This window comes from Psychromonas sp. Urea-02u-13 (assembly GCF_002835995.1).
GTDB lineage: Bacteria > Pseudomonadota > Gammaproteobacteria > Enterobacterales > Psychromonadaceae > Psychromonas.
Genome location: NZ_PJBZ01000048.1, coordinates 1 through 56,515, shown reverse-complemented (window position 1 = coordinate 56,515; position 56,515 = coordinate 1). Strand labels below are relative to the sequence as shown.

General features: G+C 39.9%; 47 protein-coding genes. 37 read left to right on the top strand and 10 right to left on the bottom strand.

The genetic code is table 11. From position 1 onward, the window contains the following. Positions 1-386 precede the first annotated feature (386 nt). Positions 387-617, top strand: coding sequence for a hypothetical protein (locus CXF74_RS07400; RefSeq protein WP_101081778.1), 231 nt, complete (start codon positions 387-389; stop codon positions 615-617). Beyond that, positions 589-1,767 carry a MerR family transcriptional regulator gene (locus CXF74_RS07395; RefSeq protein WP_101081777.1) on the top strand — a complete coding sequence of 393 codons (1,179 nt, stop codon included), beginning with the start codon at positions 589-591 and terminating at the stop codon, positions 1,765-1,767. Before CXF74_RS07400 ends, CXF74_RS07395 begins: the two co-directional genes overlap by 29 nt. A gap of 925 nt (positions 1,768-2,692) precedes the next feature. On the opposite strand, the gene CXF74_RS07390 is transcribed toward CXF74_RS07395, so the two are convergent. Continuing rightward, positions 2,693-3,613 (bottom strand): patatin-like phospholipase family protein, encoded by a 921-nt coding sequence (locus tag CXF74_RS07390; protein WP_101081776.1) that lies wholly within the window; start codon positions 3,611-3,613, stop codon positions 2,693-2,695. A 1,160-nt stretch (positions 3,614-4,773) separates the two neighbouring features. On the opposite strand from CXF74_RS07390, the gene drt2 reads away from it, so the two are divergent. Then, entirely contained in the window at positions 4,774-6,057 is a 1,284-nt protein-coding gene (gene drt2 / locus CXF74_RS07385) for an antiviral reverse transcriptase Drt2 (protein ID WP_101081775.1), read from the top strand. 113 nt (positions 6,058-6,170) lie between these two features. Here the strand turns inward: drt2 and ubiG are convergent, their stop codons facing one another. Next, positions 6,171-6,905: a bifunctional 2-polyprenyl-6-hydroxyphenol methylase/3-demethylubiquinol 3-O-methyltransferase UbiG gene (gene ubiG / locus CXF74_RS07380; protein WP_101081774.1), complete on the bottom strand. Its 735-nt coding sequence runs from the start codon at positions 6,903-6,905 to the stop codon at positions 6,171-6,173. A 420-nt stretch (positions 6,906-7,325) separates the two neighbouring features. Between ubiG and gyrA the strand changes: the two genes are divergently transcribed. The 16 genes from gyrA to CXF74_RS07300 all read left to right on the top strand — a co-directional run bounded on the left by gyrA (position 7,326) and on the right by CXF74_RS07300 (position 27,404). After that, the gene (gyrA, locus tag CXF74_RS07375) at positions 7,326-10,046 is read left to right on the top strand and encodes a DNA topoisomerase (ATP-hydrolyzing) subunit A (RefSeq protein ID WP_101081773.1); all 2,721 of its coding nucleotides are present in this window, start codon (positions 7,326-7,328) and stop codon (positions 10,044-10,046) included. Between the two features lie 65 nt (positions 10,047-10,111). Continuing rightward, positions 10,112-11,200, top strand: a complete 1,089-nt coding sequence (gene serC / locus CXF74_RS07370) for a 3-phosphoserine/phosphohydroxythreonine transaminase (RefSeq protein ID WP_101081772.1) — start codon at positions 10,112-10,114, stop codon at positions 11,198-11,200. 87 nt (positions 11,201-11,287) lie between these two features. Then, positions 11,288-12,412: a histidinol-phosphate transaminase gene (gene hisC / locus CXF74_RS07365; RefSeq protein WP_101081771.1), complete on the top strand. Its 1,125-nt coding sequence runs from the start codon at positions 11,288-11,290 to the stop codon at positions 12,410-12,412. 3 nt (positions 12,413-12,415) lie between these two features. Further along, on the top strand, positions 12,416-13,708 hold the full coding sequence (gene aroA / locus CXF74_RS07360; RefSeq protein WP_101081770.1) for a 3-phosphoshikimate 1-carboxyvinyltransferase: 1,293 nt from the start codon (positions 12,416-12,418) through the stop codon (positions 13,706-13,708). 169 nt (positions 13,709-13,877) lie between these two features. Then, entirely contained in the window at positions 13,878-14,540 is a 663-nt protein-coding gene (locus CXF74_RS07355; protein WP_101081769.1) for a potassium channel family protein, read from the top strand. Then, positions 14,537-15,904: a TrkH family potassium uptake protein gene (locus tag CXF74_RS07350; protein ID WP_101081768.1), complete on the top strand. Its 1,368-nt coding sequence runs from the start codon at positions 14,537-14,539 to the stop codon at positions 15,902-15,904. Before CXF74_RS07355 ends, CXF74_RS07350 begins: the two co-directional genes overlap by 4 nt. A 9-nt stretch (positions 15,905-15,913) precedes the next feature. Next, on the top strand, positions 15,914-16,177 hold the full coding sequence (locus CXF74_RS07345; protein WP_101081767.1) for a hypothetical protein: 264 nt from the start codon (positions 15,914-15,916) through the stop codon (positions 16,175-16,177). A 130-nt stretch (positions 16,178-16,307) separates the two neighbouring features. Beyond that, positions 16,308-17,351 carry a rod shape-determining protein gene (locus tag CXF74_RS07340; RefSeq protein WP_101081766.1) on the top strand — a complete coding sequence of 348 codons (1,044 nt, stop codon included), beginning with the start codon at positions 16,308-16,310 and terminating at the stop codon, positions 17,349-17,351. A 27-nt stretch (positions 17,352-17,378) separates the two neighbouring features. After that, complete coding sequence (gene mreC / locus CXF74_RS07335; protein ID WP_101081765.1) at positions 17,379-18,257, top strand: rod shape-determining protein MreC; 879 nt, start codon at positions 17,379-17,381, stop codon at positions 18,255-18,257. Further along, positions 18,241-18,723, top strand: a complete 483-nt coding sequence (gene mreD, locus CXF74_RS07330) for a rod shape-determining protein MreD (RefSeq protein WP_101081764.1) — start codon at positions 18,241-18,243, stop codon at positions 18,721-18,723. Before mreC ends, mreD begins: the two co-directional genes overlap by 17 nt. A 1-nt stretch (position 18,724) precedes the next feature. Beyond that, positions 18,725-19,324: a Maf family protein gene (locus tag CXF74_RS07325; RefSeq protein WP_442965941.1), complete on the top strand. Its 600-nt coding sequence runs from the start codon at positions 18,725-18,727 to the stop codon at positions 19,322-19,324. Next, positions 19,314-20,786, top strand: a complete 1,473-nt coding sequence (gene rng, locus CXF74_RS07320) for a ribonuclease G (protein ID WP_101081763.1) — start codon at positions 19,314-19,316, stop codon at positions 20,784-20,786. The genes CXF74_RS07325 and rng overlap by 11 nt, the downstream gene beginning before the upstream one ends. A gap of 28 nt (positions 20,787-20,814) precedes the next feature. After that, entirely contained in the window at positions 20,815-24,762 is a 3,948-nt protein-coding gene (locus CXF74_RS07315; protein ID WP_101081762.1) for a YhdP family protein, read from the top strand. Continuing rightward, on the top strand, positions 24,752-25,591 hold the full coding sequence (locus CXF74_RS07310; protein ID WP_101081761.1) for a carbon-nitrogen hydrolase family protein: 840 nt from the start codon (positions 24,752-24,754) through the stop codon (positions 25,589-25,591). Before CXF74_RS07315 ends, CXF74_RS07310 begins: the two co-directional genes overlap by 11 nt. Before the next feature lie 60 nt (positions 25,592-25,651). Continuing rightward, positions 25,652-27,097, top strand: a complete 1,446-nt coding sequence (gene tldD / locus CXF74_RS07305) for a metalloprotease TldD (RefSeq protein WP_101081760.1) — start codon at positions 25,652-25,654, stop codon at positions 27,095-27,097. Between the two features lie 136 nt (positions 27,098-27,233). Continuing rightward, positions 27,234-27,404, top strand: coding sequence for a DUF1508 domain-containing protein (locus CXF74_RS07300; protein ID WP_101081759.1), 171 nt, complete (start codon positions 27,234-27,236; stop codon positions 27,402-27,404). Between the two features lie 255 nt (positions 27,405-27,659). Here CXF74_RS07300 and CXF74_RS07295 read toward each other — a convergent pair whose 3' ends face one another. Both CXF74_RS07295 and yjgA read right to left on the bottom strand, forming a co-directional pair. After that, positions 27,660-28,904 (bottom strand): methyl-accepting chemotaxis protein, encoded by a 1,245-nt coding sequence (locus tag CXF74_RS07295; protein ID WP_101081758.1) that lies wholly within the window; start codon positions 28,902-28,904, stop codon positions 27,660-27,662. A gap of 96 nt (positions 28,905-29,000) precedes the next feature. Continuing rightward, positions 29,001-29,516, bottom strand: a complete 516-nt coding sequence (yjgA, locus tag CXF74_RS07290; RefSeq protein WP_101081757.1) for a ribosome biogenesis factor YjgA — start codon at positions 29,514-29,516, stop codon at positions 29,001-29,003. 425 nt (positions 29,517-29,941) lie between these two features. On the opposite strand from yjgA, the gene pmbA reads away from it, so the two are divergent. Continuing rightward, complete coding sequence (pmbA, locus tag CXF74_RS07285) at positions 29,942-31,267, top strand: metalloprotease PmbA (RefSeq protein ID WP_101081756.1); 1,326 nt, start codon at positions 29,942-29,944, stop codon at positions 31,265-31,267. A 55-nt stretch (positions 31,268-31,322) separates the two neighbouring features. Here pmbA and punR read toward each other — a convergent pair whose 3' ends face one another. After that, entirely contained in the window at positions 31,323-32,225 is a 903-nt protein-coding gene (punR, locus tag CXF74_RS07280; RefSeq protein ID WP_101081755.1) for a DNA-binding transcriptional activator PunR, read from the bottom strand. Between the two features lie 98 nt (positions 32,226-32,323). On the opposite strand from punR, the gene punC reads away from it, so the two are divergent. Continuing rightward, the gene (punC, locus tag CXF74_RS07275; protein WP_101081754.1) at positions 32,324-33,556 is read left to right on the top strand and encodes a purine nucleoside transporter PunC; all 1,233 of its coding nucleotides are present in this window, start codon (positions 32,324-32,326) and stop codon (positions 33,554-33,556) included. 73 nt (positions 33,557-33,629) lie between these two features. Here the strand turns inward: punC and CXF74_RS07270 are convergent, their stop codons facing one another. From CXF74_RS07270 to rsfS, 5 genes are read right to left on the bottom strand one after another with little or no spacing between them, the layout of a single operon-like run. Beyond that, entirely contained in the window at positions 33,630-34,412 is a 783-nt protein-coding gene (locus CXF74_RS07270; protein ID WP_101081753.1) for a septal ring lytic transglycosylase RlpA family protein, read from the bottom strand. A gap of 16 nt (positions 34,413-34,428) precedes the next feature. Continuing rightward, positions 34,429-35,529 (bottom strand): rod shape-determining protein RodA, encoded by a 1,101-nt coding sequence (gene rodA, locus CXF74_RS07265; RefSeq protein ID WP_101081752.1) that lies wholly within the window; start codon positions 35,527-35,529, stop codon positions 34,429-34,431. Position 35,530: 1 nt separating this feature from the next. Continuing rightward, positions 35,531-37,408 (bottom strand): penicillin-binding protein 2, encoded by a 1,878-nt coding sequence (gene mrdA, locus CXF74_RS07260; RefSeq protein ID WP_101081751.1) that lies wholly within the window; start codon positions 37,406-37,408, stop codon positions 35,531-35,533. Positions 37,409-37,411: 3 nt separating this feature from the next. Next, positions 37,412-37,882 carry a 23S rRNA (pseudouridine(1915)-N(3))-methyltransferase RlmH gene (rlmH, locus tag CXF74_RS07255; protein ID WP_101081750.1) on the bottom strand — a complete coding sequence of 157 codons (471 nt, stop codon included), beginning with the start codon at positions 37,880-37,882 and terminating at the stop codon, positions 37,412-37,414. Then, entirely contained in the window at positions 37,882-38,208 is a 327-nt protein-coding gene (rsfS, locus tag CXF74_RS07250; protein WP_101081749.1) for a ribosome silencing factor, read from the bottom strand. Before rsfS ends, rlmH begins: the two co-directional genes overlap by 1 nt. Before the next feature lie 323 nt (positions 38,209-38,531). Here rsfS and mraZ point away from each other — a divergent pair, with 323 nt between their 5' ends. The 16 genes from mraZ to lpxC all read left to right on the top strand — a co-directional run bounded on the left by mraZ (position 38,532) and on the right by lpxC (position 56,412). Continuing rightward, the gene (gene mraZ, locus CXF74_RS07245) at positions 38,532-38,990 is read left to right on the top strand and encodes a division/cell wall cluster transcriptional repressor MraZ (RefSeq protein ID WP_101081748.1); all 459 of its coding nucleotides are present in this window, start codon (positions 38,532-38,534) and stop codon (positions 38,988-38,990) included. Further along, the gene (gene rsmH / locus CXF74_RS07240; RefSeq protein ID WP_101081747.1) at positions 38,990-39,937 is read left to right on the top strand and encodes a 16S rRNA (cytosine(1402)-N(4))-methyltransferase RsmH; all 948 of its coding nucleotides are present in this window, start codon (positions 38,990-38,992) and stop codon (positions 39,935-39,937) included. The genes mraZ and rsmH overlap by 1 nt, the downstream gene beginning before the upstream one ends. Next, the gene (gene ftsL, locus CXF74_RS07235) at positions 39,938-40,252 is read left to right on the top strand and encodes a cell division protein FtsL (protein WP_101081746.1); all 315 of its coding nucleotides are present in this window, start codon (positions 39,938-39,940) and stop codon (positions 40,250-40,252) included. Between the two features lie 2 nt (positions 40,253-40,254). After that, on the top strand, positions 40,255-42,093 hold the full coding sequence (locus CXF74_RS07230) for a penicillin-binding transpeptidase domain-containing protein (RefSeq protein ID WP_232772467.1): 1,839 nt from the start codon (positions 40,255-40,257) through the stop codon (positions 42,091-42,093). Continuing rightward, positions 42,080-43,600 (top strand): UDP-N-acetylmuramoyl-L-alanyl-D-glutamate--2,6-diaminopimelate ligase, encoded by a 1,521-nt coding sequence (gene murE / locus CXF74_RS07225; protein WP_198552810.1) that lies wholly within the window; start codon positions 42,080-42,082, stop codon positions 43,598-43,600. Before CXF74_RS07230 ends, murE begins: the two co-directional genes overlap by 14 nt. After that, positions 43,597-45,015: a UDP-N-acetylmuramoyl-tripeptide--D-alanyl-D-alanine ligase gene (locus CXF74_RS07220; RefSeq protein WP_101081744.1), complete on the top strand. Its 1,419-nt coding sequence runs from the start codon at positions 43,597-43,599 to the stop codon at positions 45,013-45,015. The genes murE and CXF74_RS07220 overlap by 4 nt, the downstream gene beginning before the upstream one ends. 4 nt (positions 45,016-45,019) lie before the next feature. Next, the gene (gene mraY / locus CXF74_RS07215) at positions 45,020-46,102 is read left to right on the top strand and encodes a phospho-N-acetylmuramoyl-pentapeptide-transferase (RefSeq protein ID WP_101081743.1); all 1,083 of its coding nucleotides are present in this window, start codon (positions 45,020-45,022) and stop codon (positions 46,100-46,102) included. 1 nt (position 46,103) lies between these two features. Further along, complete coding sequence (gene murD / locus CXF74_RS07210) at positions 46,104-47,453, top strand: UDP-N-acetylmuramoyl-L-alanine--D-glutamate ligase (protein WP_101081742.1); 1,350 nt, start codon at positions 46,104-46,106, stop codon at positions 47,451-47,453. Beyond that, positions 47,453-48,661 (top strand): putative lipid II flippase FtsW, encoded by a 1,209-nt coding sequence (gene ftsW, locus CXF74_RS07205; protein WP_101081741.1) that lies wholly within the window; start codon positions 47,453-47,455, stop codon positions 48,659-48,661. Before murD ends, ftsW begins: the two co-directional genes overlap by 1 nt. Then, positions 48,651-49,724 (top strand): undecaprenyldiphospho-muramoylpentapeptide beta-N-acetylglucosaminyltransferase, encoded by a 1,074-nt coding sequence (gene murG / locus CXF74_RS07200; protein ID WP_101081740.1) that lies wholly within the window; start codon positions 48,651-48,653, stop codon positions 49,722-49,724. Before ftsW ends, murG begins: the two co-directional genes overlap by 11 nt. Positions 49,725-49,744: 20 nt before the next feature. Further along, a complete protein-coding gene (gene murC, locus CXF74_RS07195; protein WP_101081739.1) occupies positions 49,745-51,205 on the top strand; it encodes a UDP-N-acetylmuramate--L-alanine ligase in 1,461 nt (486 codons plus the stop codon). Continuing rightward, positions 51,205-52,125: a D-alanine--D-alanine ligase gene (locus CXF74_RS07190; protein WP_101081738.1), complete on the top strand. Its 921-nt coding sequence runs from the start codon at positions 51,205-51,207 to the stop codon at positions 52,123-52,125. The genes murC and CXF74_RS07190 overlap by 1 nt, the downstream gene beginning before the upstream one ends. Before the next feature lie 10 nt (positions 52,126-52,135). Further along, positions 52,136-52,882: a cell division protein FtsQ/DivIB gene (locus tag CXF74_RS07185; RefSeq protein WP_101081737.1), complete on the top strand. Its 747-nt coding sequence runs from the start codon at positions 52,136-52,138 to the stop codon at positions 52,880-52,882. 19 nt (positions 52,883-52,901) lie between these two features. Next, a complete protein-coding gene (ftsA, locus tag CXF74_RS07180; protein ID WP_101081736.1) occupies positions 52,902-54,146 on the top strand; it encodes a cell division protein FtsA in 1,245 nt (414 codons plus the stop codon). Positions 54,147-54,178: 32 nt separating this feature from the next. Next, positions 54,179-55,378: a cell division protein FtsZ gene (gene ftsZ, locus CXF74_RS07175; RefSeq protein WP_101081735.1), complete on the top strand. Its 1,200-nt coding sequence runs from the start codon at positions 54,179-54,181 to the stop codon at positions 55,376-55,378. Between the two features lie 107 nt (positions 55,379-55,485). Then, positions 55,486-56,412 carry a UDP-3-O-acyl-N-acetylglucosamine deacetylase gene (gene lpxC, locus CXF74_RS07170; protein WP_101081734.1) on the top strand — a complete coding sequence of 309 codons (927 nt, stop codon included), beginning with the start codon at positions 55,486-55,488 and terminating at the stop codon, positions 56,410-56,412. Positions 56,413-56,515 lie beyond the last annotated feature (103 nt).

The following is a 56,515-nucleotide window of genomic DNA, read 5'->3' as shown; positions in this document are numbered from 1 at the left end:
TTGAACTTTATTATTGTTTGCTAAGCGCATCCGCTCGATGTTTAAGCGAGCTTGCCTCGCACTGGTTACGTTTAGTTAAAGGTCTCCTAAAATGAAAGATCTGATCCTAATTATGACCTTATTTACTCTCATTGTGGCAGTGTTTGATCTTACATTGCAGAGGTTTCGCCGGTGGGCGAGTCGCGTTTTCAGAACCGAAACATGTTTCGCAGTCTGGATTAGCAAGCTTCTTTGTACGGACTAAAGAAAACGGAACCAAAAGAAAACCGCCCAAGCGTTTTTTAATCTAGCTAAATAAATTCCTTATTACGCACCAGTTCGGACCGCACATCCGTGTGCGGAACCGAACTTAGTTTCGGCATCCATGCCTCTACTTGCTAAAGGAATTGATTGAGCTAGAAAAACGTAAATGGGATCTTCGCCGCCACATTGATTCGTTATTTAGACAGATATTTTGGGCGAAATTAGACTTTTGGAAAGTCCGTGAGTTTTTATTTGGTTTATCTGTAGAGGCCGGAAAATTAACCATTGACCTGTCTACGGCTTTATACTTTATAGTATATTTGTCATTAGGGGGTAATAAAAGCCATGTATCAAATATCGCAATTAGCCATTAAAGTTGGCTTATCACGTACTGCAATTCTCTATTATGAGAAACAACAGTTAATTAAGGGAAAAAGGTTGAATAACGGCTATCGTGTTTATGACGATGCTGATGTGCAACGTATTCGCTTTATACAGCAGCTTCAGGCTGGTGGATTAACACTTAAAGAGTGTAAAACCTGCCTTGAAGAGAAAATTGATCGTGAATTATTGAAAAATAGATTACAGGTGCTTGATGACGAGATTCAGAAAAAACAGCAATCACGGCAACTTCTTGCTGCGCTTTTAGGTGAAGGCAACCTAAATGCATGGCATGAAAAAGTCGATAAAATTGCGCCAGAAGCTCACTTAAATTGGTTAATGAAGCAGGGCTTTAATGAAAAAGAAGCATTGCGATTACGATGGTTATCAAAAAATATGAATGAACATGACAATTACATGGCTGACTTTATGACAGTCTTTGAAACACTCGAACGCTGGGGACCCGGCGATAAAAATGAAACATTAAAAGCGCTTTCGTTATTGCCATTAGCACCTAAATCAATATTAGAAATAGGCTGTGGTAAAGGGATAGCAACGTCTATTTTGGCGGACAATACAGAGGCTAATATTGTCGGGGTTGATAACGAACAATCGGTCATTGATAATATTCAGAAACAGATCGCTGATAAAGCGTTATCAAGCAACATCACCGCAATATGCGCGAGCATGACCGACTTACCCTTTGAAAAAGACAGTTTCGATACTATCTGGGCTGAAGGTAGTGCCTATATCATGGGCGTGGAGAATGCGCTTATTAAGTGGAAACCCCTATTAAAACAGGCGGGGTTTCTGGTGCTCAGTGATTTAGTTTGGCTGACCGACACCATCAGTGATGAAGCGAAAGTGTTTTGGGATAAATCGTACCCAGACATTCAATCGTTAGCGATTAGAGTTGATCAGATTGAAAAGGCTGGTTATGACATTGTGAGCAGTTTTCAGTTGAGTGACAAAGCTTGGCAGAACTATGTTTCACCGCTTAAAAATAGAGTAGAAGCGCTTTTACCAACGATGCCAGCGTCTAAAGCGCTACAAGATATTAATCATGAGATTGATATTTATAGCCAATATCTGGGTGAATTTGGTTATCAGATGTTTATCTTAAAAATACAGGATAAGAAATGAAGCGTTTGCTCATCTAACTAAGCTAAATATTAAAGGGGGCATCCCCGATGAGCTCTTATAAAGTTTGTTGTTTCGCTAGCGCTCATTGTGGCAGTGTTTAATCTTACATTGCAGAGGTTTCGCCGGTGGCGAGTCGCGTTTTCAGAACCGAAACATGTTTCGCAGTCTGGATTAGCAAGCTTCTTTGTACGGACTAAAGAAAACGGAAGCAAAAGAAAACCGCCCAAGCGTTTTTTAATCGAGCTAAATAAATCCCTTATTACGCACCAGTTCGGGCCACACATCCGTGTGCGGAACCGAACTTAGTAGAGAGCAAAGGGCACGCAGAGCTTAGCCCGCTCAAACACTTTGCTGTCGCAAAATTCGCTCCATGCCTCTACTTGCTAAAGGAATTGATTAAGCTAGAAAAAACGCAAATGGGATTCCTACAACCGCATCGGTTACTTAAAGAGGTTTAGCTTTGTGTATCCCGAATTAGTTGATATTTTGGGAGCTTAGTAAACATGGAGATGCCTGATAACCTGATCGGGAACAGAAAGATTCCGTTGTGTTTTTCTGCTGGAAAGTCTGACTTTAGCAAAGGAAATCAGGGAGTGAATTGAACGATAGTTCAGTGCTATGAACGGGCTAAGCTCTGCGTGCCCTTTGATTTTAATTAGTGCATTCAGACGCGGTGCGTTAAGAAGTCATACTTTTTAGCAGATAAAAAAACACTTCGGAACGGCACTCACTTGCTACTTCAGACTGCGAAACTACGTTTCGGTTCTTCATGCGCTAAAAGTTGCCGAGAGGCGAAACCATTCTATGCAGACTGAAAAATGCTTCAGGCGAGCTTGTCTCGCACTAGTGACTTTAGAGGCATTTTAATTTCCCTCTGATTCCATTTTCTTGTTTATGCTCATTACTGATTTTTACTTAATTCATCTTATTTGAATAACGCTGCGTATTCACTGGCTAAAAACTGTAATCCCATCTCGTAACCCATTTCATAATCATCATTCAGTGCTTTTGCATCACTACCAATAAGTTGACTTGATAATTTAGCGGGTGGAGCAATTTCTATCACCTGTGCATCTTCAGGGGGTCTATCAATAAACTCGATGGCTTGATGATAGGCATTTTCGTGTCCTGTAATGATATTTAACATTTTTGGGCAACGATTCGAGCGACATACCCAAGACTTTAACTTATGAGCCCAAGGCGTACGTATGTTTTCTTGTGTCGCGACAGTGCGCAACACAAGGATCTTTTTAGCACCACGTTGATAAGCTTCTTGAATCGGAATGGGCACCGCAACACCGCCATCTACGTATTGTTGGTTATTAATTTCTACGCCTTTTTTATAAAGATAAGGCAGTGCGCTTGAGGCTTTAAGTGTTGTTAGCCAATTATCTAATGTGGGCTCAAGAAAAGCTGGGCTTAAATCTTCTATGTTAGTGGCTGAAAAGAGCAGTTGGCGACCTTGTAATTGTGTTTGCGCACAATGCATATTTAATTGGTACGCAGGCTCACAGGCTTTTTGGAAATACCAATCCAGATCGACCGCATTACGTCCTATTAAGGAGTGTTTGATATTAAAAAATGCAGGGTGGTTGGAAAGCTCCATAATGGATTTTTTGGCGTAACCCGATTGCTGGGTTATATAAGCAGATAAATTCTGTGCGCCCGCAGAAGTGCCGATCAGCAATGCAAAAGGGTTAAAGTTATTGTCTAGCCAGCTATCTAAAATTCCAGCCGTGAAAATACCGCGTTGTCCTCCCCCCTCGACGACTAATGCTGTTTCTGGAATAGCGGGCGTCCCGGAGCAATTGCTTACATGGTTTGATGTATTTGTTTGAACTGTCATATCTGCTCCATTACTTGAATGGCGCTAATATAGTGGATCTATATCAATAGATAAATTCGATAATACTTCTTGGAGTGATAGTTTTTAGCTATTTATGGTAACAGTTTTTTATGAAGCCGAACTCAGGGGGAATTAGTGCTAGATTGATTCCAATATTAAGCTTCGTTGTTTCGCTAGCGCTCATTGCGGCTGTGTTTGATCTTACATTGCAGAGGTTTCGCCGGTGGCGACTTCATTTTCTTTGTACGGACTAAAGAAAACGGAAGCAAAAGAAAACCGCCCAAGCGTTTTTTAATCTAGCTAAATTAATTCCTTTTTAACGCACCAGTTCGGACCGCACATCCGTGTGCGGAACCGAACTTAGTTTCGGCATCCATGCCTCTACTTGCTAAAGGAATTGATTAAGCTAGAAAAACGCAAATGGGATCTGTGCAGCCACATTGATTCGTTATTTAGACAGATATTTTGGGCGAAGTTAGACTTTGGGAAGCTTTGTAAACATTTTATTGCTTGATAACAAGCGCGGGAGCAATAGGATTCCGTTATGTTTTTCTGCTGGAAAGTCTGACTTTAGCAAAGGAAATCATGGATGATTTCATTAGTGTCTGCATGCACATGGATGTGCATTCAGACACGGTGCGTTAAGAAGTCATACTTTTTAGCAGATAAAAAAAACACTTCGGAACGGCACTCTTTGCTTACTTTCTCTTGCTGTTGAGAGAAAGTGAGGCGCCGAGAGGCGGAACCACTCTATGCAGATTGAAAAATGCTTCAAGCGAGCTTGCCTCGCACTAATGACTTTTTGAATGTCAGATTTTTATTCAATAATAAAGAGCTGACCCCATTTGTTTTGTTTGTTTTTTATAAAGTTCAGTGTAAGCTGTTTGAGCTTTTAATAATTACTAATTAGTAATTGATTAAAAGGTACGTAACAAGATGTCAATGTCAAACCTGCTCAGTAAGCTTACTGAACAGAATGACAGTGACAAGATCATGTGGATAAGCGTCTTCATAGATGTCTCCAAAGTAATTGTTAAAGTGATAGCATAATTTATATTGTACATAACACGGCTAATGACGGCTGTAATGGCCAGTTAATCCGAGGGTGCGTTTAGAATTGCCGTAGTTCGAGCATCCTCGGTTTTGATCTTGAGATAAAAATGAAATTATCACCACAGGACTGGTATCGTACTCGTACTTACTTGCACTTCGATCTTCCTATTAGTATTAAAAAAGCATCAAATATTGTTCCTAATCCTGAATTAGTGGCAAAACATGCATTTTACCCTTTGATTCATTATGAAATAGAGCTTAAAAAAATTGGTAAACATGACATTACCAAGAAACTGATAGACCTACCTGTTAAGTCTCGCCCTATATCTTATCCTGCTCATATAGATAGCCATATATATTCATATTATTCAAAAATTCTTAATGAACGTTACGAAGAAAAAATTAAAGTAAACGACTTGAGTGATTCTATTTTAGCCTTTAGGTCTTTGGGGAAAAGTAATATTGATTTTGCATTGGATGCTTTTAATGAAGTTAAAAAGTTTGGTGAGTGCTGTGTTGTCGCTCTCGATGTAAGTAAATTTTTTACATCATTGAATCATGATCATTTAAAGAAAGAGTGGTGTAATTTACTGCTAGTAGATAAATTGCCGAAAGACCATTTTAATGTTTATAAATCAATAACGAAATATTCTGAAGTTAATAAAGTTGATTTATATAAGTTGCTAAATATATCTTTAAATTACCATAACCATAAGAAAAGAAGGGTTTGTGAACCTATAGAATTCAGAGATAACGTAAGAAAAAATAAATTAATTGTTACAAATAAAGACGACAATGGAATTCCTCAAGGCACGCCATTAAGTGCCATGCTATCAAACATGTATATGTTTGACTTTGACTTTGCCATGAAAAATTTCATTGAGCAGTGTAACGGTAAGTATTTCCGTTATTGCGATGATATGTTGTTTATCGTCCCTATTAATAAAAAGATAGAAGTAGAGGCGTTTGCGACTCAAGAAATAAATAAAATTGGGTTGTCGGTCAACCAAAAGAAAACAGAAATTAGAACTTTTACTATTTGTGAAGGTAAACTTACAGCAGACAAACACTTACAGTATCTAGGGTTTATGTTTGATGGTGAGAATATATATCTAAGATCATCATCATTAGCTCGTTACTCAGTAAGGATGCGAAGGGGTGTGCGGTTAGCTAAAAAGACAATGTTGAAATATAATAATCTTCGCCTAGCAAGTGGGAATGGCGAGAGGAAATTATTCAAGAAAAAATTATATAGCCGTTATACCCATTTAGGAAAAAGAAATTTTATTACCTATGGGCTAAGAGCGGCTAAGACAATGGATAGTCCATCTATAAAACGCCAATTAAAACCATTATTCGGTAGATTTAATGAAGAACTAAATAAGCCTTAAAGTCATTTTCTCTGAATGTTCACTCTGAAAATAGTCACTCATGTGGCTTAAAGGCTACCTACATAGTAGCCTTTTTCGTTTGCAGAGTCGGTTGAGAATAACGACTACTACATTTAGCTTCTTTTTACACAACGCAACATATAATTCACATCTACATTCTTAGTAATATTAAAACTATTCGTAAACGGGCTGAATTCAACGCCACATAAATCGTCACATTTAAGCGATGTATTATCAATATCAGCAAGCAGCAAAGACGGGCGGATGAATTTCTCATATTCATGTGTGCCTTTAGGTACCCATTTCAACAGGTGTTCTGCACCTAAAATCATCATTAAGTAAGCTTTGAAAGTTTTATTAATAGTAGAAAAATAAACCGTGCCACCAGGTTTCACTAAGTCGCAACAAGCTTTGATGATAGAAGCGGGGTTGGGTACATGCTCAAGCATCTCCATGCAAGTCACTACATCAAACTGCTCTGCATGTTGGCTTGCAAACTCTTCAGCGGTAATCATTTGGTATTCAAGTTTGGTTTGCGTTTCCATTGCGTGTAAACGCGCAATTTGTAACGAGGCGTGTGCCATGTCGATACCGGTTACCGTTGCGCCTTGAATGGCCATACTTTCTGCTAAAATACCGCCACCACAACCAATGTCTACAATTGCTTTGCCAAATAAACCTTCAACACCTTGCTCGATATATTCCAGACGTGTCGGATTAAGCATATGTAGCGGTTTAAAATCACCTTCTAAATCCCACCATTGTTCTGCCATTGCAGAAAACTTTTCAATCTCTTTAGGATCAACGTTATTGGTGAAAGGCGTATTTTCAATTGAGGTTGCAGACATAAATAGTTACCGAGTGATTTTGAGAGCGCTAAGTATAACGATAAGGCATAACTGTTTCCAATCTAATGACAAAAATCACCACGAAGCTGCTGCGCTACACAGAGGACACGAAGAAAATCGTTCAAGAAATGTGTTGGTATTTTTCTTCTTTTTCTTCGTGCCCCTTCATGTCATCGTGGTGATTATCTTGTGTGTTTTTGGATTCGCTCATTTACGCTGTTTTATCAATTTGGACGATTAATCGGTTTTAAGGCCTTTTAATGGTTTTTTGGTTGCTTAAAAAACGCACGCAAAAGCGTTAATTGTGCTTAATTGCGCCATAAAACGATTCTGAGGCGATTTTGAGTGTAAATTAAACAGGTAACGGCACTCTTTCATGGTAGAGTGTGTCACCCTAAAATTTTGAGGATTTCTATCTCTATGAGCGAATTTGCATCTGACGTTTCTCCAATTAACATTGAAGACGAATTAAAAAACTCTTATCTCGAATATGCAATGAGTGTAATTGTTGGGCGTGCACTGCCTGACGTACGTGATGGTTTAAAGCCAGTTCATCGCCGTGTTCTTTTTGCAATGAACGTGTTACGTAATGATTGGAATAAACCTTACAAAAAATCAGCACGTGTTGTTGGTGATGTAATCGGTAAGTACCATCCACATGGTGATACTGCTGTTTACGATACAATCGTTCGTATGGCGCAAGACTTCTCATTACGTTATATGTTGATTGATGGCCAAGGTAACTTTGGTTCTGTTGATGGTGATAGCGCGGCTGCAATGCGTTATACCGAAATCCGTATGGATAAAATCGCGCATGAGTTATTAGCCGATCTTGATAAAGAAACCGTTGATTACGTACCAAACTACGATGGTACTGAACTTATTCCTGAAGTAATGCCCACTAAAATCCCGAACCTATTAATCAATGGTTCATCGGGTATTGCGGTAGGTATGGCAACTAACATTCCACCACATAACTTAGGTGAAGTGATTGACGGTTGTTTAGCGCTGATCAATAACAAAGACATTACTATTGATGAATTAATTGAATTCATTCCGGGTCCAGATTTCCCGACTAGCGGTATTATCAATGGCCGTAAAGGCATTATCGACGGTTACAAAACGGGCCGTGGTAAATTAAAAATACGTGCTCGAGCAGAAATCGAAGTGAATGAAAAAACCGGTCGTGAAACGATCGTGGTACATGAGCTTCCTTACCAAGTAAACAAAGCACGTTTAATTGAAAAAATTGCTGAGTTTGTAAAAGATAAAAAAATTGAAGGCATCAGTGCCCTACGCGATGAGTCTGATAAAGACGGTATGCGTATGGTTGTTGAAGTGAAACGTGGCGAAGTAGGCGAAGTTGTTTTAAATAACTTATATGCACAAACGCAGATGCAAGTTTCATTTGGTATCAATGCTGTTGCACTAGACCACGGTCAACCAAAACTATTCAACTTGAAAGAGATGTTAGAAGCGTTTGTACGTCACCGTCGTGAAGTGGTTACACGTCGTACGGTATTTGAATTACGTAAAGCACGTGATCGCGCACATCTACTTGAAGGTTTAGCTATTTCATTAGCAAATATCGAACCGATTATTGAATTGATTCGTAGCTCGCCAACGTCTGTAGAAGCTAAAGTTGCGCTACAAGCACAGGGCTGGAAACTAGGTAATGTTGAAGCAATGCTTGGCGCAGCCGGTGTTGATGTTGCTCGTCCTGATGGTTTACCAGTTGAATTTGGTATGCGTGATGATTTGTACTTTATGACTGAAGTACAAGCACAAGCAATCCTAGATATGCGTTTACATAAATTAACGGGCCTTGAGCACGAGAAAATTTTAAACGAATATAAAGAACTGATTGATGTGATTACGGCATTACTGTTTATCTTAGAAAATCCACATCGTTTGATGGAAGTGATTACAGAAGAGCTTGAAGAAATTCGTGCAAACTTTGGTGATAAACGTCGTACAGAAATTACAGCAAGTGAAACTGATCTTTGTATGGAAGATTTAATCACTGAAGAAGATGTTGTGGTAACGCTTTCTCACGAAGGTTACGTTAAATACCAACCATTAACCGACTACGAAGCACAGCGTCGTGGTGGTAAAGGTAAATCAGCAACGTCGATGAAAGATGAAGATTTCATTGAGAAACTGTTAGTAGCAAGTACCCATGATACGATTTTATGTTTCTCTACACGTGGTCGTTTGTACTGGCTGAAAACGTTCCAGTTACCGCTGGCTTCACGTCAAGCACGTGGTCGTCCAATTGTGAATATCTTGCCGCTTGAAGAGGGTGAACGTATTACAGCGATTCTACCTGTTCGTGATTACGAAGATGATAAGTTTGTCTTCATGGCAACGGCTAACGGTACGGTTAAGAAAACAGCTCTAAGCGCTTACAGTCGTCCACGTTCAAGTGGTTTGATTGCGATTAACTTAAATGATGATAACGAGCTAATTGGTGTACAAATTACCAATGGCGAGAATGAAATCATGCTCTTCTCTGATGCGGGTAAAGTAGTTCGCTTTAAAGAAGCAGAAGAAACGTTAGCAGTTGATGAAGAGGGTAACCCTATTCTTGACGAAAACGGCGAGCAAGAGATTAAGTTTAAAGGTGTTCGTCCAATGGGACGTACGGCAACCGGTGTTCGTGGTATTAAATTGAAAGACGGTGAGAAAGTTGTGTCACTGATCATTCCTAATGCAACGGGTCACATTCTGACAGCGACTGAAAATGGTTACGGTAAACGTACACCACTTGATGATTACGCGCCGAAGAGCCGTGCAACACAAGGTGTTATCTCAATCAAAGTGAGCGAGCGTAACGGTAAAGTGGTTGGCGCGGTGCAAGTTGATGAAAACGATGAAATCATGCTTATCTCTAACCGCGGTACATTAGTACGTACGCCGGTGGTGGGTGTGTCTGTTGTTGGTCGTAATACACAAGGTGTTACGTTGATCAAAACACGTGAAGATGAAAAAATCGTTGCGTTACAACGTATCGAAGAGGTCAAAGACCTCCCTGTTTACGAGTCTGAAGACGAGGCTTCTGACGTGCAAGGTGAAGAATCAAGCGCGCAAGAAGAAGGTCAAGAAACAGAGGCTCCAAGCGGTGATGAAACTGCTGAGTAAACATTAAGTAATTATTAAATAAGCGGCTTCGGTCGCTTATTTCATTTTAGAAAGAGAAACATTTAATGAGTAAAATATTTAACTTTTGTGCAGGCCCTGCAATGTTACCGGTTGAGGTAATGGAGAAAGCACAAAGCGAATTCTGTAACTGGCAAGGTTTAGGCGTTTCAGTCATGGAAGTGAGTCACCGTAGCCCTGAGTATGTTGCGATGGCAGCAACAGCAGAGCAAGACTTACGTGATTTGATGGAAATTCCTGAAAACTACAAAGTGCTATTTTGTCACGGCGGTGGTCGTGGGCAGTTTGCTGCTGTGCCACTTAATTTATTAGGTGATAAGTTAGATGCTGATTACCTAACAACAGGTCAGTGGTCTAAATCGGCAGTGGTTGAAGCGAAGAAACACGCACGCATTAGCGAAACCGACATCATGACAACAACGGCTGCCGGTAAAGCATCGGTTAAAGCTTGTAGTGAATGGCCAATCAATGCAGGTGCCGCTTACCTTCATTATTGTCCTAATGAAACGATTGAAGGTATCGAAATTTTTGAGATACCAGAAACCGGTGTTGTACCGTTAGTGGCAGATATGAGCTCAACGATTTTGTCACGTCCAATTGATGTGTCTAAATTTGGCATTATCTACGCGGGTGCGCAGAAAAATATTGGTCCTTCAGGCCTTTCTATTGTGATTGTACGTGATGATTTAATCGGACACGCGCGTAAAGCGATTCCTTCGATTTTTGATTATGAAGTGCAAGCAAAAGCAGACTCAATGTTTAATACGCCACCAACCTACGCTTGGTACTTAGCCGGTTTAGTTTTTAAATGGCTTAAAGAGCAGGGCGGATTAGTTGAAGTAGAAAAGAAAAATATTGCTAAAGCAGCACTACTTTACAACTTTATTGATGACTCTGATTTTTACGCAAATAATGTTGATGACAGTGTTCGTAGTCGTATGAATATACCGTTTACCTTAGCGGATGATAAGCTTAACGAAACCTTCTTAAGCGAAGCAAAAGAAGCGGGTTTGTTAACGCTGAAAGGACATAAATTAGTCGGTGGCATGCGCGCGAGTCTTTATAACGCAATGCCAATCGAAGGCGTTCACGCGTTGGTAGACTTTATGAAAGTATTCGAAAAGAAACACGCATAAAAAAGCTCTCAGCTATTAGCCTTCAGCGGTCAGTGACAACCGAAAGCTGAAAACCGATAGCTGACAGCTTATTATAAGGAATTTAATATGAGTTGTGATTTTTTAAGTTTGGCCAATGTGGGTGTGCAGAAGTTACGTCCGTATCAGGCAGGTAAACCGACCGATGAATTAGAGCGCGAGTTGGGTATTACCCATATCGTTAAACTTGCGTCTAATGAAAATCCACTAGGATTGGCATCATCAGTAAAGGATGCACTGCAAAGTGAATTAGCCACGTTAACACGTTACCCGGATGCCAATGGTTATTACCTGAAAAAAGCATTAGCGGATAAATATGACGTTAATGTTGATCAAGTGACATTAGGCAACGGTTCAAACGATCTGTTAGAACTGATTGCCCGTGCTTTTGTTTGCAGCGAAGATGAAGTGATGTTTGCGCAACATGCCTTTGTGGTTTATCCGTTAGTCACACAAGCTATTGGCGCTACAGCGGTTGCTGTGCCGGCGAAAGATTACGGTCATGATTTAGATGCGATGGCGGCGGCTATCACAGATAAAACCAAGCTTATTTTTATTGCTAATCCTAATAATCCAACGGGTACATTTTTAGAGCAAGATGCGATTAAAGCATTCTTAACAAAAGTGCCAAGTGATGTCTTAGTGGTATTGGACGAAGCTTACTTTGAATATGCAATGCCTTCTCGCCGTGGTAATGCGATTGCATGGATAAGCGAATTTCCAAACTTAATTGTTTCTCGTACTTTCTCAAAAGCTTATGGCTTAGCGGGATTACGTGTGGGTTATTCAATTTCACGCCCTGAAATCGCGGATATTCTAAACCGTGTTCGTCAGCCGTTTAACTGTAATGCATTAGCCTTAAAAGCGGCTGAAACGGTATTAAACGATGAAGATTATTTGCAAAAAAGTGTCGCGTTAAATAATCAAGGCATGGAAGATTTAAGTGCCTTTTTTACTGATAATGGCCTTGAATACATCGCTTCAATGGGTAACTTCATTACCGTGAATGTGAATCCGCTCGGTGATAAACAGTCTGGTGACCAAGTGTACCAAGCGTTATTACAAGAAGGTGTGATTGTGCGTCCGATAACAGGATATGGTTTACCTAACCACCTGCGTATTAGTATCGGTACACACAGCGAAAATCAGCGCTTCAAAGAAGCACTTTGTAATGTATTAAATTTAGAGAGTTAAGAAATGGAACAACTTTTATTAAATCCAATCGCTAAAGTCGATGGTGAAATTAATCTACCCGGTTCAAAAAGCCTGTCAAACCGTGCGCTGTTATTAGCCGCATTAGCTAAAGGCACAACAACATTAACTAACTTATTAGACAGTGATGATATTCGTCATATGTTAAATGCGTTGAAAAAATTGGGTGTTAATTACCAATTATCTGATGATAAAAAGACCTGTGTCGTTGAAGGTCTTGGTCGTGCATTTAATACCACTGAGTTGGGCTCTTTAGAGCTGTTCTTAGGTAATGCAGGTACGGCAATGCGCCCATTATGTGCAGCGCTGTGTTTAGGTCAAGGCGAGTACGTTTTAACCGGCGAACCGCGTATGTTTGAGCGTCCTATCGGCTCATTAGTTGAAGCGCTGCAACAAGCCGGCGCTGAGATAACTTACCTTAAAAATGAAAACTACCCACCGCTTAAAATTAATGGTACTGGCCTTAAAGGCGGTAATATCAAGATTGATGGTAGTGTTTCAAGCCAATTTTTAACTGCATTTTTAATGTCAGCACCGATGGCCAGTGAAGACACTACGATTGAAATTGTCGGTGAACTTGTTTCAAAACCGTATATCAAAATCACGCTACAAATCATGTCTGATTTTGGCATCGACGTTGATAATGAAAACGGCGAATACCAAAAGTTCACTATTAAAGGTGGCCAGACTTATACGGCTGCCGGAAGCTATTTAGTCGAAGGTGATGCATCATCGGCTTCTTACTTTTTAGCGGCAGCTGCCATTGGTGGCGGTACGATTAAAGTGACTGGCATTGGCCGAAAATCTGTGCAAGGTGATATTCAATTTGCTGACGCATTAGAAGCCATGGGTGCAAATATTGAATGGGGCGATGATTATATCAAAGCCAGCAAAGGCGAGTTAAAAGCCGTGGATATGGATTTTAATCATATTCCTGATGCCGCTATGACCATTGCGGTGGTTGCTTTGTTTGCAACGGGAGTGACTAAAATTACTAACGTGTATAACTGGCGTGTGAAAGAAACAGACCGTCTATTTGCAATGGCAACTGAGCTACGTAAAGTCGGTGCGTTTGTGGTTGAAGGCCATGACTTTATCGAAATCACCGCGCCAGCAAAAATACTGCATGCTGAAATCGATACTTATGATGATCACCGTATTGCGATGTGTTTCTCGCTTGTCGCTTTAAGTGGCACGTCTGTGACCATTAACGATCCAAAATGTACTTCAAAAACATTCCCTGATTACTTTGAAAAACTGGCGTCTGTTAGCCAGTAAAAAATGATTTAGTGTTATGTGAAACAGAGCCTTGCAATTGCAGGGCTTTTTATTATCTAATTATCTGCTAGTGATGTTGTGAACTAAACGTAAAGGGCCTTGCAATTGCAGCGTTATTTATTGTCTAATTCGCCACCAGAATTTTAGAACTGAATATAAAGAGACGTTAATGAAACTTAATGATAAACAATTTGCTGTTATTGGATTAGGTCGATTTGGTATGGCGCTATGTGAAGAATTGAGTGCACAAGGTGCGCAAGTCTTAGCCGTAGATGTTATTGAAAGCCACGTTAAGAAAGCTGCCGAATTTGCCAGTCACGCGGTTGTGGCAGATTGCAGCAATGAAGAAACCGTCCTTGAGCTTAAGCTCGATGATTACGATATTGTGATGGTGGCAATTGGTGATGATGTAAATACCAGTATTTTTACCACATTAGTCCTAAAAGAGTCTGGGGTGAAAACCGTTTGGGTAAAAGCCAAAGATAAATATCATGCAAAGATTCTCAAGAAAATAGGCGCCGATAAAATTATCAGTCCTGAGCGAGACATGGGCATTCGTATTGCACGTAACATGCTTGATCTGCGTATTTTTGATTACCTGCCATTAGGCAGTGGTTTGGCTATTGCCGAAGTCGTGGTAGGCAGTAAACATTTTGGTTCAATGATTAATGAGCACCCCTGTTGCCAGAGTGAAGCCACAACTATTCTTGCTTATAAACGTGGCCCTACCTTACATAATCACCCTGATGTCACAGACAAGCTTGAGATTGGCGATATTTTAATTGTGGCAGGAAAAGAAGATAAAATCCTCGAACAGTTTAAAAAGTTATGATTTCATTTTCTAAAAAAAGTGCCGTGCTTCACCTCAAAGGTGAAAATGGCAAAAAGCGTTGGTCTGAACCGCGGGTTATTCTGTTTAGTTTCCTCGCGATTTTATTACCTAGTGCTCTGTTGCTCACACTGCCTATTTTTTCGGTATCCGGGTTAAGTTTCATTGATGCATTATTTACTGCAACTTCCGCCATTAGTGTAACGGGGTTGGGCGTTGTTGATACGGGTGAACATTTTACCTTTACCGGCAAGCTGTTATTAATGTTATTAATGCAAATAGGTGGATTAGGGCAGATGACACTGTCTGCTATTTTGTTATATATGTTTGGTTTACGCCTGAGTTTACGTCAGCAGTCGGTGACCAAAGAGGAGCTGGGGCAAGGCAACTCGGTTAATTTAAGAAAATTAGTCAAACACATTATTGTTTTCTCATGTGCAGCAGAGCTCTGTGGGGCAATATTATTAGCCTTTCGTTTTGTGCCACAGCTAGGCTGGGCAGAGGGCCTTTTCAGCGCGCTTTTCCACGCGGTGTCTGCTTTTAACAATGCCGGTTTCTCATTGTTCTCTGACAGTATGATGAGTTATGTTGGCGATCCGCTGGTTATCTTTACCATTGCTTCCTTGTTTATTTTTGGCGGGCTGGGCTTTACAGTTATCTCAGATTTACACGGAAATTTAGCACGTGGCTTTAAACACCTTCAGTTGCATACCAAAATCATGTTGATTGCCACGCCGTGTTTACTCTTAATTGGCACGTTATTGTTTTGGCTTTTAGAGTCTAATAATCCTAATACCTTGGCGCCACTTTCTAGCTCCGATCAATGGCTGGCTGCATTTTTTCAATCTGCCAGTGCAAGAACCGCAGGGTTTAACAGTATTGACCTGAGCCAATTCAGCCATCCCGCATTATTGGTGATGATGGTGTTAATGCTCATTGGTGCCGGTTCAACGTCAACGGGGGGCGGTATTAAAGTATCAACCTTCGTGGTGGCGATGATCGCAACCTGGGCCTTTTTAAGACAACGTAATAAAGTGGTTATTCTAAAACGCACTGTGCCGTGGAATACGGTGACTAAATGTTTAGCCATTATTGTGGTGAGCTGTTTTGTATTAATAAACGCGATGTTTTTATTAATGCTTACTGAGAATGCACCTTTTGACTTAGTGATGTTTGAAACTATTTCTGCATTTGCGACCGTCGGCTTAACCGCAGGTTTGACCGCTGATCTTTCAGAACCAGGTAAAGTCATTATGGTGGTGGTGATGATCATAGGGCGTATCGGGCCACTAACATTAGCGTACATGTTAGCGCGTCCTAAACCGACGTTATTAAAATACCCTGATGGGCATGTTTTTGCAGGATAAAGGAAACATATGTTAACTAATCTTTTAAAGGGCTGTTTGCTTGTTGGCGTGCTATTAATCATTATCGGTGTGATATTAATGGCTTTTACTGATGTGACGGTGACGATGGGCATGAATGGTATTTTAATGGTGAGCCTGATTATAGGTTTAGGTTTGCTACTATCAATCCCCAGTAAAATAGTTTTAACCTTGTTATATTTACAAAAAAAGAACAAAATCAGGCGCATTCAAGCTCGCGTCAAAAGTAAATTGGGTGGTTTGCCTGTTTTCTAAACAGATAAATGTAAAGTTGCTGATAAAAGTGCTGATAAGGCGCGCTATTCACTTTCTTTTCTTGATGAAATATAAGAGGGTTGCTAAAGTGCATGCTTATACTATTTATTAGCACTGTTGGATAAAATTCATGTTTAAAATGCTTCGAGGTATGTTCTCTAACGATTTATCGATCGATTTAGGAACCGCAAACACACTTATTTATGTAAAAGACCAAGGGATCGTATTAGACGAACCTTCAGTTGTTGCTATCCGTTTAGATAAAAACGGTGCAGGTAAAAGTGTTGCCGCAGTCGGTCATGCTGCCAAACAGATGTTAGGTAAAACACCGGGTAATATTCAAGCTATCCGTCCAATGAAAGATGGCGTAATTGCTGACTTCTACATTACTGAAAAAATGCTACAGCATTTTATCAAGCAAGTGCATAACAACAGTATTTTACGTCCTAGCCCACGTGTTTTAGTGTGTGTCCCATGTGGCTCTACACAAGTTGAACGTCGTGCGATTCGTGAATCTGCACAAGGCGCTGGAGCACGTGACGTATTCCTAATTGATGAGCCTATGGCTGCTGCCATTGGTGCGGGTATGCCCGTTTCTGAAGCAAAAGGTTCAATGGTTGTTGATATCGGTGGTGGTACTACTGAAGTCGCTGTTATTTCATTAAATGGTGTTGTTTACTCTGCTTCTGTACGCATTGGTGGTGACAAATTTGATGACGCGATTATCAACTACGTACGTCGTAACTACGGCTGTACCATTGGTGAAATTACCGCTGAACGTATTAAGAAAAGCATTGCGATTGCGCACCCAATCAATGAAGTTAAAGAGATTGAAGTACGTGGCGTAAATGTTGCAGAAGGTGTACCGCGTAGCTTTACACTGAATAGCAACGAGATTTTAGAAGCACTTCAAGAGCCATTAAGCGGTATCGTTTCTGCGGTAATGCTGGCACTTGAGAAAACGCCACCAGAATTGGCTGCTGATATTGCAGAACAAGGCATGGTATTAACAGGTGGTGGTGCACTGTTATGCGAATTAGATAGATTATTATCTGACGCGTCAGGTATTCCAGTTATTGTTGCTGACGATCCATTAACATGTGTGGCTCGTGGGGGCGGTATGGCGCTTGAAATGATTGATACTCATGGTGGTGACCTGTTTAGCGCCGATTAAGTTTTCTCTGATAATTGAATCCCAATAATGAAACCTATTTTTCTAAGTGGTCCCTCATTTTTATTAAGGCTATCCATTGTGATAGCCTTTTCGGTTATTCTGTTTTTAGCAGATAGCCAATTAAATTTGTTTGCCTCTTCAAGACTCTATCTCAACTCTCTTGTTAGCCCTATTCAATATATTGCCGATGCGCCTCAAAAGCTTTCCAGTACTATTTCTGAAAACTTATTAACCCGACAAGCCCTCAAAGAACGCAATCAGCAATTAGAAAAAGATAATCTTTTTTTAAAAGCAGACCGTTTATTATTAACACAATTAGAACATGAAAATAAACAGCTTCGTGAGCTGCTTAATTCTCAGCGTAATTTTAGTTATAAACGCATGATTGCTGAAGTGATGAGTTTACGATCTGACCCTTTTACCCATCAGTTATTGATAGATAAAGGCGCAAGAGATGGTGTTTATCTCGGTCAGCCAGTGATTAATGAAGAAGGTGTGGTTGGGCAGGTTTCGCAAGTGGGTAGTACCACCAGTCGTGTATTATTGATTGTTGATGCGAGTCACGGTATTCCGGTACGTGTGCAGCGTAATGACATTGTCGCCATTGTGCATGGTAGTGGCGCTTGGAATAAACTGAATTTACCTTTTGTACAAAGTAATGCCGATTTAAAAGAGGGCGATTTATTAGTGACCTCTGGTCTTGGTGGACGTTTTCCTGCGGGTTATCCGGTGGCTAAAATAAGTCGTTTTGACTATCAAGAAGGCGCGTTATACGCCGATGTAACCGCGACACCAGTTGCACTGCTCGATAGAAGCCGCTATTTATTATTATTGTGGAACGATCACAAGCTTACTGATTCTGAGCCATCGCTTGATTTGGAGAGCGAAGATGTCACTGCTCAATAGTTATCGCGTTATTTATAGCACCTTTTTACTCGGTTTAATTGGTGCTATCTATCCACTGCCTATCTTTCTAAATGCATTTAGACCAGATTGGATGGTGTTGATTATCTTTTATTGGGTACTTGCCTTACCGCATCGCGTGAGTGTGGTGCATGGTTTTGTTTTAGGCTTTTTGTTAGATATTTTATTAGGCTCAACATTAGGCATGCATGCCTTGCTGTTTTCATTGTTAGCTTATTTTGTGAGTATCGGTTATCAACGTATTCGTTATTTTACCTTGGTACAAACGACACTGTTAGTGGGTTTATTCATCCTGTTGACTAAGTTTGCTTTGTATTGGCTTGCTTCAAGCTTGCAAGAGATCGTATTACATAAACACTATTTTTGGTCGATCTTTACTTCAATGCTAGTTTGGCCATGGTTCTTCTTTTTTATGCGTTACATACGTCAACGTTTTAAGGTGTTATAACATGGCCAATAAGATGACTGATCCTACTATTTATCTGGCTTCAAACTCTCCTCGCCGCGCGGAACTTTTAAGCCAAATTGGCGTCTCATTTACGCGTGTTAAAGCGGATGTTGAAGAGTGCTTGCAAGCGGGTGAATCAGCTCAAGACTATGTGTCTCGTTTAGCGCTTGAAAAAGCCCAAGCCGGTTTTTTAAATAGTCCTCAGGATAAACCTGTTTTAGGCGCGGATACGATTGTTGTTATTGACCAAAAAACCTTAGAGAAACCGCGAGGTCAAGCACATGCACAAGAAATGATGCACATGTTATCCGGTGCAACACATCAGGTATTTACCGCGATTGCCTTGGTTGATGAGAAACAACATAAACAAATTTTAATTAAAACCAGTGTGACATTTAAGGTTTTAAGCGATCAAGAAATAAATGATTATTGGCAAACAGGTGAGCCCCTAGATAAAGCGGGTGGTTATGGCATTCAGGGCATGGGTGGTAAGTTTGTTACTCATATCAATGGCAGTTACAGTGCGGTGGTTGGTTTACCTCTTTACGAAACAAATGAATTAATTAAAAACTTTATACAGGAATCGCCTTATGTCGGTTGAGTTATTGATGAACATTACCCCTACAGAATCGCGCGTTGCGTTGATCGAAGGGGGCGTATTACAAGAGTTACATATCGAGCGCTTAGCGACAAAAGGTATTGTGGGTAATGTTTATAAAGGTAAAGTGTGCCGTGTATTACCCGGCATGCAAGCTGCTTTTGTTGATATTGGTTTAGACAAAGCCGCTTTTTTACACGCTTCAGATATCGTACCGCATACAGAATGTGTCGCACAAACAGAGAAAGCACAGTTTCAAGTCGCTGATATTTCCTCATTAGTGCGCCAAGGCCAAGATATTATTGTGCAAGTGGTGAAAGATCCGCTAGGTACAAAAGGCGCACGTTTAACCACAGATATTACCGTGCCTTCTCGTTATTTAGTGTTTATGCCTGGCAGTGTACATGTGGGTGTTTCGCAGCGTATTGAAAGCGAAAAAGAGCGTAATCGTCTTAAGAAAATAACCCAAGGTTGTATCGATGAATTGGGCGGTTTTATTATTCGCACTGCAGCTGAAGGTGCGCCTGAGGCTGAGTTACAGCATGATGCAGCTTTCTTACAACGCGTTTGGGCAAAAGTATTAAAACGTAAAGCACGCCACAAATCTAAAAACAAACTGCTTTATCAAGATTTAGTTTTACCTTATCGCATTTTACGTGACTTTGTAGGTACTGAGATAGACCGTGTACGTATTGATTCGAAAATAACTTTTGCGGATCTTAAAGAGTTTACTCACGAATTTGTGCCTGAGCTTGAAGATAAAGTGGAATATTATGAAGGTGAAAGCCCGATTTTTGATCTCTTTGATGTAGAAAATGAAGTACAGCGTGCATTAGAGCGAAAAGTAGAATTAAAATCAGGTGGTTACTTAATTATCGATCAGACTGAAGCAATGACAACGGTGGATATTAATACCGGTGGTTTTGTGGGTCATCGTAATTTAGAAGAAACGATTTTTAATACCAACCTTGAAGCAACGCAAGCAATTGCGCGCCAATTACGTTTACGTAATTTAGGCGGTATTATTATTCTTGATTTCATTGATATGAAATCAAACGAACATAAACGCCGCGTTTTTACCAGCCTTGAACAGGCACTGGCTAAAGATCGTGTTAAAACGCATATCAATGATTTCTCGCCACTCGGCTTAATTGAAATGACACGTAAACGTACTCAAGAAAGCCTTGAGCATATTTTCTGTGGTGAATGTTCACAATGTAATGGCCGTGGTTATGTAAAAACCGTTGAAACCGTTTGTTATGAAGTCTTACGTGAAGTGTTACGTGTTAATCGTGCTTACGATGCCGATCATTTTGTTGTTTATGCATCACCTTCTGTTGCCGAAGCCTTGCAAGGTGACGAGTCACACAGTTTGGGTGAGTTGATTGTGTTTATGTCGAAGCAAGTGAAAATTCATGCAGAGCCGATGTACGGTCCAGAGCAGTTTGACGTGGTAATGATGTGATTCAAAATAGTACAAAATGGATTTTTAATTGAAGAAATTTACCTTTAGATGGTTAAAGCGGTTCTATATTTTATTTGCTGTGAAGTTAGTCTTACTTGCTGTATTACTGACGTCCGCACGCATCTTATTTATTGGTGTTGATGGTTACAAAGAACAAGCAATTGACTGGCTAACAAGCGAATATAAGATAGATATATCAGTACAAGATATCTCTGCGGGTATCGATTTTTCGGGCATGATCTTAACGCTTAATAACGTTGAGTTATTGGATTCTGAAGATTTACCTTTTGTATTAACACTGAACCATCTTTTTCTTCATTTAGATTTTTGGGATTCTGTTACCGAGCAAAAACTCAACTTTAACAGTATCTCTCTGCAAGGCGCCGTACTTACGGTTAAAGAAGTTGATGGTCAAAGCACCTCTGAAAAGTCGCAGTTAACCATTAATAGACTCAAAGATATTTTTTTAACACAGCTTAAAAAAGTCTCCATTAAGGGCAGTACCCTCAACTTTACCGATCAACTCGGATTAGAAAAATCGATTGTTATTGAGCAACTACGTTGGTTAAACGAAGGCGATAATCACCAAGGTATCGGTCAAGCCACATTGACGAATACCATGGGTAAAAACAGTTTGAAATTTGTTGTTGATCTGTTTCCTGAAACTGACAAGAAACCTCTCTCAGGTAATTTATACCTGCACGCTGATAACCTCAACATTACTGATTACTTGATTAAACAGGTTAATACTAATGCTGAAATGCTTGAAGCGGTGGTTGGTTTTGAAGCATGGGCACAATTTTCTACTGATAAAATAGACTCGGTACAAGTACAGCTAAAAGAAAGTTCATTTGCTTGGTCTCAACTGAAAAGTTATCACAGTTGGGCGCTTAATAGTGGTCTTGTACAATTAACGAATGGCGATAATGGTTGGTTATTAGATAGTTATGATTTAGATATTAGCCGTAATCAAATACAGAGGAATCAGCTTAACATTAGTGGCCAAGGCGATAAAAAGAGCATTTTGGTGGATGTGGATGGTTTAACGATTAAGGATGTTATTCCTTTTTATCTTCTTTACTCTGATCTTAGCAGTGAACAAATAACGGCATTAAGACAATATGATATTGACGGTAATATCGATCAGATAGGTGTGAGTAGAGATAAGACCGATGATTTACAATTTAGCTTAAAAGTAAGCGAGTTAAAAAATCGTCCTGTCGGCGGTATTCCTGGTGTCAGTAATGCCAAGGTAACTCTGCAAGGAGATCTTAAACAAGGTCATGCAAACATTCGTTTGGCAAAACAAAAGATCTACTTTGATGGTCAATTTAGCCGTACTATGCCGGTTAAATCGGGTGATATCTCACTGCAATGGGCACAATCAAAAACAGGTTTCACTATTTCAAGTGATCAGACGCTATTAACCACTAATGAGTTGGATAGCATCAGTGAATTTTCTCTGTTTTTACCCAATGAACAGGCGCAAAATCAAAGTGCATTTTTAAGTTTATACAGCTATGCCTCACTCAATGATGCCAGCAAAGCGCAGTATTATTTTCCGATGAAAGCCATGGGTGATAGCGTATTTAAGTACCTTGAGCCGACCATTAAACAAGGACAAGTGAAGGGCGCTAAAATACTCTGGTATGGCGCGTTTAATCAATATCCTTACCTTGAGAATAACGGCATATTTCAAGCTTGGATACCGTTGCGTGATGCAAAATATGATTTTTATGGTCAGTGGCAAGGTTTAACAGATTTAGATTTAGACCTGTTATTCGAAAATGATTATCTGTTAATGGACGCTAAAAAAGCGACGTTAGGAAAAGTGAAACTTGATAAGTTAAGTGCAAAAGTCGATCACCTAAATCCCGATGGCATTTTAACCATTAAGGCTGATATTAACGAAGATGCACAAAAAATAAGTGATTATCTTAAAACCTCGCCACTGGGTGAAAGTGTGGGTAAGGCATTGTCTGTCATTCAGGTTTCTCAGCCGTTATCGGGCAATATCACATTAACCGTGCCATTTAACCGTGAAAAATTACAAACAAAAACAGAAGGTCAGGTTTACCTTAATAATAATGACATCAATATTGAGCTTGCTGATAACTTTTCGCTGCCATTAAAACAAGTTAACGGTAGCTTTAGTTTTGTTAATGGAAATTTAACCGCCAATGACATGAGCGCACAATTATTTGAGCAACCGTTAGTCATTGCCTTTAGTACTCTTGAAAAGAAAAAAAGTTATCAGGTAAATGCCGATATAAATGGCATTTGGAAATTGGCTAAATTAAGCGCTTTCCAGAAAAAACTTCAACCTTTGAGACTGTCTGGTCATTTAGATTGGTCTGGTAAAGTTGATTTTAAGCATCAATATACGGGTGGTTATCAATTTGATGTGGCGTTACATTCTGCAATGCAGGGGATAAGAACCAAGTTGCCCGCACCATTCTATAAAAACTCATTACATAGTTGGCCAACGGCGATTAATATTTCTGGTAATGATAATAGTAGCCGCCTGCAACTGAGCATTAAAGATAAACTCAGACTCGATAGCCAGCTTAATTATACTGCGGGTAAACAAACGGTTCCTTATTTCCATCTTAATATCGGCCCTTCTCCTGTTGCTGAAATTGATAAAACCAAGCAGGTTATCGATGTTAATTTAGAGACCTTAAATGTCGCTTCTTGGTATGATTATTGGTTAATTGAGCAACAAAAATTAGCTGAACAGTCTGATGATGGCAATGACAGTGATGAGCTTGATAAAAACCTTAGTGTTGAAGAGTTGCAGGAAAGTACGCCGTTAATCGCATTAGATGAAATTAATGTTGATATAAAACACTTAGATCTTTTTAATCAACCGTTAACGATTTTTAGTGCTAATGCACAGCAGATAGACAATCGTTGGGAGGCTAAAATAGCCTCAGATAAATTACAAACAAGCATCGAATATCGCCCCGGTATTCCGCTACGTGTTGATATCAATGCGACTAAGGTCGATTTTCAAGAGCTAGATATCAGCCTTATAAAAGATAAAGCGCAACCACAAAGCATAAAAAACATGCCAAGTGACAACTTGCGTATCGATTACCCTGAAGTCTTTATCGATTGTAAAACATGTATTTATAAAGAGATTGATTTATCGCCGTTGAGTGTACACATTTTCCCTACCAAGAAACGTCTAAACCTTGATTATATCAAAGTGGGCGAGGGTAATGAGTACACGGATATTTCAGGTTTTTGGGATCAACGTGTCACGAATATTATTGTTGATAGCGAAGCAGATAAAGAAGAGAGCCTAGTGCAACGCTTTGGTTTCACGAGCCCTGTTTACCATCAAAGCGCACAGCTTAGCGGTGCGTTCAACTGGGTGGGTGCACCTTGGCAAGCGAACCTTAATTCACTAAATGGTGCTTTTTCTGCGGTATTAAAAGATGGCGCAATTACCGAGGTGAGCGATAATGGCGCGCGTTTATTAAGTGTGTTTAGCTTAGACGGTATTCGTCGCTCGTTGAATTTAGAGTTTGATAATGTATTTGCAAAAGGTTTCAAATTTGATGAATTGACCTTCTCGGCAAATATCAATGATGGCGTACTCAGTAACGATGACTTTTATTTAGATGGCTCCGCTGGAAAAATCACCGGTAGCGGGTTAGTTGATTTACCAAATCAAAATACCAATTACAAATTTAGTTATAGCCCGGCCGTCACATCAAGCTTGCCGGTATTAGCGGCTTTTGCGATTAACCCTTTAACCGGTGCAGCTGTATTAATGTTAACCAAAATCTTAGAGCCGGTGGTTGATACGATTATTCGTGTTGATTTCTCTGTCAAAGGGGATTTAACTAACCCTGATGTCAAGTTAGTGACCAGAGAACGAGGTAAAATAAAATTGGAAAACAGTGAAGTATTACAGGAAATGAGTGAGCAACAACAAGAGTTTCAGGGGCGACAACATGCACAATAAACTTTCTGCTTTACAACTTGTGAGCGGCGCTTCTCCTGAATGTAATATTGAAACAATAAAAAAATTATTAATATCATTATCACCGAAAAAAAATCAGTTGGTATTATTGCCTGAAAATGCACTGCTATTTGCTAACAGGGAAGCTTATTTAACCTTGGCGGAATCTCTCGGTGTTGGTGTTTTTCAAAGGCAACTTGCCGATTTAGCCAAGCAATATAGCTGTTATATCATTTGTGGTAGTTTCCCGATTAAAAGTGAAATCAATAATAAAATCTACACAACTAGCTTAGTGTTTTCACCCACAGGTGACTTAATCAGTCATTATCATAAAATTCATCTGTTTGATGCTTTAGTGGCTGACGGACAGGGGATGTATAAAGAGTCTGATACATTTGTACCGGGCAAGTCGTTACAACTCTTTGATTGGCAAACCGATAACGGTATCGTTAAAGTGGGTCTTGCTATCTGTTATGACCTACGTTTTCCTGCGTTATTTCAAGCGTTGCGTGAAAAAGGGGCTGAAGTGCTGTTGTTACCAGCTGCTTTTACGCAGGTAACAGGCCAGGCACATTGGTTACCTCTATTGCAAGCACGTGCGGTTGAAAACCAATGTTATGTCGTGGCCGCCAATCAGGGCGGATTACATGACTGTGGACGAGAAACTTATGGCCATTCAATGGTAGTATCCCCTTGGGGAGAGGTGTTAGACAAACTTGAAAAGAACGAAGGTTTTGTCTGTGCACCATTTTCTAAAACGACAATAGATGATTTACGCACTAGTATGCCAATATCAACACATAATCGCTTTGCTATCCCCAAGCTACTTTAAGATGTAGGAACCAGCATCTTAAGCTAGTTTGGGTATTATGTTTTAAAATAAGGAAAAAGTATGTCTTTTGAACAGGTTTGTGAACGCTTTTTAGCACCTGCACAGTTATCCCTTTCTGATTTACAATCACAACTTGGGCGTATTAGTACACCACAAATAGATTATGCAGATTTTTACTTCCAATCAAGTCGCCATGAGTCTTGGGTATTAGAAGATGGTATCGTTAAAGACGGTAGCTACAATATCGACAAGGGTGTCGGCATACGTGCTGTCTCTGGTGAGAAAACAGGTTTTGCTTATGCAGACCAGATTTCAAAAAAATCAATCACTGATGCAGCTAGTGCTGCACGTAGTATTGTCAAAAGCGGTCAAGAGCGTCAAATTAAATTGATATTACCAACGGATAAAAAGTTGGTTTATGGCGATTCTGATCCATTAAGCAGTTTGCCACAGGCTAAAAAAATTGCCTTACTCAAAGAAGTTGATGTTTTTACGCGTGCACTTGATCCTGCTGTTTGTGAAGTCACTGTTTCGCTTAATGCCGTTTATGAAGAGATTTTAGTGGCCGCTAGTGATGGCACATTAGCGACCGATATTCGTCCGTTAGTGCGTTTTAGCTGTTCTGTATTAATAGAGAAAAATGGTAAACGTGAACACGGTAGCGCAGGGGGCGGTGGTCGTTTTGACCTCGACTATTTTACCGATACAGTTGAAGGTGAAACGAAGGCGTTCTCTTATGCACGTGCAGCGGTTCGCCAAGCATTAATTAACATCGACGCGATTGATGCCCCAGCGGGATCAATGCCGGTTATTATTGGGGCAGGTTGGCCTGGTGTTTTATTACATGAAGCGGTTGGGCACGGTTTAGAAGGTGACTTTAATCGTAAAGGCTCTTCAGCGTATAGCGGTAAAATAGGCGAGCAAGTGGCTTCAAAGCATTGCACTATTATTGATGATGGCACGATTAAAGACCGCCGCGGTTCAATTAATATCGATGATGAAGGGACTATTGGTCAGCGTAATGTGCTGATAGAAAATGGTATTTTAAAAGGTTACATGCAAGATAAACTTAATGCGCGTTTGATGGGTGTTGCTCCAACGGGTAACGGTCGTCGTGAGTCTTATGCACACTTGCCTTTACCACGTATGACAAACACCTTTATGCTTAACGGTGAACATGAACATGAAGAGCTAATAAGCAGTGTTAAGAAAGGTATTTACGCGCCAAACTTTGGTGGCGGTCAAGTGGATATTACTTCTGGTAAATTTGTTTTCTCAGCTTCTGAGGCTTACCTCATTGAAGACGGTAAAGTCACTGCACCTATAAAAGGGGCAACCTTAATAGGTAATGGTTTTGATGCAATGCAACAAATCTCAATGGTTGCTAACAACATGAAGCTTGATCCGGGTGTTGGTGTGTGTGGTAAAGAAGGACAAAGTATTCCAGTGGGTGTCGGTCAGCCTTCTGTTAAAATTGATCAGTTAACTGTGGGTGGTACAAACTAGTTTTAAGATCAGAAATAGGTACTTTTAAAATGTTAGAGATAGCGCGCATTAATGCGAACTCTGTTGACTGAATTTCACTTTTTATACTATGCTTATTTTATTGTTATTTTTTTATAAGTTGTAATAGGGGTGGAATATGTCAGATAAGTGGAAAATATATACAGACTCTCGAAATAAATGGTGCTGGTATAAAACAGCTGGAAATGGGCAGATGTTAGGTGCCTCTAAGACAAGTTATGAGACCGAAGCTGAATGTATTAAAGATGCAAAAGAGAATGGCATGACAGAGGATTCTCCGCGATTTTAACCGGCTTTATTAGTACCTAAAAGACAAACGCTAAAAACCAAAAAGGGACATTTAATTGTCCCTTTTTGGTTTTTAGCGTTTGTAAATGTTATAGCAATCCGCTTAACTCTCTGGTCTACCTTGCTGGTTAAAATCGATGACAACACTATTGTTTTCAATTTCAATAGCCAGCTATTGCTCAATCAAACGTTTTGTTCTCATCAATTTTACCTACGTAATGTTAGGCCATTTAATTAAGCGCAACGTTATGCGCTGTTAAAACAGCTCTATATTATCTTCTTCTAGCGCTATTGGTTGATCACTTGCACGTTGCTCTGTGCGTGTTTTCGCCTCCCAATTTGTATTTTTAAGCGCAAACAACTCTAATTTTTCTTTTAATACCTCTGCGAGTTTTGCCATATCTTCAGAACTGACCGATTGTATTTGTGAATTTTCTAGTGCGCCACTATTAAGCTCAACCATCGCATCAACGGAATTCTTCGCATTGGTTGATATCGACTGTTGTAAGCTGATTGCATCATGTGCCTGTGACGATTTTTCATCAATGGCATTGATTGATTGAGTGATTTTATCGAGTTGTGCATTAGCTTGATGAGAAAGCTCTAAGGTGCTCTGTGCGGACTCTCGCCCTACCTGCATAACTTGATAAGCTTGACCGGTGCTATGTTGAATCTGAGTAATAATATCACGCACTTCTTTTGTTGATTTTGTTGTACGTTCAGCAAGCGTACGTACTTCATCCGCGACAACAGCAAACCCACGACCATGTTCGCCTGCGCGTGCCGCTTCAATGGCTGCATTTAAGGCGAGTAGGTTTGTTTGGTCTGCAATGGCGCTAATAACATCAGTGATGGCGTTGATCTGGTCGCTATCTGTTTTTAACTGATCGATATGTTTTGAGGCTTCTTCTATATGGTCAGTCAAATGCGTTAGGCTTTCTGACGCACTTTCAGTTCCTTTTTTGGCGATATTAACGTTATTCGCCGTTTCCTTTACTTCTGAGAAAATCACTTCCACTTCACTATCAAGTTCATCCGTGGCCGTGGTCATTTCGTTCATTGCATTACTCAGTTGATGGCCATGTGTTTCCTGCATCATCGCTTTTTGAATCATTGAACTATAAGTATCTTTTAAATCCTGAGACATAGGAATGAGGCGTGAGCTTGAACTACATATTTCTTTTAATCGGCTTTCAGTTTGCTCATTCTGATGATTGAGTTGTGTTATAAACTCTTTAAACACAGTCGACTTGGCATTATTGAATCTGAAATCTAAGTTAACCAGATTTGATGATGCTTGGTGTTGTTTGCTGAACTCAGTAAAACTGGATAAGGCAGGGGAGAATTGTTGATAAAAGAGTATAAAGCCGATTTTAATGGCAATAATATCGATAATGAAGGTAACTAAAAAGGCATTGCTAAATAAGAAGTTATTTAACAGATGCCCAATTAATAGAAAGAGTACAGGGACCAAGATAAGCGAAATGGATTTTTTAAGCATAAATAACCTATTTATTTGAATTGTTCTGCAAATTATAGGTTATTTATGTTTTTATAGTTTTTATATCAAATCACAAATCTAGAAGTATGAACTAGATCATAAACAAGTTGGCTTAAGATAGATGAATAAGTCTTTTGCCGCTTTTGCTATTTTCTCTGGTTTTTCTGTTTTCTTTTCTTTATTTACTTGGCGTACTAACTGACGTAGTTTTTGACGCTCTAAAGTTGGGAACTGCTCAAGCAACTCATTAATTTTACTATCGCCTTGCTCTACAAGTTCATCACGTAGTTTTTCTAGACGTATTGTTGCATGTGTTAATTGTTGGTGTTTGTTATTGAGTTTATCAATAGCAGTACGGATAGCGACACAATCTTCACTACGTAATACTTTACCGATGTATTGAATTTGGCGACGTAATGCTTCGTGCTTACCTTCAATTTTGTGCGCAACAGAGATTGCATGAAACAATAACTCACTGCCTGGAATTTGTGGTAATTGCTTTTTACTTAGTGCAACTAAGTCACGGCCAATTAACTTTAAGGCTTCAGCTTCACGTTTGATTTGTGATTTACTGATCTCGTCTTCTTCGATTATTTCTACTTTTTTATTCATAATGTATTTTTCGTTACAGATTAAGGGGAATTAGTACTTACTCGTTATCATTCAAGGTGCTTTATTCAGTCGTCAGCCCGGCAGCTAAGGCAAGGCACAGTATGATGACAATGGTTCGCCCTTGTCAAATACTGTAACGCCGAATTAGTTGTCGGGCTGACGACCCGCAGGGCAAGCTGTGAGATAAACATTTTCGTGTCTTTCGAGCAATTGACTTCGTCAATTCTCTACCGACTTTTATCAAATGCGAGCATTTAATAAATAGTTAGAAAGTCTTGATTGAACCAGTTAGACCTTCAACTTCCTGCCTAGAATCTGTTTATCTCACGGCTTGCTGAATTTTGCACTTTGAATGATAACGAGTAATCAGTATACGTGTTATTCTCTGTGTTTCTAAATTTAATTTATGTTACTGGTATTTGATTATGATCGAACAAAAACAACAACTAGAAGATGCGGTTAACGAAGCACTCATTATTGCTAAAAAATTAGGCGTAGACCAAGCGGAAGTCGCGCTCGGAAAAAGCTCTGGTAGCTCAGTTAATACACGTTTAGGTGAAGTTGAAAATGTTGAATTTAACCTAGATGGCGCAATGGGTATCAGTGTTTATGTTGATCAATGTAAAGGCAGTGCCTCTACTTCAGATTTAAGCCCCGAAGCGATTGCCTCTACGGTAAAAGCTGCCGTTGATATTGCGCGTTATACCAGTAAAGATAAATACGCAGGTTTATTAGATAAAGAATTATTAGAAACTGCGCCACAAGACTTGGATCTTTATCATCCAAGCAGTTTGAATACAGAGCAATTGTTAGCACTTGCTAAAGAATGTGAAGATATCGCGTTAAGTAGTGACAAACGCATTGTGAACTCAGATGGCGCCGCGGTGAATAGTCACTCAACGCTGCGTGTATACGGTAATAGCAATGGGTTCTTGCATAGTTATGCAAGTAGTCGTCATAGTTTAAGCTGTGTGTTGATTGCCCAGCAAGACGACGATATGCAACGTGATTATAGCTACACAAGTGCACGTGACATGAATGATCTGTTAAGTGCAAAATGGGTGGCGGATGAAACGGTTAAACGCACTCTTTCGCGTTTAGGTGCCACTAAAATTAAAACTCAAGAGGCGCCGGTGTTATTTGCTCCGGAAGTGGCAACGGGGTTATTCGGCCATTTAGTTGGGGCGATTAGTGGTACTAGTATCTATAAAAAATCTACTTTCTTACTCGATAGTTTAGATACACAGATATTCCCGAGTTGGATGAAGATTTCAGAGAAACCACATATCATTAAAGGTATTGCTAGTTCACCTTTCGATCAAGAAGGCGGTAAAACGATTGATCGTAATATTATTGAACAAGGTGTATTACAAACTTACCTGTTAACGGGCTATGCTGCGCGTCAATTAAAAATGCAAAGTACAGGGCATACCGGTGGCATTCATAACTGGTTTGTTAATGATAGCGGTCTAGACTTAGCCGGATTATTTAAAGAGATGGGCACGGGTTTCTTTGTCACTGAGCTAATGGGTCAAGGTGTGAACATGGTAACCGGTGATTACTCACGTGGCGCATCGGGTTTTTGGATTGAAAATGGTGTGATCGCTTACCCAGTACATGAAGTGACCATTGCGGGTAATTTAAAAGAGATGTTTATGGGCATAGAAGCGATAGGATCAGATGTTGACGCACGCAGTAGTCTAAAAACCGGTTCTATTTTAATTAATAAAATGAAAATAGCCGGGGCATAGTTTTTTAAGGCTAGCAGCTTTCCTGCATGCTAGCCTTCCCGCTTATCACTTCTTTTTATGCCAGCCATTGCTGGTGTAGTTTCTCGCTATCCCCTAAGTAGTTTAATAACCATTTTACTGCGGGGGGGAGTTGCTCATCTTTCCATGCTAGACAACAAGGGCTATTAGCCGCTTTATTTAATAACTCTTTTTTAATGAGCAAACCTTGTTCAATTAATGGTATCGCACGATGTGCAGGCATAACACCTATGCCTAACCCGGCAATAAAACACTGCTCAGCACTGTGCCAATTTGGTACCACTAAACGGCGCTGATTATCGACCAACCAGGTTGCACGTTTGGGCAATTTCCTCGCACTATCTTCCAAACATATACACGGAAAATCAATCAATTGTTGATCTGTTATAGGCTCAATTTGTTGTGCAAGAGGGTGGTCTTTACTGACAACAAAATCCCAACATAACTCTCCCATTGAGCGGTAGGCAACCCCACCTGTAATAGGTACTGCAGAAGTTGCACCAATGGCAATGTCTGCTCGGCCATCTGCAAGCGCATCCCAAACACCATTAAACACTTCCATGGTCAGTAATAATTCAATGTCGGGAAAAGCTTGATAAAAATCAGCGACTAATTGGTTTACAGAGGATTCATGCACAACATTATCAAGTGCAATGGAAACACTACTTTGCCAACCATTTGCAACACGTTGTGTTTGCTGTTTGATTTCTCCCATCTGCTTAAGCAGTGACCTTGCTTGGGTGACAAAATATTCTCCCGCGGGGGTGAGCTGTACTTTACGGTGTAAACGTTTAAACAGAAAAACACCTAATTTGTCTTCAATCACTTTAACCGTATAGCTTATTGCACTGGGTACTTTGTGCAATTCATCAGCGGCCGCAGTGAAACTTCCACGGCGGGCAACGGCATCAATAACAACTAAATCATGGTTGGAAAACATACACATCAACTTTTTTGAAGGCAAAGGTTAAAATATACCGTTTTATTGCTTACTAATGCAAGAATATACTGTGTGAAATTCAATAAACTGAGAATAAAATGGATAAAGTAAACACGGCAGTACAAAGCAAAATACCCTATATCTGGTTATCAGGATTAAGCATGTTAGGCTTTCTTGCAACTGATATGTATCTCCCTGCATTTGATATTTTGCGTCAAGATTTATCGACAAGTAGCCAAATGATTGGCTGGTCGTTAAGTATCTTCCTGTTAGGTATGGCAATCGGTCAATTGGTTTATGGTCCATTAAGTCAGAAATTCGGTAAAAAACCGGTATTAATGTCGAGCTTAGCTATTTTCAGTGTTGGTACCATTATCTGTGCGATGACAAATAGTGTTGAATTGTTATTGGCGGGACGATTTGTACAATCAATCGGTGCTGCTGGTGCCACGATTATTTGGCAATCTTTTGTTATCGAAAAATATGATGAGAAAACATCACAACGTATTTTTGCAACTGTGATGCCTTTAGTCGCACTTTCACCTGCTTTAGCACCTATCGTTGGCGCACTGCTTGAAACACAATTTGGTTGGCAGAGTATATTTTATTGTTTATTAGCGATTGGTGTTGTTTGGATGATCCGCAGTAGCTTGATTGATTTCAGCAATGCACAGCAAAGTCAGCCACAAGTGGCAGAAGAAAAACAAACGGTTTCTGTTTTCAAAACTTATATGACCATTCTAAAATCTACAAAATTCAGTGGTAATATGGTTATTTATGCAGCTTGTTCTGCTGCCTTTTTTGCCTGGTTAACCGGCTCTCCTTTTGCTATGAGTGCAATGGGATATTCAGGTACGGATATCGGCCTAAGCTACTTGCCTCAAACCGTTGCCTTTATTGTTGGTGGTTATACGTGTCGCTCGCTACTTGCACGTTATGGTAGTGAAAAGATATTACCTTGGTTATTAAAGCTATTTATCATCAGTGTTATTGTGATGTTTGCTGTTGCAATGACAACAGAGCAAAGCAGTATTATCCCACTATTAATTCCAATGTGCTTTATGGCTGCTGCTAATGGTGCAATTTATCCGATTGTTGCGAATAATGCGTTAGTGGGTTTTAAAGAAAACAGTGCATCAGCATCTGGCTTAATGAACTTTTTACAGATGATGTTATGCATGGTGGCAAGCGCGGTTGTTTCGTTATTCAGTGATTATGGTGTTGTTGCGATGACGGCTGTGATGGTGTTCCAATCAGTGTTAGTGATTGTTGGATACGGCTTAGTTAAAAAAGAACGTAACTTACAAAATTTAACAGAAGCTACGCTTTAAATAGTGACCTTTGAATAATTACGTTTACATACCAATTATTCAAATAATGACGCTGATAGTGAGTTACTCGCTATCAGCGTTTCTTTTGCTGGACAATAAAGGCGTTAGGATAATCAACCTGTAGGTTATTAAGCAGTTTTTTTGCCTCTGCTTCATTACTTAAAGGGCCTAAGCGTAATCGGTAGTTGGTTTTATCTTTCACCGTTGCGTATTCTACTTGATGTTGTTTGCTGAGTTTTTTACCGAGTAATTTGGCTTTATCCGCTTGTGATGTAACTAAATACTGCACATAGAAATAACCATTCAAAAAATCTGTTTTATGCTCACTCTGCGCTTCAGTAAAATGTATTAATTCTACCTTCACTTTCGCTGTACCTGTCTTGACGATATCGAGCTTATTAGCTGCCGCGTAAGAAAGATCAATCACTCTGCCTTCATGAAAAGGGCCTCTATCATTAACACGTACAATTACTTGTTTATTATTTTCAAGGTTAGTGACTTTCACATAGCTTGGCAGTGGTAAGTTTTTATGAGCTGCGCTCATTGCAAACATATCGTAGCGTTCACCATTAGACGTCAGGTGGCCATGAAATTTATTGCCGTACCAAGAAGCATAACCTTGCTCTGTAAAGGTTGTGACATCTTTTAATACTTTATAATCAATACCACGTACGCGGTAATCTTTATTGCCACCACGAGAATAGGGCTCATAACGTGGCACCACATCTTCAATATGGGTAAGCGGAGGAATATCATCTGGCTGATGATCATCGCTATATTGATAACGGTTTGAACTACAGCTGGTGAGTAAAACAAGCACCGATAAAGTGGTAGCAATCTTTAAATTTTTTTTCATTATGTCTCTTACATTATCAGTATTTAGTATTAAATGTTTTATGGGTATTAAATGACATCAATACACCAAAGCCGGCGAGTAAGGTAACGATTGAGGTGCCACCATAACTGATTAGAGGTAATGGCACGCCTACAACCGGTAATATGCCACTCACCATGCCTATATTTACAAAAACGTAAACAAAGAAGGTCAGGATAATACTGCCCGCGACTAACTTAGTAAACGCATCTTGTGCTTGATTCGCAATCCACAAACCACGACCAATAATAAATAAATAGATAGTTAACAGCAGTAAAATACCAACAAAGCCAAACTCTTCAGAGAACACTGAAAAAATAAAGTCAGTATGGCGTTCAGGTAAAAATTCTAACTGTGATTGTGTTCCCTGTTGCCAACCTTTTCCCCACATTCCACCTGAGCCGATGGCAATTTTAGATTGAATAATATGATAACCGGCACCTAACGGATCTGCCTCGGGATTAAACAGGGTTAAAACACGTCCTCGCTGATAATCATGCATCAGGTAAAACCATAAAATGGGTGCGAATGCGAGTATGGCGGTGATAGCTATGCCGATATAAAGCCACGATATGCCAGAGAGAAATAACGCAAAAAGACCCGAAGAGGCCACTAATATAGAGGTGCCTAAATCTGGCTGTTTAGCGATTAATAACGTTGGCACAATAACAATAATGAGTGCAACGATGGCTTTGCTGAATTTAATCGGCAGGGTGTATTGGCTAACAAAATAAGCAACCGCAAAAGGCATGATGAGTTTCATTATTTCTGAGGGCTGAAACTTAGTGAAACCTAAGTCTAACCAGCGTTGTGCGCCTTTACCCGTATGTCCAATAACCAATACTGCGACTAATAAAAGGACACAAATAACAAAAATAGCAGGGGTCCAGCGTTGGTAAACGCCAGGCGGTATTTGTGCCATGACCAGCATGGCGCTAATAGCAATGCCTAAGCGAATGAGTTGTGGTACGACCCAGTCGGGAGAAACAGAATAAAGTGTGGCTAGGCTTAATGTCATTAAACATAAAATACCGAGTAATAACCATGGGTCAATATGCAAACGGTAAAAGATACTTTTTTGTGCTTTGGTACTTACCATTTTAAAAGCTCACTCGTTCTTTAGGTTTTATATGATCAAAATACTCATCAAAGAGCGCACGAATAATTGGGGCTCCATTAGTACTCCCGCCACCTGCATTCTCTAAGATTACTGTGGCAGTCACTTCCGGTGATTCATAGGGTGCAAAGGCGACAAACATGGCATTATCTCGGTGATGTTCAGAAATTTTATCTGCGTCATACTCTTCACCTTCTTTCATATTAATGACCTGTGCGGTGCCTGACTTACCCGCCACTGTATAGGACGTTTTAGCAAATGCACGATGTGCTGTGCCTGTTTTTTTACTGGTAACGCCATACATTGCCTTTAATGCAATTTCCCAATAATGTTCATCTTGTAACTTTATCGGTTCTGATCTTTCTAAAGGCGGTGTAAATGACCCGCCTTTAGAAACAATAGAGTGTAATATTTGTGGTGTGATCACTTCCCCTTTTCGGGCTAAAATCGCGGTGGCCTGAGTAAGTTGAATAGGTGTGACTGTCCAGTAACCTTGTCCGATACCCACAGAAATAGTATCACCATCGTACCAAGGCGCATTATAGCGTGCGCGTTTCCATTCTCTTGATGGCATGATAGCTTTGGTCTCTTCACCAATGTCTAATCCACTATAATGTCCAAAACCAAACAGTTGCATAAACGGATTAATTCTATCGATGCCGACCTTATAAGCAGTATCGTAAAAGAAAGTATCACAGCTTTGCTCGATCGCATGATTGACATCAACTTCGCCATGACCCCAGCGCTTCCAATCACGAAAACGTCGTTTACTACCGGGCACAATCCACCAACCTGGATCTTTTACTTTGGTATGTTCGGTGATGACTTTGGTATCTAATGCGAGAAGTGCCATTTGTGGTTTAATGGTTGATGCAGGCGGATAACGTCCTTGGGTTGCTCGATTTATAAGCGGTCTATCTTTGGAGTTTAAAAGCGCATTATATTTTTTGCTACTAATGCCCTGTACAAATAAGTTTGGATCATAACTCGGGTTAGAGACTAGGCTTAAAATCCCCCCGGTGCGTGTATCCATCACAATCACACTACCACGCGTATCGCCGAGTAATTTTTGCGCTTTAAGTTGTAACTGGATATCAATATTCAGTTTAATATCTTTGCCTGGCGTAGGTGGGGTGAAACTAAGCACACGAATAACTTTCCCCCAACTGTCTACTTCAACTTGGCGTTGTCCTGGTTGTCCGTGTAATGTTTCTTCGTAATATTTTTCAATACCTAATTTGCCAATGAAATGCGTACCACGATAACGTGCCGTCTCGCCTTTCTCTTCAATGCGTTTTAGGTCATTACTGTTAATTTTCGCGATATAACCTAAAACATGGGTAAACGAATCACCAAAAGGGTAAAAACGCTTTAGGTTAGCTTTGATGGAGAAACCTTTGAAGTTATGTTGGTTCACTGTGAACAGCGCGACCTCTTCGGTGGTTAATTGGTCACGTAATAGTATGGGTCTATAGGAGCGAGAGTAACGATTTCGGCTATAAAAAAGCTCAACTTCTTGCTCAGTAAGATCCAGCATATTACGCATTTTATTGATTTTTTGTTTGAGGTTTTTGGTTTTTCTAACCACAACTTGTAAGCTGTAAACGGGTCTGTTTTCGGCAAGAATAATGCCATTTCTATCGTAGATAAGACCACGATTTGGGGGGACTGTCTGTACGCTGATACGGTTATCATTGGAACGAGTCTGAAAGCTTTCAAAGGAGTTGATTTGCAGATAATAAAGATTGGTAATTAATACCCCAATCGCAAAGATAATTGCGATAAAAACCACCAATGTGCGGCGCATAAAAAGCGCAGACTCAGCTGAGTGGTTACGTATACTGACTCGTTTTCTTGCCACAAATTACTCGCGATGGTAGGGGTGATTAATGGTTAGTGTATAAGCACGATATAAACCTTCGGCCACAATGATGCGTACTAACGGATGAGGTAACGTAAGCGCAGAAAGCGACCAACGTTGTTCCGATTTAGCAATACACTCTGGAGCAAGTCCTTCTGGTCCACCAATGAGCAAACTGATATTCCGTGCATCTAACTGCCACTTTTTCATTTCGCCCGCTAATTGCTCGGTTGTCCATGGTTTACCAGTGACTTCAAGGGTGACTATTTTATTACCCTTGGGGATAGCAGCGAGGGTTAATTCTCCCTCTCTTTTTAAAATGCGTTTTATATCCGCATTTTTACCACGCTTTCCTGCACTAATTTCAAGTAGTTCAAGTTGTAACTCTTTAGGAAAGCGTCGTGCATACTCTTGATATCCTTTTTCAACCCAGTCGGGCATTTTGGTGCCGACTGCGATTAACTGAATTTTCATTAAGCAGTGTGTCCCCAAAGTGTTTCTAGGTCGTAAAATTGGCGAGTTTCATCTTGCATTACGTGTAATACAACATTGCCTAAATCTACTAGTACCCATTCACTACCTTCTAAGCCTTCAACACCAATCGGTGCATCACCAGCACGTTTTGCTGCTAGTGCTGTTTGCTCTGCAATTGAACGAACGTGGCGTTTTGAGTTACCAGTACAAATAATCATTGTATCAGTTACGTCAGAAGTGCCTGAAACATCAATAATAGTGATTTCTTTTGCTTTCATATCTTCGATTTGTGTTATCACAAATGCTTTTAATTCTTGGTCTAACAAAGGAGTGTCCTTTTTAAATAAAACGGTTAATTGCGAACTATATCACGTCCAAGCATCCCAGTACCATGTTTGATAATAAATTCACTATTTTAATAATTTCTAGTTATCTAACTCAATATTCACCTGTTTTGAACTGTTAGATCATATTTGTGTGATGAAAGTCATTAAAATAAAAGATCCTTTACTTGCAAAAACGGTGCACTTTATTAAACTTCCTGATCTATTGTGGTAAAAAGTGTCTAAAAGTGGAACTTTTCCCCTTAATCCGCGCTAATATACAATAAAAGTGCATACATTTATTAATAAGTCAGGGCTTAGTGGTCATGTTACGTAGTGCAAACGCAATTAACATTGATGGTAAAGGAAGGATCGCCATGCCAACACGATATCGTGATGGCTTGATGGATTCCTGCCAAGGTCAATTTGTGTGCACTATTGATTTACAATCACCTTGCTTATTACTCTATCCATTAAATGAATGGTTAGTGATAGAAAAAAAGTTAAGCGCATTATCAAGTACTAACGATGTAGAACGTCGTGTACAACGATTAATCTTAGGATATGCAACGGAAACTGAATTAGACAAAGGAGGGCGCTTATTGATTGCGCCCACTTTAAGAAAGCATGCAAAATTACAAAAAAAAGTCATGCTAGTCGGTCAGTTTAATAAATTTGAATTGTGGGATGAAGATATGTGGCAGCAACAAGTCGAAGCTGATCTACTTATCGGTTTACCATCTGACGATCAATTAACAGAAAGTTTAAAAGGGTTCTCATTATAATGGCAGAGCATATTACAGTTTTATTAGACGAAGCAGTCAACGGTTTAGCCCTTAAGAAAGACGGCATTTATGTTGACGGTACTTTTGGTCGTGGCGGACATTCTCGTTATATTTTAGATCGCTTAGGCGAAAATGGACGTTTGATAGCCATTGATAGAGATCCGCGTGCGATTGCCGTTGGCGAAGAATTAATGAAGCAAGATCCGCGTTTTCAGATTGTTCACGGGCCTTTTTCGGGTTTAGCTGAATATGTAAAAGATCTTGATTTAGCTGGGCAAATAGACGGCGTTTTACTGGATCTTGGTGTTTCTTCACCACAACTTGATGATGCTGAGCGTGGTTTCAGTTTTATGCGTGACGGCCCATTAGATATGCGTATGGATCCAACATCGGGTATCAGTGCTGCTGATTGGTTAGCAAAAGCGGATGTTGAAGATATTAGTTGGGTATTAAAAACCTTTGGTGAAGAGAAATTCGCTTACCGTATTGCACGTGCCATTGTTGAAGATCGTGAAGAAAAACCTTTCTTACGTACCTTAGATCTTGCGCAATTGATTGAACGTCTGTGCCCTAAACGTGAAAAGAAAAAACATCCCGCAACGCGCAGTTTCCAAGCGATTCGCATTTACGTAAATAGTGAGCTTGAAGAAATTCATAAAGTATTAGACGGCGCATTGGACATTCTTGCTGTCGGTGGTCAACTGTCGGTGATTAGCTTCCATTCTCTTGAAGATCGTATTGTTAAACGCTTTATTCGTAAAGAAGAAAAAGGCCGTGAATATCCACCGGGATTACCGTTAACGGATGCTCAAATGCAGTTTGGAAGAACATTGAAAGGACTGGGTAAAGCATTAAAACCAAGTGCACGTGAAGTCGATGAGAATCCCCGTGCGCGTAGTTCTGTATTACGTGTTGCATTGAAAATTGCACAGCCAGAGAGCGAATAATTGAGTGTAACGCGTGACAATTTATTATTATTGATTGTTGCCGATCTACGCCGATATTTTGCCGTGATATTACTGGGGATCGTGCTGTTATTTAGTGCTTTTTATAATGTTTATATTACCCATGAAACACGAAAGTTGGTCACTCAAAAAGATCAATTAGCACAACAAAAAGATAACTTAATGATTGAATGGCAGAATTTGTTGCTCGAAGAGCATACGTTAGACGAGCACAGTCGCATCAGACGTATAGCAAAGGAAAAGCTTTCAATGTCACAACCCACCAAAAATAACAGTGTATTAGTGGAAATTCCATAAAAATGAAACGGACTCAGAGCAGAAAAAAAAGAGCTAAACAGGCGCAACCACGGAAGGTCTACCATGCATTTTCGTCATGGCGCTACGTCTTTGTTTCTGTTGCTATTACTGTTATCGCAGTGCTACTTATTAGTCGTTTGGCGTATATTCAGGTTATTGAGCCTGAATATTTAACCAAAGAAGCTGATAAACGTAGCTTGCGTGTTACAAAATCAGTCACTCATCGTGGCAATATCTCAGATCGTAATGGTGAAGAGCTGGCTATTAGTGTGCCTGCTTATGCTATTTGGGTGGATCCAAAAGCGGTAAAAGCCGCCTATGCGTTTAATGATGAAGAGTGGCAAGCAAGCGCTGTTGAGAATGCACGCACTGGAAAAGTAAAATACAAAAAAGCAAAATTCTTTGAGTCTAAAAAATGGCCTGCGCTGGCTGAAGTCTTAGGTATTAAGCTTGAAAAATTAGTTAAAATAGTCAGAAGACCTAATGCGCGTTTTGTTTATCTTAAACGCCAAGTAAATATCCCTATTGTTGACTATGTTAAACAATTAAAATTAGCGGGTATTGCTAATCAACTTGAATCACATCGTTATTATCCAACCGGTGAAATTAATGCAAACATTATTGGCTTAACTGACCTTGATGCGCAGGGCATTGAAGGTATTGAGAAAAGTTACAATACTTACCTCCAAGGCCAAACGGGTAAAAAACGCGTACGCAAAGACAGACTAGGCAATGTTATTGATGATATTGAAGTCTTAAAAATTAAAAAAGCGGCGGGTAACCTGCAATTAAGCATTGACCAACGTATTCAAGCGGTCGCTTATAGCGAGCTTAAACGTGCGGTAAAAATGAACAAAGCAACTTCAGGTTCAATCGTTGTGTTAGATGTGCACACCGGTGAAATATACGCGATGGCAAATTTCCCTTCATTTAACCCCAATGATCGTAGCCAATATCAACCTTATAAAATGAGAAATCGTGCAATAACGGATACTTTTGAGCCAGGCTCTACGGTTAAACCTTTTGTTGTTGCGAGTGCCCTTGTTTATAAAAAAGTGGGTATTGATGAAATAATTAATACCTCTCCAGGGCGAATGTCTTTGGGTGGACGGATAGTACGTGACGCTAGAAATTACGGTAAAATTGATCTTGCCATGATCCTGAAAAAATCCAGTAATATGGGTGTTAGTAAATTGGCGTTACGTTTAAAAGCGTCGAAATTACAACAGACTTTTGCTGATTTTGGCCTAGGTAACGATACCGGCATTGGCCTTATCGGTGAAAGTGTTGGGCGTTTACCTATTCGCCATCGCTGGTCTGATTTTGAGCTTTCAACCATGTCATTTGGTTACGGTATTACAGCAACAACATTACAAATTGCAAAAGCCTATGCCATCTTGGGCAGCGGGGGTAAAAGATTCCCATTAACCATTTTGAAAACAGATAACCCAGGCGAAGGTGAGCAAGTCATTCCAAGAAATATAGCCTTAGAAGTGGTGCATATGATGGAAGGCGTGAGTAAAAAAGGCGGGACAGCCCGTAAAGCCAAAGTTGAAGGTTATCGTATAGCGGGTAAAACAGGTACATCTCGTAAGGCAGAAGCCGGTGGTTATGGAGATGATTATGTTGCTATCTTTGCTGGTCTTGCACCAGCCAGTAATCCGCGTTTTTCGATTGTTGTGATGATTAATGAACCGCAGGGAGACAGATATTATGCTGGCGATGTTGCGGCACCTGTCTTTTCATCTGTCATGCAAAGTGCGCTGTTGCTTAGCCATGTACGCCCTGATGCTGAAGACACACGCTACACGTTACTGGATCAATTAAATGATGCCCAATAAATTAATCCATCCTGTGACTGAGTTATTATCGCCATGGTTAACATTACCGAATAGTGTCTCACTGAGTGTGACCGGCATGACACTGGATAGTCGTCATGTAAAACAAGATGACTTATTTATTGCTTTGCAAGGTGCATTGCTCGATGGCCGTCAGTTTATCGGTAATGCAATTTCCTTGGGTGCAGGCATGGTTTTATCGGAAACTAAAAACGCACAAGAGCACGGTAATATTTCTTATGATAAAGATGTCGCTATCGTGCATTTTTATCAATTACAAAAAGCACTGAGTGCACTCGCTTATCGTTTCTATTTTCCTGCTGAAGACTGCCATAAAGTGATTGCGATTACGGGCACCAACGGAAAAACCACGATTGCCAGTTTATTAGCCAATAGTTTAACCTTACTTAACCAGACCAGTGCACAAATGGGCACCATTGGTAATGGTTTGTTTGGTCAATTAACCTCAAGTTTAAATACCACATTAGATGCGTTATCTGTTTTTTCTTGCCTTAATAATTATCAATGGCAGGGCGCAAAATATACATTAATGGAAGTATCATCACATGGTTTGGTTCAAGGACGTGTTTCTGCGTTACCTTTTCACAGTGCCATCTTTACTAATTTAACGCGTGATCACCTTGATTATCATGGCACGATGCAAGAATATGCGGACGCTAAAAAAAGGCTCTTTAATGAGTTTCCAATTCAGCAACGTATTATTAATTTAGATGATGAAATCGGGGCGACTTGGCTTTCGGATTATCCTGATGCTATCAGTTACAGCGCTACGGGTAAGAAAACGCTATCACACCGTTATGTTACGATCACGAATATTCACTATTTAGCACAGGGTTTATCTTTCGAGTTTGATTCATCTTGGGGAGCTGGAAAAATAGACGCGCCTTTTTACGGTGATTTTAATGTCTCAAATTTAGCGGCTGTTATCACACAACTTCTTTGTGAAAATTTTTCCATTCAAGATATTGAAAAAACGTTACCTTTGTTAGATACGGTCGCCGGAAGAATGGAACAATATATTTTTCCTGCACGCGAGACTACCTTTGTGGTTGATTACGCGCATACACCGGACGCATTACAGAAAGCACTAGTCGCGTTGAAAAAACATACAAAAATGGGGCGTTTAATCTGCATTTTTGGTTGTGGTGGTGATAGAGATAAAGGAAAGCGTCCTGAAATGGCAAAAGTAGCTGAAGCCTTTGCAGATAAAGTCATTTTAGTTGATGATAACCCCCGCACAGAACCCGCTGCACAAATAATGGATGACATTCTCGCTGGGTTTAAACACCCTGAACGTGTTGATTGTATTCATGATAGAAAAACGGCGATCACTGAGTTACTAAATAGTGTACAGAAAAATTATTTGATTTTAGTGGCCGGTAAAGGCCATGAAGATTACCAAATTATTGGCGAAAAGCGCATTGATTATAGTGATAGAGTCTTATTAGCCTCGTTACAACTATTAGAAAATAAAAAGGCTGATTTATGATTTCATTAACTTTATCTGAAATTGCTAGCGCAACGGCTGGTAAGTTAACTTATGTTAACGATGCTCAGATAGTCATTGATAATATCTGTACAGATACACGTAATATCCAACCAGGTTGTCTATTTCTTGCCTTGCAAGGCGCTTCTTTCGATGCGCATGATTTCTTAGCTGAAGCAAAGCAAGCCGGCGCTAAAGCCCTTATCATCCATAACAAGAGTCAGACTTCTCTTCCTGCTGTTTTAGTTAAAGATACACGTATTGCGTTAGGTCAGCTCAGTGCCTATGTGAAGTCTAAAATAGCGCATTTAAAATGTGCTGCTATTACTGGTAGTAACGGTAAAACAACCACCAAAGAGTTATTAAGCAGTATTTTAAATGCGCACAGCGCAAGTGATGCTGAAGACTCTGTATTAGCGACAGCTGGTAATTTTAATAACGACATTGGTTTACCGCTGACATTATTGCGTTTAACCGAACAAACAAATTTTGCCGTTGTTGAGCTTGGAGCCAATCATCAAGGTGAAATTGCTTATACAGCAAATTTAGCCAAACCTGATGTTGCCTTAATTAACAACGTCATGCCCGCACATCTTGAAGGGTTTGGTAGTATTGAAGGCGTTGCAAAAGCAAAAGGCGAAATTTGGTCGAGTCTAACAACAGAGGGCACTGGCGTTGTTAACCTTGATGCAAAATTTGCACAAGATTATGTGCAACAATTAACAAAACAGCAAAGTCAGGTTTTTACTTTTTCACAACATGACGCGAAAGCGACGGTCTTTGCCTCGAACATTAAATTTGATGATTTAGGCTATGCAACTTTCACTCTCAACTATGCGCAAAACACTGTTGTGATTAGCTTAAACATTGCTGGTAAACATAATATTAGTAACGCGTTAGCGGCGGCTTGTATGGCGATTGTATTAGGCTGTGATTTAAACACGATTCACAAAGGGTTAGCTTTAGTTCACCAAGTCGCAGGGCGAGTGAACAGCTGTAAAGTTGATGAGCACCTGACGCTTATTGATGATACTTATAATGCTAATTCCGCATCTTTAAAGGCAGCTATTGACCTACTTGAACAATGCAGTGGCGAAAAAACATTAATCTTTGCTGATATGGGCGAGCTTGGAAAATACAGTGAGCAAGAACATCGCAGTGTGGGTGAATATGCAGCAGAAAAAGAGATTAACAATTTATTTACGGTGGGCTCATTAACAGAATTTACACATCATGCTTTTACTGAAAAAAGCCTCCAAAACGCATTACACTTTGCAGATAAAAAAGCATTAACAAGCTATTTGCAAACATATCTTCCACAAATTTCAAATCAAAAATCAACTGTTTTAGTTAAAGGCTCTCGTGGCACTAAAATGGAAGAAATTATTGCTTATATTAAGCAATCAAAAATAGGATAACACCATGATAGTTTGGCTAGCAGATCTTTTTTCAAGTCAGTTTACATTTCTTAATGTATTAACTTACTTGTCAGTGAGAACGGTAATGGCTGTATTAACGGCGCTTACATTTTCACTTTGGGTTGGTCCTAAATTGATTCGTTATTTGCAATCTAAGCAAATTGGACAAATCGTACGTGATGACGGTCCTGAATCGCATTTTAGCAAAGCGGGTACGCCAACGATGGGCGGTATTATGATCCTTGCTGCTATCACGCTTTCAACATTATTGTGGACACGTTTAGATAACCATTATGTGTGGATTGTGTTGTTTACTATGCTTGCTTTTGGCGCGATTGGTTTTATGGACGACTACCTTAAAGTCGTACGTAAACACCCTGATGGTCTGATTGCACGCTGGAAATATTTTTGGCAGTCGGTGTGCGCAATTGTACTCGCTATTATATTAATGCTGACATCGACGACTCCTGCTGAATTGACGTTTGTTGTGCCATTTTTTAAAGAATATATGCCTTATTTAGGTTGGTTATTTATCCCACTGGTTTATTTTACGGTTGTAGGCAGTAGTAACGCTGTTAATTTGACAGATGGATTAGATGGCTTGGCTATTATGCCAACGGTAATGGTAGCGGCTGCTTTTGCACTGATTGCTTATTTAACCAGCCATGTAAATTATGCACAGTATCTTTATATCCCTTACATTCCTAAGGCCAGCGAGTTAGTGATTATTTGTGGCACTATCGTCGGCGCGGGTTTAGGCTTTCTTTGGTTTAATACTTACCCTGCACAAGTATTTATGGGCGATGTGGGTTCATTAGCATTAGGCGCATTATTAGGTGTGATAGCCATTTTGGTACGCCAAGAGATTCTATTGGTGATCATGGGCGGTATTTTTGTTATCGAAACCCTCTCGGTGATCTTACAAGTGGGCTCTTATAAAATGCGTAAGCAACGTATTTTTAGAATGGCACCTATTCATCATCACTATGAGAAAAAAGGTTGGCCAGAGCCACGTGTTATTGTGCGTTTTTGGATCATCACGATTGTCATGGTCTTGATTGGTCTTGTTACTTTAAAAGTACGTTAAAATGGCACAACTACATTTACAAAAAAAGGTCGCTGTTTTAGGCCTCGGCATTACCGGGTTGGCAAGTGTTAACTTTTTGCTCGCGCAGGGTTATGCCGTGAGTGTCTTTGATACTCGCCAGGCGCCACCTGGTGAAGATAAATTAGCACCTGACGTTGAGTTAATCAAAGGACCACTTTGTGGTGAGTCTCTTAGTGCTTTTACGTTGATTGTTTCAAGCCCTGGCATTGCACTCGCGACACCCGCATTACAGTTTGCTATTCAGTTTGGCTGTGAAGTTATTGGAGATATTGAGCTGTTTGCACGTATGTTAAAAACAAAAGCATACCAGCATGCCAAATGTGTCACGATCACAGGCTCAAACGGAAAAAGTACCGTCACCAGTTTATTAGGTGAAATGGCGATCAATAGCGGTGTAAAAGTCGCTGTTGGTGGCAATATTGGTATTCCTGCATTAGATTTACTGTCCCCAGACATTGACTTGTATATCTTAGAGCTTTCTAGTTTCCAACTTGAAACAACTTATTCCTTAAATGCTGATATCGCGACCATTCTTAATCTTAGTGAAGATCATTTAGACCGCTATGACTCTTATCAGCATTATATCGATACAAAACATCGTATTTATGAACAGGCCAAAATCGTACTCTTTAATAGTGAAGATTCACTTACGTTTGTCCGCGATGAAATGAAAATGGCCAAAAGCTTTGCTTTTCACGATGCTGATTATCATATTATTAGTGACACGAATAACAGCCATTATTTAACGAAAGGCGAGCAAAAACTATTAGCGGTAACGCAATTAAAACTCAGTGGAAAGCATAACTGGTTAAATGCACTGGCAGCCATCGCACTCGGTGATGCTGTTGATTTAAAGTTGCAGGCAATGCTAACGACTCTGACAACTTACACTGGGCTAGAACATCGTTGTGAATTTGTTGCGCAGCACTTAGGCGTACGTTGGATTAATGATTCTAAAGCCACTAATATCGGCGCCACTCAGGCTGCCTTACAAGGGTTGTCTGAGACTATTTCTGGCGAGGTACACCTTATTTTAGGTGGTGAAGGTAAGGGCGCTGATTTTACGGATTTAAGCCCTTTCTTAACACAAGTAAAAGGCACTATTTGCTGTTTTGGCGCTGATGCCATCAAGATTAATGCTGCCAATCCACAATCTATTATTGTCGCTGATCTTAGTGCTGCCATTATTGAAATAGCATCCACAGTAAACGCGGGGGATTTAGTTATCTTAAGCCCGGCCTGTGCAAGCCTTGATATGTACCCCAATTTTATGGCACGTGGCGAACATTTTAAAACATTAGTGAATCACCTTATTCTGGGTGAAAAATAATGCAAAAATTACGCGCTCTGTTTACTTTTGATGATAGCAATCAGCCTTATGATAAACCGTTATTGGTGATTGTGTTGTTATTGATGTGTATTGGCATGGTGATTGTGGCCTCTGCTTCTATCCCTGAAGGTATTGCGTTATCAAATGATCCCTTTCGTTTTTTAAAACGCCAAGCCTTGTATGTTTTTATCTGCTTAACCTTAATTGCGGGTATTGTTAATGTGCCTTTCTCTTTTTGGTATAAGCGTCAAATGCTTATATTAATCCTGTCTTTAACGGCATTATTAGCGGTGTTAGTAATTGGCACAGAAGTTAATGGCTCTATACGCTGGTTACGCCTTGGTCCGGTTAATGTTCAACCCTCTGAGTTTGCTAAATTAGCCATTGTCATTTTTCTCGCCAGTTATTTAGTGCGTCGACAGGAAGAAGTGGTAGACACGATCAAAGGGTTTATTAAACCGCTCGTTGTATTGTCGCTATTTTCAATCATGTTGTTATTACAGCCTGATTTAGGATCAACGGTTGTAATTGTGGTTGTGATGATGGGCATGTTGTTTATTGCCGACGCAAAGTTAGTTAATTTTATTGCCATTATTGTTTCTCTACTGGCGGTGATCGTCGCGTTAGTGGTGATGTCTCCGTATCGTATGGCGCGTGTAGTCGGATTTTTAGATCCTTGGTCTGATCCATTCGGGCGCAGTTATCAGTTAACACAATCTTTGATGGCTTTTGGTCGAGGTGGTTGGTTTGGACAAGGTTTAGGAAACTCAGTACAAAAATTAGAATACCTGCCTGAAGCACACACCGATTTTATCATGGCGATATTAGCAGAAGAGTTAGGTTTTATTGGCGTAAGCATTGTGATCATTTTAGAGTTTGCGCTGGTTTATAGAGCCTTCTCGATTGGTAAACGCGCTTTGGCATTAAAAACACCCTTAGTGTTTGCTGGGTATGTTGCCATTGGTATCGCTATCTGGTTCTTTTTCCAAACGGCGGTAAACATTGGTGCAGCTTCCGGTATTGCACCAACCAAAGGGTTAACACTGCCTCTTGTTAGTTATGGAGGCTCAAGCCTTATTTCAATTGCGATAGCGGTTGCCTTGCTACTTCGTATCGATTTTGAAACGCGCATTGCGGCTTCTCCGTTACGTTTAAAGAAAAGTGACTCAAAAAAGAAAGCGCTAGAGAGTAAAACAGATGAACAATAAAAAAACATTATTAGTGATGGCGGGTGGTACAGGCGGTCATGTATTTCCTGGGCTTGCAGTCGCTGATAAATTAAAAAAACAACATTGGCATGTTAGTTGGTTAGGCACTGCAGATCGTATGGAAGCTGATTTAGTCCCAAAGTATGGCTATGAAATTGATTTCATTGATATAGCGGGAGTGCGCGGTAACGGTCTTAAACGTTTATTAATGGCGCCACTGCGTATTATCAAATCAATATTGCAAGCACGTATAGTATTGAAAAAAAGAAACGTTGATTTAGTGCTTGGCATGGGTGGCTTTGCGAGTGGCCCGGGTGGTATTGCTGCTTGGTCTCTCGGTATTCCGGTTATTTTACATGAGCAAAATGCAGCCGCGGGGTTGACTAACCGTATTTTAGCCAAAGTTGCTAAACAAGTATTAATGGGCTTTTCTGGCGCGTTTACAGATGAGAAAGCTATTTTAGTGGGTAATCCGGTACGTGAAAGTGTTATCGAATTACCAGAAAAAGTCATCTCAGCACCCGATGCTGCACTTAAAGTATTAGTGGTGGGTGGCAGTTTAGGCGCCAAAGTATTAAATGACTTATTACCTGATGTACTGGCACAATTTCCAGAGAATGCGTTAGCGGTAATACATCAAACCGGTAAAGGACATTTTCAGCAGGTTAAAGAGGCATATCAAGCGAAATCATTAGACGCTGATGTACAAGAATTTATTACTGATATGGATAAAAGCTATGCCTGGGCAGATATTGTTATTTGCCGTGCTGGCGCATTAACAGTATCAGAAATTGCAGTGGTTGGATTACCGGCTATTTTTATTCCCTTGCCTCACGCAGTAGATGATCATCAAACTAAAAATGCACAGGATTTAGTCAATAAAGAGGCTGCGATATTGATACCTCAAAAACAATTAAATGCAAAAATATTAAGTGATTATTTGCAATCATTCAGCCAAAATAGACACTTGCTGATCGATATGTCGACAAAGAGTAAACAAACGGCCATTGTTGATGCCACCGAGCGTGTTGCAGCTATCTGTGAACAAATCGTTAACCCATAACATAAAAGTATTAACTCATTATGAAAAAAATTAAACTTGCACAAATACGTACCATGATTCCTGAAATGCGCCGTGTAAAACAGATCCACTTTGTGGGTATTGGTGGTGCTGGTATGGGGGGCATTGCTGAAGTCCTTGCTTTTGAAGGTTATAAAATTACCGGGTCTGATATTGCAGAAAACCCTGTGGTAACACGTTTACGTGCGCTGGGTGCTGAAATTCATATTGGTCATCAACAAGAAAACATTTATGGCGCTTCAGTGGTGGTTGTATCAACGGCAATCAATCCTGAAAATCCAGAGTTATTAGCGGCAGAGCAAGCGCGCATTCCCGTGGTACGCCGTGCTGAAATGTTAGCCGAATTAATGCGTTACCGTCACGGTGTTGCCGTTGCTGGTACACACGGTAAAACAACGACCACAAGCTTGATTGCGAGTATCTACGGTGAAGCCGGTTTAGATCCAACGTTTGTTATTGGGGGTCTACTCAACAGTGCAGGCACTAATGCAAAATTAGGGCAAAGTCGCTATTTAATCGCAGAAGCCGATGAAAGTGATGCGTCATTTTTACATCTTCAACCAATGGTTTCTGTAGTCACTAATATTGAAGCTGACCATATGGATACTTATCAAGGTAGCTTCGATGTATTGAAGGCGACTTTTGTTAAGTTTATTCAAAACTTACCTTTTTACGGTACTGCCGTTGTATGTTTAGATGATGAAGTCATTGAAGAATTAATTCCTCAATTTGCACGCCAATGTGTCACTTATGGATTTCATGAGCAAGCTGACGTACGCATCTCTGAATTTAAGCAAATTACTAATCGTAGTGAGTTTATTATACATCGTGTTAATAAAGACGACATGAAAATAGAGCTTAACCTTCCCGGTAAACATAACGCTTTAAATGCAGCTGCTGCTATTGCGGTGGCAATGGAAGATGAAATTAATGATGATGCCATTATTAAAGCGTTAGGCGAGTTTGAAGGCATTGGCCGTCGTTTTGAGCAATACGGTGAATTTGAAACAGGTAATGGTAGTGCAATGTTAGTTGATGATTACGGTCATCACCCAACAGAAGTGCAAGCAACTATTAATGCTGTGCGTGAAGGTTGGCCAGAAAAACGCTTAGTGATGGCTTATCAACCACATCGTTATAGTCGCACACGTGATCTTTATGATGATTTTGCACATGTATTAGGGCAAGTTGATCAATTATTATTATTAGATGTTTATGCCGCCGGCGAAGCCCCTATTGCTGGTGCTGATAGTCGTTCTTTATGTCGTACGATTCGTCAACATAGCGGTAAAGAACCTATTTTTGTGGCTTCCCCTGAAGCATTACCGGCAATGCTTGCACAAGTTATTGGTGAAGGCGATATCGTATTAACACAGGGCGCAGGTAATATCGGCGCGGTAGTGAAAATATTAGCGGATCTAAAATTAGACATTGAAAAAATGAAACAAGTAGGCGAAAAATAATGACGGTAGATTTTGGTAAAGTAGCGGTTTTATTGGGTGGTTTCAGTGCTGAACGTGAAGTTTCTTTAGCGTCGGGAAACGCAATATTAAAAGCCTTAGTTGATCAAGGTATTAACGCTATTGCCGTTGATCCTAAAATCGATGATATTAGCTTATTAAAGAAACAAGGATTTGACCGTGCGTTCATTGCATTGCATGGGCGTGGTGGCGAAGATGGCGTAATCCAAGGTTTTTTAACCACACTGGGTATCCCTTTCACGGGATGTGATGTTTTAAGCTCCGCTATTGCCATGGATAAATCAAAAACTAAGCAAATTTGGCAAAGTTATCAGCTACCTACTGCGAATTATCAAGTTATTCTCAAGGAAAGCTTTGATCCATCCCAATGCGCGGATATACTAGGTCGCTTATCGGGTACGGTAATGGTAAAACCAGTCAATGAAGGCTCTAGTATTGGCATGGCAAAGGTAAGCAGTGCCGAGCAATTAATCACTGCATTAGATGATGCGTTTAAGTTTGATAATACAGTCTTATTAGAGTCTTGGATAACCGGACAAGAATTCACCGTTTCTATGCTTAATGGTAAAGTGTTACCTGCTATTCGCATGCACACAGAAAATGAATTTTACGATTACCAAGCTAAATATCAATCAACAGAAACACAGTATTTTTGCCCCTGCGGACTAGATGAAGAAAAGTTAGCAGAACTCAACCAGATTGCCTCTGACGCATTTAATGCTATCGGTTGTACTGGTTGGGGACGTGTTGATTTTATGCTTGATGAGCAGGGGAAATGGAATTTGCTCGAAGTCAATACGGTGCCGGGGATGACCCCAACGAGTTTAGTGCCTAAAGCGGCTAAACAAGCAGGTTATAGTTTTGAGCAACTCGTCGAAGAAATTCTCAAACAGACAGTATAAGTAAGATATTATGTGGCTAAAACTAAAACAGGTAAGCTTTACAAAGTGGATAAGTATCTTCTTCTTTGTCGCATTACTTTACCTGTTACAGTTGAGTTTTTTCAGCTTAAAAGAGTGGATAACAGATGAAAAATCGGTGCCACTCAGTGCATTGGTTTTAACCGGTGATGATACTCATATTACTTTCGATAAAGTACGTGAAGTATTGATTCAACAAGAAGGCCGACTTAACTTTTTTACGGTTGAAATTGCACAAATACAGAAAGAATTAGAAGCGATGCCTTGGGTTTACTCCGTTTCTATTCGAAAACGTTGGCCTGAAACATTAAAAATACACGTCGTTGAGCAGTCAATTGTGGCTACGTGGAATGATATTGCATTGTTAAATCGTTTTGGTGAAATCGTTGATGCACCACCTGATAGCACTGTGCAGAAATATGTCGCATTATACGGTAATAACGAACTGGCTGGAGAGGTGTTAAACACCTATATCAAACTGCATCAGTTATTAAAGGTGAATGATTTTGTTATTGCTGCATTAAGTAATGATCAACGGCAAGCAACATCACTAACATTAAAAAATGGTATTATATTACGTCTAGGAAAAGAGCAGAAATTAGATAGAATTCAACGATTCTTAACTGTTTACCCCTTAATAGATAAAAAATATAATGTTAATAAGATAGATTATATTGATTTACGATATGATACAGGCTTTGCGATAGGTTGGAAAAACGAACTTTCGCTAATTAAATGATTTAAGGTATAACGAGAATATGGAAAGTGATTACACCGTTGGTATAGATATTGGTAGCCATAAAATTGTCGTGTTAATCGGAGAGTTACTCGACAATGAAAAAATTAACATTGTGGGTATTGGTGAATCATATTCTAAAGGTGTTGATAAAGGTGCCGTAACGGATCTAGATTCTGTTGTTATCGCCATTAAAAAAGCACTAAAACGTGCAGAAGAGATGGCTAATTGCCAAGTTTCCTCTGTCAGCTTGTCGATTTCTGGTTCTCATATTGAGTCACTGAATGAATCGGGTACATGGGCTATTGACGATCATGAAGTCACTGGCTTTGATATTGAAAGTGTTATCCATAACGCACGTTCTATTAAGTTACGTGATGATCAACGTCTATTGCATGTTATTCCTCAGGAATACTCAATTGATTCTCAAAGTGGTATTAACAACCCCCTCGGGTTGTCGGGCATTAAGTTAAAAGCAGATGTACACCTTATTACTTGTCATAATGATTTAGTTAAAAATTTAGAAAAAGCCGTTGAACGTTGTGATTTACAGGTTGATCAATTGACCTTTTCAGGTGTTGCATCAAGCGCGGCAATATTAAGTCAGGACGAAAAAGAATTAGGTGTTTGTGTCGTTGATATGGGCTGTGGCACCATGGACATCTCAGTTTACCTTGCGGGTGCGCTACGCCATAGTGGTGTGCTGGATTACGCTGGTAACTCGGTTACGAATGATATTGCTATCGCATTTAGTACTCCACCGACTTCAGCGGAAGAAGTGAAAATAAAATACGGCAGTTTGTCGAGAGAAGGTATTAGCTCTGATGAAACGATTGAACTACCTAGCGTAGGCGGACGTGCTAGTCGATCGCTCGAACGACATACTTTAGTGGATGTGATTGAGCCTCGTTACAGTGAATTATTAGGTTTAGTCAAAAAAGAAATTTACAAGTTAGGATTTGCAAATGATCCTGAGGGCTTAAAGCAACAGCTGGCAGCCGGTATCGTAATAACAGGTGGTGGCGCACAAATTAGGGGATTGGTTGAAGTCGCAGAGCAAGTTTTTGATAATATGCAAGTACGTATTGGCATACCAGAAAATGTGCAAGGCTTAGTGGACGATATTGCATCTCCCGCCTATTCAACTGCCCTTGGGTTATTACGCTACAAAAATGATGAATTTAGCGAAGGCCAGGAAGAGCCGAATGAAAATCGCTTTAGCCTCTTTTTAAATAAAATAAAAAGTTGGGTAAAAAAGGAATATTAGTGGGTATAGTTTAAATACCATGGAGACGAATTATGTCTGAAGACTTAAATAAAGTGGAAAAAGATCAAATGTTTGAAATTGTTGATGAAGAGTATGAACAGCAAGCCGTTATAAAAGTTGTTGGTGTTGGTGGTGGTGGCGGTAATGCCGTTAACCATATGATCGACCAAGGGCTTACTGGCGCTGAATTTATTGTGATGAATACTGATGCTCAAGCATTACGAAAATCGAAAGCAACAGTTCGCTTACAATTAGGATCAACGATTACTAATGGTCTTGGTGCGGGCGCAAACCCTGAAGTGGGTTATAAGTCAGCATTAGAAGACAAAGAAACAATTCGTGAATTGTTAACCGGTGCTGATGTTGTCTTTATTGCAGCGGGCATGGGCGGTGGTACAGGTACTGGTGCTTCTCCTGTTGTAGCTGAAGTAGCAAAAGAATTGGGTGCATTAACGATTGGTGTTGTTTCAAAACCTTCATTCTTTGAAGGGAAAAAACGCATTAATTATGCAAACCAAGGTATCTCACGTTTGTCTGAGCATATCGATTCTTTGTTAATTATACCGAATGACAAGTTACAAAAGTCATTACCTAAAGGTGTTACTTTCCTTGGCGCATTAGAAGCTGCCAATGGCGTTTTATATGATGCAGTTTCTGGTTTTTCTGCCATTATTAATAACGAAGAAAGTACCATTAATATCGATTTCGCTGATGTGCGTACTGTTATGACGGAAGCAGGTACAACAGCGGTAATGGGTATTGGTATTGCATCAGGTGAAGAGCGTGCAGAAGAAGCTGTAGAACAAGCTATCTCATGTCCGTTACTTGAAGATGTAGACCTTTCTAATGCGCGTGGTGTATTAGTACATATCGTTGCTGGTATGGACTTTGCCTGGGATGAATACGAGACAGTGGGTGATGCTTTACGTGAATTTGCATCTGATGATTCACAAATCATTATCGGTGTGACTGTTGACCCATCAATTGATAGTGCTGACTTACATGTTACTGTTATTGTTACTGGCTTAGGTGAGCGTAAATCAGATTTAACCGTGGTTAAAAACCCCACTCTTAAAGCTGAAACTGCCGTTGCGAGTGAAGTTGTTGAAACTGCCGTTGTTGCAGAAGAAGTTGCAGCAGGAAAAGTAATTACTGAAGAAGTGCCTGAAGTTGCAAAACCAGAAGGTAGTTATTTAGATATTCCTGCCTTTTTGCGCAAGCAAGCAGATTAGTAATATTTTGTAAAATTGATCAGCAGAGATATAGTCATGTTTGTGATGTAAATCGCAAACTGATATACTGTTGAGAATTAAAAAATAAAAATAATAAAGGGGATACGATGATTAAACAAAGAACATTAAAGAAAAGTGTTAAATCAACTGGTATTGGTTTACATTCAGGAAATAAAGTAACGATTGAGTTACATCCTGCGCCTGCAAACACGGGTATCGTTTATCGTCGTATTGATCTTAGCCCGGTTGTGACTTTCAAGGCACACGCACAAGCAGTACAAGAGACACTTCTTTGTACCTGTTTAGTGAATGATGACGGTCAGAAAATATCAACAGTAGAACATTTGTCTGCTGCACTTGCTGGTCTTGGCATTGATAATATTATTATCGATGTTGATGCACCTGAGATTCCAATTATGGATGGTAGCGCAAGTCCATTTATTTTCTTGTTACAGTCTGCTGGCATTGAAGAGTTAAACTCACCGAAAAAATTTATTCGTGTGAAAAAGACGATTCGTGTTGAAGATGAAAAAGAAGGTAAATTTGCTGAACTAAGCCCTTCAAATAAAGGTTTTAGTTTAGACTTTAAAATTGACTTTGATCATCCTGTTTTTGAAGGACAAAATCAGCACATTGAAATGCAGTTCTCAGGGGATCTTTTTGTAAAAGAGATCAGCCGAGCAAGAACGTTTGGTTTCATGAAAGGTGTTGAGCAACTTCAAGCAAACAACCTAGCATTAGGTGCAAGCCTTGACAATGCAATCGGCTTAGATGAATTTCGTGTCTTAAACCCAGATGGTTTACGTTACGAAGATGAGTTTGTAAAACATAAAGTACTAGATGCAATCGGTGATCTTTATCTCTCTGGTTACACTATTTTAGGCCATCTAACTGCCTTTAAAACAGGTCATTCATTAAATAATAAACTTTTATGTGCATTATTAGCTGACCAAGAAGCGTTTGAAATGGTGACATTTGAAGAGTCAGTTAGCGAATCTCCAATACAATATATTGAGCCTGTATTAGCGTTTTAAGCTTTTACAGCAATAAATAAACAATCCTGCAAATTGCAGGATTTTTTTTGTCTGTTTTTTGAGTTTTTGTTTTATTGTAGCGCAGAAGAAATGAGGGGCATTA

Excerpts from the sequence above, each read along its gene's own strand:
- CXF74_RS07395 (WP_101081777.1), top strand. The coding sequence starts at position 589 with ATGTATCAAATATCGCAATTAGCCATTAAAGTTGGCTTATCACGTACT.
- CXF74_RS07390 (WP_101081776.1), bottom strand. The coding sequence starts at position 3,613 with ATGACAGTTCAAACAAATACATCAAACCATGTAAGCAATTGCTCCGGG.
- drt2 (WP_101081775.1), top strand. The coding sequence starts at position 4,774 with ATGAAATTATCACCACAGGACTGGTATCGTACTCGTACTTACTTGCAC.
- ubiG (WP_101081774.1), bottom strand. The coding sequence starts at position 6,905 with ATGTCTGCAACCTCAATTGAAAATACGCCTTTCACCAATAACGTTGAT.
- gyrA (WP_101081773.1), top strand. The coding sequence starts at position 7,326 with ATGAGCGAATTTGCATCTGACGTTTCTCCAATTAACATTGAAGACGAA.
- serC (WP_101081772.1), top strand. The coding sequence starts at position 10,112 with ATGAGTAAAATATTTAACTTTTGTGCAGGCCCTGCAATGTTACCGGTT.
- hisC (WP_101081771.1), top strand. The coding sequence starts at position 11,288 with ATGAGTTGTGATTTTTTAAGTTTGGCCAATGTGGGTGTGCAGAAGTTA.
- aroA (WP_101081770.1), top strand. The coding sequence starts at position 12,416 with ATGGAACAACTTTTATTAAATCCAATCGCTAAAGTCGATGGTGAAATT.
- CXF74_RS07355 (WP_101081769.1), top strand. The coding sequence starts at position 13,878 with ATGAAACTTAATGATAAACAATTTGCTGTTATTGGATTAGGTCGATTT.
- CXF74_RS07350 (WP_101081768.1), top strand. The coding sequence starts at position 14,537 with ATGATTTCATTTTCTAAAAAAAGTGCCGTGCTTCACCTCAAAGGTGAA.
- CXF74_RS07345 (WP_101081767.1), top strand. The coding sequence starts at position 15,914 with ATGTTAACTAATCTTTTAAAGGGCTGTTTGCTTGTTGGCGTGCTATTA.
- CXF74_RS07340 (WP_101081766.1), top strand. The coding sequence starts at position 16,308 with ATGTTTAAAATGCTTCGAGGTATGTTCTCTAACGATTTATCGATCGAT.
- mreC (WP_101081765.1), top strand. The coding sequence starts at position 17,379 with ATGAAACCTATTTTTCTAAGTGGTCCCTCATTTTTATTAAGGCTATCC.
- mreD (WP_101081764.1), top strand. The coding sequence starts at position 18,241 with ATGTCACTGCTCAATAGTTATCGCGTTATTTATAGCACCTTTTTACTC.
- CXF74_RS07325 (WP_442965941.1), top strand. The coding sequence starts at position 18,725 with ATGGCCAATAAGATGACTGATCCTACTATTTATCTGGCTTCAAACTCT.
- rng (WP_101081763.1), top strand. The coding sequence starts at position 19,314 with ATGTCGGTTGAGTTATTGATGAACATTACCCCTACAGAATCGCGCGTT.
- CXF74_RS07310 (WP_101081761.1), top strand. The coding sequence starts at position 24,752 with ATGCACAATAAACTTTCTGCTTTACAACTTGTGAGCGGCGCTTCTCCT.
- tldD (WP_101081760.1), top strand. The coding sequence starts at position 25,652 with ATGTCTTTTGAACAGGTTTGTGAACGCTTTTTAGCACCTGCACAGTTA.
- CXF74_RS07300 (WP_101081759.1), top strand. The coding sequence starts at position 27,234 with ATGTCAGATAAGTGGAAAATATATACAGACTCTCGAAATAAATGGTGC.
- CXF74_RS07295 (WP_101081758.1), bottom strand. The coding sequence starts at position 28,904 with ATGCTTAAAAAATCCATTTCGCTTATCTTGGTCCCTGTACTCTTTCTA.
- yjgA (WP_101081757.1), bottom strand. The coding sequence starts at position 29,516 with ATGAATAAAAAAGTAGAAATAATCGAAGAAGACGAGATCAGTAAATCA.
- pmbA (WP_101081756.1), top strand. The coding sequence starts at position 29,942 with ATGATCGAACAAAAACAACAACTAGAAGATGCGGTTAACGAAGCACTC.
- punR (WP_101081755.1), bottom strand. The coding sequence starts at position 32,225 with ATGTTTTCCAACCATGATTTAGTTGTTATTGATGCCGTTGCCCGCCGT.
- punC (WP_101081754.1), top strand. The coding sequence starts at position 32,324 with ATGGATAAAGTAAACACGGCAGTACAAAGCAAAATACCCTATATCTGG.
- CXF74_RS07270 (WP_101081753.1), bottom strand. The coding sequence starts at position 34,412 with ATGAAAAAAAATTTAAAGATTGCTACCACTTTATCGGTGCTTGTTTTA.
- rodA (WP_101081752.1), bottom strand. The coding sequence starts at position 35,529 with ATGGTAAGTACCAAAGCACAAAAAAGTATCTTTTACCGTTTGCATATT.
- rlmH (WP_101081750.1), bottom strand. The coding sequence starts at position 37,882 with ATGAAAATTCAGTTAATCGCAGTCGGCACCAAAATGCCCGACTGGGTT.
- mraZ (WP_101081748.1), top strand. The coding sequence starts at position 38,532 with ATGTTACGTAGTGCAAACGCAATTAACATTGATGGTAAAGGAAGGATC.
- rsmH (WP_101081747.1), top strand. The coding sequence starts at position 38,990 with ATGGCAGAGCATATTACAGTTTTATTAGACGAAGCAGTCAACGGTTTA.
- CXF74_RS07230 (WP_232772467.1), top strand. The coding sequence starts at position 40,255 with ATGAAACGGACTCAGAGCAGAAAAAAAAGAGCTAAACAGGCGCAACCA.
- murE (WP_198552810.1), top strand. The coding sequence starts at position 42,080 with ATGATGCCCAATAAATTAATCCATCCTGTGACTGAGTTATTATCGCCA.
- CXF74_RS07220 (WP_101081744.1), top strand. The coding sequence starts at position 43,597 with ATGATTTCATTAACTTTATCTGAAATTGCTAGCGCAACGGCTGGTAAG.
- mraY (WP_101081743.1), top strand. The coding sequence starts at position 45,020 with ATGATAGTTTGGCTAGCAGATCTTTTTTCAAGTCAGTTTACATTTCTT.
- murD (WP_101081742.1), top strand. The coding sequence starts at position 46,104 with ATGGCACAACTACATTTACAAAAAAAGGTCGCTGTTTTAGGCCTCGGC.
- ftsW (WP_101081741.1), top strand. The coding sequence starts at position 47,453 with ATGCAAAAATTACGCGCTCTGTTTACTTTTGATGATAGCAATCAGCCT.
- murG (WP_101081740.1), top strand. The coding sequence starts at position 48,651 with ATGAACAATAAAAAAACATTATTAGTGATGGCGGGTGGTACAGGCGGT.
- murC (WP_101081739.1), top strand. The coding sequence starts at position 49,745 with ATGAAAAAAATTAAACTTGCACAAATACGTACCATGATTCCTGAAATG.
- CXF74_RS07190 (WP_101081738.1), top strand. The coding sequence starts at position 51,205 with ATGACGGTAGATTTTGGTAAAGTAGCGGTTTTATTGGGTGGTTTCAGT.
- CXF74_RS07185 (WP_101081737.1), top strand. The coding sequence starts at position 52,136 with ATGTGGCTAAAACTAAAACAGGTAAGCTTTACAAAGTGGATAAGTATC.
- ftsA (WP_101081736.1), top strand. The coding sequence starts at position 52,902 with ATGGAAAGTGATTACACCGTTGGTATAGATATTGGTAGCCATAAAATT.
- ftsZ (WP_101081735.1), top strand. The coding sequence starts at position 54,179 with ATGTCTGAAGACTTAAATAAAGTGGAAAAAGATCAAATGTTTGAAATT.
- lpxC (WP_101081734.1), top strand. The coding sequence starts at position 55,486 with ATGATTAAACAAAGAACATTAAAGAAAAGTGTTAAATCAACTGGTATT.